We start from the raw sequence: 57,671 nt of genomic DNA on the forward strand, positions 1-57,671 counted from the left end.
CGTGGAAACCCACATGTTCCTGGCTCTGGGCCCCACAAGGCCGACCACGCGTTCGCGCATCTCCGCGGCGGCCTTGTTGGTGAACGTGATGGCCAGGATCTGCCCCACCCCGACGTCGCGCGCAGCCAGCAGGTGGGCGATCCGCCGCGTCAGCACCGCCGTCTTGCCCGATCCGGCACCGGCCACGATGAGCAGCGGCGAGCCCTGGTGCAGCACCGCCTGACGCTGCTGGGGGTTGAGCCCCTCCAGCAGTTGATCGGCTTCTGAGACAGCTGAGGAGGCGACGGGCGAGGTGGTCATAGCGACCTCAAACTTACCGCCGCACCGCGACAGTTTTGCGCCGGCCCGAGCACCGGTGGCACACTCGAACGCGTGTTTTCCACGCCCCGCGGTCCGCATCGGATCCGGGGCCTATCTCGTGTGTGAGGCCCACCACCAAAGATGAGACCCCCACACAACGAAAAGCCCACATTGACTGAGACGATCGAGACCGTGCCTGACATCGATGACCTACGTCGCGAAATCGACGAACTCGACGCCGCCATCCTGGCCGCTGTCCAGCGGCGCACCGAGGTTTCCAAGCTGATCGGCCAGGCCCGCATGGCGTCAGGCGGCACCCGCCTGGTCCACAGCCGCGAGATGAAGGTCATCGAGCGCTTCAGTGTGCTCGGCCCCGAGGGCAAAGACCTCGCCATGCTGTTGCTGCGGCTCGGCCGGGGGCGGCTCGGCCACTAACCTTTCCGCTGCGGGGCAGGGGGCGGGGGTGGAGGCGGCAGGTTGCGCAGTGAGTCGGCCAACCACGGTGCGAGCCATTTGACGGCCTCGGCCGTGGGGTGCACACCGTCGCTGCGCATCCTGATGCCGTCGACGCGCGCAGTGTAGGCGCCGCCGGGATTGAGCTTGGCGTTGAAATCGAGCACCTCGAAATTCGGGTGCTTGCCGACGACCGCGCGCAGGATCTTGTTCCATTCCTGCACGCGGGCCGGCTGATCCTCGGGGTAGAGGCTGCCGTCCGCGCGCTCCCCCCGGCGGTTGTACAGCGCTGTCGTCACCACCACTCGCGCCCCGGTCGAGCCCAGGATGTCCAATGCGCGCTGCAGCTCACCCTGCAGGTACTTGTCGAAGTCCGGGTCGCCGATGTGCGTCCAATGCCCCTGCCACATCCGGTCCACGGTCTCCCAGCGGCCGATCATCAGCAGCACGATGTCGGGCCGGTCGTGGGTGACCCGCTGGGTCCAGCGTTCCGGCCAGGTGTCGCATTCGGGCTTCTGGTTGAGGGTCTCCCCGCTCGACCGATACGGGCCGCCGCGGACGACGCCGCAGCCGATGGTGGTGTAGTCGCTGAAGCGCAGCCCAGGGGTGGTCGGCAGGTAGCGCATGAGCGTCCAGGCCACCGAGTCGCCGAATACGCCGACCACCTTGGTGCCGGGATCTCGGACCGGGACACCACCGACCGGGACCGGCACCTCGGCGCCGACGTCTTCCTTGAGGGCGGCCGACATGACGTCGGGACCGGTTCGTTCGGAGGGTTGTGTGACGGGCAGGACACCCATCGTCACCGCGGCCGCGGTCGCCACCGTGGCAGCGGCCAACCTCAGCATCGGCACATGCGTCGGACGCCAACGCCGCACCGGTTGTTCGATCAGCCACCACGAGACGATGGCTGCCGCGAGGGTGACCGCACATCTGAGCGTCAGCAGCGACCAACTCGTCCACCCGGTACGTTCCCCGTCGAGGATCAAGAAGACCGGCCAGTGCCAGAGGTACACGCCATAGGAGATGGCGCCCAGCGCCACGAGCGGACGCCACGCCAGAGCCTTCGCGACGTACCCGTCCTGGTCGAGCGCGACGGGCGCGACCACCAATACCGCGGCCACGGCGACCACGGTCAGCAGGCCGTGCCGGAAGTCATCGGCGCTGCCCGTGGCCAGGTGCGCGGCGACCGCGAGCATCGCGAGCCCGACCACCGGCAGCAGCCAGGCGACCCAACGCAGCCGGCGAGTGCGGATCAGCGTGCCGGACATGGTCAGCGCCGACCAATCCCGCACCAGCAGGGCCGCCGCAGCCGCCCCGACCAGCAGCGCCTGCACGCGAGTGTCTGTGCCGAAGTAGACCCGGTTGACATCCTGGGTGCTGTCGCCGACGAGCAGGATGGCCTCGGCGGCCGATGCCGCGACACCCGCCGCGGCGAGCCCGAACACCGCCCACCGCACGGTGCGTGCCGAGCGACGGCGCAGCAGCAGTGCCGCGCCAACCAGCAGCACCGGCCAGATGACGTAGTACTGCTCCTCCACCCCCAACGACCACGTGTGCTGCAGCGGGGACGGGGCGCCGCCCTGAGTGAAGTAGTCGGCCTTCTGAAGCACGAAGCCCCAGTTGGCAATCCAGAAGAACGCGGACACGGCGTCGTTGCGCACGTCGGCGACCGACTCGGGCGGGAACAGGTCCCGCGCGGCGACGACGGCCAGCGTCATCACGAGCATCGCCGGCAGCAGCCTGCGCGCCCGGCGAACCCAGAACGCCTTGAGATCGATGCGGTAGGTGTTGCGGTGCTCGTCGAGCAACAGCGACGTGATCAGGAAACCGCTGAGCACGAAGAACACATCCACGCCGATGAAGCCGCCGCCTAGGCCCGGAACACCGCCATGGGCAGCGACCACCAGCAGCACGGCAACAGCGCGGATGCCGTCCAGTGCCGGGATACCGCGACGGGGGGTGGCAGCCCGGCGAACGGCCACCCGGACCGGCGCCGCAGTCACGTCCATGCCCTCCCGTCTGGGGTTCGAGCACGAAAGTCTAAGTGGGCCGCAGCGCCGAATCGGGAAGGCGCGCTGGGGAAATCCTTACTTGGTCAACGCGATGTATTTGATGTCGAGGTATTCGTCGATGCCCTCGCTGCCACCCTCCCGGCCGAATCCGGACTCCTTGATCCCGCCGAACGGCGCAGCCGGGTCGGAGATGATGCCGCGGTTGACCCCGACCATGCCCGACTCGATGGCCTCGGCGACCCGCAGTGCACGATCCAACGACTGCGTGTAGATGTAAGCCGCCAGCCCATACTCGGTGTCGTTGGCGGCCTTCACGCCCTCCTCCTCGGTGTCGAACCCGGTGATCGGCGCGACTGGTCCGAACACCTCTTCCTTGAGGATGCGGGCGTCGGGCGGCACCTCGGTGAGCACGGTGGCCGGGTAGAAGTTGCCCGGCCCGTCGGGGGCGACGCCACCCACCGCCACTTTCGCACCACGGGACACCGCATCGGAAACCAATTCGGTGACCGTGGCGACCTGGCTGGAATTGATCAACGGACCCAACGTGGACGCCGGGTCAATGCCCTTCCCGAGGGTGAACTCGCTCATCCGCTTGACCAGCTTGTCAGTGAACTCCTCGCGCACCGAGTTGGCGACGTGGAACCGGTTGGCGGCCGTGCAGGCTTCACCGCCGTTGCGCATCTTGGCCAGCACGGCACCCTCGACGGCGGCGTCGATGTCGGCGTCGTCGAACACGATGAACGGCGCATTGCCGCCCAACTCCATCGACGTGCGCAACAACTTGTCGGCCGACTGCTTCACCAGCGCCTTGCCCACGCCTGTCGAACCGGTGAAGGTCACCTTACGCAGCCGGCCGTCGTCGATCAGGGCCGCGGTGACCGCGCCAGTATTGGTGGTCGGCAAGACCGACAACACGCCCTTGGGCAGGCCGGCCTCGTCCATGAGCTTTGCCAGCAGCAACATGGTCAGCGGGGTTTCCCGCGCAGGTTTGACGATCATGGTGCAGCCAGCAGCGAACGCCGGCCCCATCTTGCGGGTGCCCATGGCCAGCGGGAAGTTCCACGGGGTGATGGCGTAGCACGGGCCGACAGGCTGTTTGGTGACGACTATGCGACCGGTCCCGGCGGGGCTCGTGGTGTAGTGCCCGTCGATGCGGACGGCCTCCTCGGAGAACCAGCGGAAGAACTCGGCACCGTACTTGACCTCGCCCTTGCTCTCGGCGAGCACCTTGCCCATCTCGAGGGTCATCAGCGCGGCGATGTCATCGGCACGCTCGGTGATCTTCTCGAACACCGCTCGCAGGATTTCACCGCGTTCGCGCGGTGCCGTGGCGGCCCACTCGGCCTGGACTGCGCATGCGGCGTCGAGCGCGGCGATCGCGTCCTCCGCTGTGGCGTTGGAGACGGAGGCCAGGACCTGGTCGTCGCTGGGGTCAAGGACGTCGAAAGTCGAGGCAGCTTCCCGCTGCTCACCGCCGATCCACAATCCGGTGGGAACTGACTTCAGCAAGGCTGCGCTATCCATACACCCATCATTTACTCCATTCACGATCGCCGCACACTAGGGTTCTCCGTATGAGCATGAGCGCCGATATTTCGACCACTGCCGCGTGGCAAGCTCTGGTCCGTCATCACGACAAGATCGGCGAGACCCATTTGCGCGAGTTCTTCGCCGAGGATCCCGCCCGCGGTACCGAGCTGGTGTTGAACGTCGGCGACCTCTACATCGACTACAGCAAGCACCGCATCACCCGCGAGACGGTGAAGCTTCTGGTGGAGCTGGCCCGCACCGCGGAGCTGGAGCAGCACCGCGACGCCATGTTCTCCGGTGAGCACATCAACACCTCCGAGGACCGCGCCGTACTGCACACCGCGCTGCGGTTACCCGCCAACGCCGAACTGACCGTGGACGGCCACAACGTGGTCACCGATGTGCACGATGTGCTCGATCGGATGGGCGCCTTCACCGACAAGCTGCGCTCGGGTGAGTGGACCGGGGCCACCGGCAAGCGCATCACCACCGTCGTCAACGTCGGTGTCGGCGGTTCGGACCTGGGCCCGGTGATGGTGTACGACGCGCTGCGGCACTACGCCGACGCGGGCATCTCGGCGCGCTTCGTGTCCAACGTCGACCCCTCCCACCTGGTCGCCACACTCGACGGACTCGACCCCGCCACAACGCTTTTCGTCGTCTCGTCCAAGACCTTCTCGACGCTGGAGACGCTGACCAACGCGACCGCGGCGCGACGCTGGCTGGTCAAGGCGCTAGGCGATGCCGCAGTGGCCAAGCACTTCGTGGCGGTGTCGACCCACAAGAAGCTGGTCGACGAATTCGGCATCAACACCGACAACATGTTCGGCTTCTGGGACTGGGTCGGTGGCCGCTACTCGGTGGATTCGGCGATCGGGCTGTCGGTGATGGCCGTGATCGGCAAGGAACGCTTCGCCGAGTTCCTGGCCGGCTTCCACCTTGTCGACGAGCACTTCCGCACCGCCCCACTGGAAGACAACGCGCCGGCACTGCTCGGCCTGATCGGTCTGTGGTATTCGAGTTTCTTCGGCGCACAGTCACGTGCGGTCCTGCCCTACACCAACGACCTGTGCCGGTTCGCGGCCTACCTGCAGCAGCTGACCATGGAATCGAACGGCAAGTCAGTGCGGTGCGATGGCTCACCGGTGAGCACCGAGACCGGCGAAATCTATTGGGGCGAGCCAGGAACCAACGGTCAGCACGCCTTCTACCAATTGCTGCACCAAGGCACCCGACTGATCCCCGCCGACTTCATCGGGTTCTCCCAACCCGTCGACGATCTCGCGACCGCCGACGGCGAGGGCAGCATGCACGACCTGCTGATGAGCAACTTCTTCGCCCAGACCCAGGTGCTGGCGTTCGGCAAGACCGCCGCCGAGATCACCGCCGAAGGCACCCCCGCCGAGATCGTGCCGCACAAGGTCATGCCGGGCAACCGGCCATCGACCTCCATCCTGGCCACCAAGCTCACACCCTCAGTCGTCGGCCAGCTGATCGCGCTCTACGAGCACCAGGTATTCACCGAAGGCGTCATCTGGGGCATCGACTCCTTCGACCAATGGGGCGTCGAACTGGGCAAGACCCAAGCCAAAGCACTACTACCGGTGATCACCTGCGACGAATCCCCCGCCAAACAATCCGACTCCTCAACCGACACCCTGGTACGCCGCTACCGCGTAGAACGCGGCCGCTCAGCCTAAAGACCAAGACAGGCGCACGAACGAGGGCGGAGCGCTCCCTCGATGTCACTCTGTGAGTTGGTCACGTCCTGTGAGTTGGTCACGTCGGAGGCCATAGCTTAAAGCTGCAGTTCGGTAGTTTTTATCTAGACTTTTTTGACACCGTGCGACGACAACGCAGGAGGGCCGCTCTCGGCCCGCCCCGGAGCCCTGCCCCGGACGCCCCGTTGCTACCCCAAGTCGGCAGGCAGGACGGCCCCCATCTGCGGCCGTCTCTGAAAGACCCGAAGCCGGAAGCTCGCATAAAAGGCGCCACATGAAGGTTCTAAAAAAGTCTGGACTATATGAATTAGGCGGCGTACTATGTGGGGGACGCAACTTGATTTATGGGATGTGATAGGCATCACAGCGGTGGAGTTCGCACCAGAGCTCGGCCGCTTCAAGAAGGAGAGGATGCCCGACACTGCATTCCTATGTCGCCGGCAGCCACCTGGTGATCCAGTACGAGGATTCCGCGAATCTTCGTGCGAATGCCTATTAGCCCGTTACACCTTCCCGGCCAAACTGGCAGCATCACCAATCCGCAGTCACCCTCTTCTCTGAGTCTCGTCGCACAAATAACCGTCCAAGGAAGTTAGCTAGGTTCTCCATATGAGCATGAGCACCGTAAGCATGAGCGCCGATATTTCGACCACTGCCGCGTGGCAAGCTCTGGTCCGTCATCACGACAAGATCGGCGAGACCCATTTGCGCGAGTTCTTCGCCGAGGATCCCGCCCGCGGTACCGAGCTGGTGTTGAACGTCGGCGACCTCTACATCGACTACAGCAAGCACCGCATCACCCGCGAGACGGTGAAGCTTCTGGTGGAGCTGGCCCGCACCGCGGAGCTGGAGCAGCACCGCGACGCCATGTTCTCCGGTGAGCACATCAACACCTCCGAGGACCGCGCCGTACTGCACACCGCGCTGCGGTTACCCGCCAACGCCGAACTGACCGTGGACGGCCACAACGTGGTCACCGATGTGCACGATGTGCTCGATCGGATGGGCGCCTTCACCGACAAGCTGCGCTCGGGTGAGTGGACCGGGGCCACCGGCAAGCGCATCACCACCGTCGTCAACGTCGGTGTCGGCGGTTCGGACCTGGGCCCGGTGATGGTGTACGACGCGCTGCGGCACTACGCCGACGCGGGCATCTCGGCGCGCTTCGTGTCCAACGTCGACCCCTCCCACCTGGTCGCCACACTCGACGGACTCGACCCCGCCACAACGCTTTTCGTCGTCTCGTCCAAGACCTTCTCGACGCTGGAGACGCTGACCAACGCGACCGCGGCGCGACGCTGGCTGGTCAAGGCGCTAGGCGATGCCGCAGTGGCCAAGCACTTCGTGGCGGTGTCGACCCACAAGAAGCTGGTCGACGAATTCGGCATCAACACCGACAACATGTTCGGCTTCTGGGACTGGGTCGGTGGCCGCTACTCGGTGGATTCGGCGATCGGGCTGTCGGTGATGGCCGTGATCGGCAAGGAACGCTTCGCCGAGTTCCTGGCCGGCTTCCACCTTGTCGACGAGCACTTCCGCACCGCCCCACTGGAAGACAACGCGCCGGCACTGCTCGGCCTGATCGGTCTGTGGTATTCGAGTTTCTTCGGCGCACAGTCACGTGCGGTCCTGCCCTACACCAACGACCTGTGCCGGTTCGCGGCCTACCTGCAGCAGCTGACCATGGAATCGAACGGCAAGTCAGTGCGGTGCGATGGCTCACCGGTGAGCACCGAGACCGGCGAAATCTATTGGGGCGAGCCAGGAACCAACGGTCAGCACGCCTTCTACCAATTGCTGCACCAAGGCACCCGACTGATCCCCGCCGACTTCATCGGGTTCTCCCAACCCGTCGACGATCTCGCGACCGCCGACGGCGAGGGCAGCATGCACGACCTGCTGATGAGCAACTTCTTCGCCCAGACCCAGGTGCTGGCGTTCGGCAAGACCGCCGCCGAGATCACCGCCGAAGGCACCCCCGCCGAGATCGTGCCGCACAAGGTCATGCCGGGCAACCGGCCATCGACCTCCATCCTGGCCACCAAGCTCACACCCTCAGTCGTCGGCCAGCTGATCGCGCTCTACGAGCACCAGGTATTCACCGAAGGCGTCATCTGGGGCATCGACTCCTTCGACCAATGGGGCGTCGAACTGGGCAAGACCCAAGCCAAAGCACTACTACCGGTGATCACCTGCGACGAATCCCCCGCCAAACAATCCGACTCCTCAACCGACACCCTGGTACGCCGCTACCGCGTAGAACGCGGCCGCTCAGCCTAAAGACCAAGACAGGACGACAGGCCCGCCGCTACGCCAAACGCCTGGTGTACTTCGGCGGCAACAGCCGCAACACCTGGGCCAGCGGAGCCCACGGCCACCGCGGCACCGCGGCGCGGCCCTTCTCCTTCTCGATGGCCTCGACCATCGCCCGCACACCGGTCTCGTTGTCGACCATGAGCATGGTCGAGTTCGCCCGGGCCGTCATCTCCGACTCGATGTAGCCCGGCTCGATAACCGTCACGCGGATCGGGCCTTTGTCGTACTCGGCACGCAGCGACTCCCCCAGCGACGACATACCGGCCTTGCTCGCGCAGTACGCCGCCTTGGCGCCCGGGACCCCGCGGTTGCCGAGCACCGACGAGATCAGCACGAGGTGTCCGGAGCCGGACTTCTTGAACATCGCCAACGCGGACTCGATCTGCACCAGCCCGGCAACAAGATTGGTTTCCAATGTGGCCTTGTTGGCCCACGGCTTGCCCTCGCCGAGTGTCCAGCCCTTCCCGATGCCCGCGTTGACGATGACCCGGTCGATCCCGCCAAGTTCCTCGGACAGTTCACCGAACACCCTAGGCACGGCCTCGTGATCGTTGACGTCCAGCTCTGCGACGGCCACCTTGACGTGGGGATGCCGGGCGGCGAGCTCAGCCTTGAGTTCGTCGAGCCGCTCGGTGCGACGGGCGCACAACGCCAGGTCACGGCCCTTAGCCGCGAATTGCCGGGCCATACCGGCACCCAAGCCCGAGCTGGCACCGGTGATGAGGATCTTCTGGCGGATCATGGCAGCAGGATAACCGAGTTAGACACCTGGGTGAGGACGAGCACTGCTACTTGAGCAACCGTGACATCCTGCGGTCGGCCAGCATTTTGCCACCGGTCTGACACGTCGGGCAGTACTGAAAAGACTTGTCGGCGAACGACACCTCCCGCACGGTGTCCCCGCACACGGGGCACGGCAGCCCGGTGCGGGCATGCACGCGAAGCCCCGACCGCTTCTCCCCCTTCAACGTCGCCGCCTGCTGCCCGACCGAACGGGTCACTGCATCGGTGAGCACCGAGATCATCGCGGCGTGCAGATCAGCCAGTTGCGCTTCGGTGAGCTTGCCGGCGGTGGCGAACGGCGACAGCTTGGCCACGTGCAGGATCTCATCGCTGTAGGCGTTGCCGATCCCGGCGATCACCTTCTGATCGGTGATCACGTTCTTGATCCGGCCGCTCTCCCCCGCGAGTGCGGCAGCTAGACCAGCCTGATCGAGCGACAGCGCGTCAGGGCCGAGTGCGGCGATCTGAGGCACCTCTGACGGGTCGCGCACCACCCACACCGCAAGGCGCTTCTGCGTCCCGGCCTCGGTGAGGTCGAACCCCGCTCCGTCCAGATGCACCCGTAGGGCGATCAGCCCTTTGCCCGGCTTGAGCGGAGTGGGCACCAGTTTGTTCGACCAGCGCAGCCAGCCCGCCCGCGACAGATGAGTGATCAGATAGAGCTGACCGACCTGCAGACCCAGGTACTTGCCCCACCGAGCGGCTCCGGTGACGGTCTGCCCGTGCAGAGCGGATACCGGCGGATCGAAAGTCTTGAGCACCGAGAGGGCAACCACGTCGACGCGCGTCACCACCCGTCCGGTGGCATGTCGACGTAGATGGTCAGCGAGGGCCTCGACCTCAGGTAGCTCGGGCACGCCTTCCAGTGTGTCAGGCCCGCACCGAGCATGCTGGTATCCATGTCAGACCGGCCCGCGCCCAAACCGGTTTTCCACCCGCTACGAAACATCTTCGTCCTCAACAGCGGACCACGCCGATTCTCGTTCGCGCTGCGCGCGGCACTGTGTATGACGGTCCCGGTGCTCGTCGGCTGGGCGTTCGGCGACATCGCTGCCGGCCTGATCGCCACCATCGGCGGGTTCACCTCGTTGTACGGCAGCGGCAGGCCTTACCTCAACCGTGGCGTCTATCTCGGCGTGGTCGTGGCGTGCTTCGCCGCCTCGGTGGCGCTCGGAGACTGGGCGGCTGCCGCGCCGTGGCTGGCAGTGGGGACCGTCACCGTGATCGCGATGGTCGTCGTGCTGGTGTGCAACGCGCTGGCCATCGGGCCGCCGGGCGCCTACCTGTTCGTGCTGGCGTGCGCTGCGGGCACCGGGGTAGCCGCCACACACCTGACGCCGGCCCATCTCGCCGTGCTGGTGCTCGCCGGTGGCGCGTTCGCCTGGCTGGTCCATATGGCGGGTGCGCTGACGCGCCCGCGCGGCCCGGAGCGCGCCGCGGTCGCGGCCGCGGCGACGGCGATCGCCGGGTACATCGAAACGATCGGCGGTGACGCGCATGCCGAAGCCGCCGCCCGGCACCGGGCCGCCACACTGCTGCACACCGCGTGGATCACGCTGGTCACCTACCAGCCCGTGCAACCCAAACCCGATGACACTCTCTACCGCCTGCGGGTGGTGAACCGACGTTTGCACGCGCTGTTCGCCGAGGCCATGCGCAGCGCAGACACCGGCCGGCCGTTGCCGTTCGACGGGGCGGAACTTGCGAGGCATCTGGCCACCGTGCCCGCCGACGCCTTCATCGACGATCATGGCGCGGAAGGGGTTCCGCTCGGTAGGCCCAGCGTGGCGGCGTTGCTGCGCCGAGCGGTGACCCCGGGTTCCAACTCCATGCGGCTGGCCGCCCGCGTCGGAATCGCGGTATTGATCGCCGGCGCCATCACCGGGGCGTTGGGAATCAGCCACGCTTATTGGGCGATGGCGACCGCAGTGCTGATGTTGCACCAGGGTTTCGATTGGCAGCGCACGGTACAGCGCGGCATCGAACGCACACTGGGCACCTGGCTCGGACTGGGCGTGGCCGGGGCGATCCTGGCGCTGCACCCGCAAGGAGTGTGGTTGGCCTTGGTACTCGGCACATTGCAGTTCGCCATCGAGATGGTCGTGGTGCGTAACTACACCCTTGCCGTCATCTTCATCACGCCCGCAGCGCTGACCATCGCGTCGGGTGGCGCTCCGGTCGCCGGCCTCGGTGCGCTACTGCTGGCGCGTGGGGGTGACACGCTGATCGGTTGTGCCGTGGCCCTTTTGGTGTATTGGCTGACTGAGCGCGGTCGTCCTCCCGCTGGATTGGCGACCGCGATCTCGGGCACGACGACCGCCATCGAGTCGGCGGTGCGCCATCTGGCGGCCGGTAACGTCACCACCGCCCTGGCCCGCACCGACCGCAGGGATCTGCAATTGCGCACGATGGCGATGCTGCCCGCCTACGACGTCGGCGTCGGCGGATCGCCGTCGCAACGTGCTGCGGCCGAACGCATGTGGCCGACGGTGGTGGTCGCCGAACAACTCGCCTACCGCACCCTGGCAGCGTGTTGGGCATTGGAACACGACGGGAACACCACGGCGGCCGCCGACACCGCCGCCGATCTGACCGAACAGGTCTCAGTGCTCGGGTTGCCAGACCAGGGACAGTAGCCAACTGACAATCGACAGCACGATCGCCGCCCAGATCGCGGTCCACCAGAATTCGTTGATCTGCAGACCCCAGTGGGTGGTGCTCTCGGTGATCCGGGACGTGATCCACAACATGAGCGCATTGATCACGATGTGGATGAGTCCGAGGGTCAAGATGTACAGCGGGATCGAGAGAATCTGCACGATCGGTTTGATGATCGCGTTGACCACACCGAATATCACTGCGACGACGAAGATGATGCCGACGCGCGCCACGGTCGTGTTTCCACCGACGAAACTCATCCCCGGGACGATCAGCGTCACGATCCACAGTGCGAGCCCGGTCAGCCCGGCGCGCAACAGAAATGAGGTCATGACTGTCAGTCTGCCGATCGGAGCAGGTAGGTGTCCATGATCCAGCCGTGGCGTTCACGCGCTTGGGCTCGCGCCGCAACGATCTGTTCGCCCACCTCGCCGACGCGGCCGGCAACGAGGATCTCGTCGGGCGTGCCCAGATAGGCGCCCCACCAGATCCGGGTCTGCTGCGGGCAATCCTGGAACGAGCATTCGGCGTCGAGCATCACCACCGCGGCGCCGGAGAGGCCCTCCTCGCGCAACCGGCGGCCAGTGGTGATCAGCACCGGCTCGCCGATGTCGTTGAGCGGGATACGGTGCCGTGCCGTCAGCGCCTGGATGGCAGTGATTCCGGGAATGACGTCGTAGTCGAATTCCACCTGTTCGGCGACCTGGTCGAGGATGCGCAGCGTGCTGTCATACAGCGACGGGTCACCCCAGACCAGAAACGCGCCGACGCCGTCGGGCCCCAGTTCGGTCTCGATCGCCTGCGCCCAGATACTGGCCCGCTCGGCATGCCAATCAGCGACGGCACTGGTGTATTCCCCGGTGGTCGCGCGCGGCGGATCGATCAGCTCGACGAACCGGTAACCGGGTGCCCCAGGTGCGGATTTGATGAACCGTTCGCAGATCGACCGACGCAGCGCGACCAGCTCATCGGTACCAGTTTGTCCTCCTCGCGTCCGGGTGTCTTGTCCTCCTCGCGTCCGGGTGTCTTGTCCTCCTCGCGTCCGGGTGTCGGCGCCTCGCCGCGGCCCCTTGTCCATCGCGAAGAACACCTGGGTGTCGTTGAGTGCGGAAACCGCTTGTGCCGTGACGTAGTCGGGGTCACCCGCGCCGATACCGATGACATGGATGTGGCGCACATCCGAAGGGTAACGATCTGACCACGTCGGAAAGTATGCGGTACCGTGGGTATTGACTAAATGTTGCGAGTGACCCTAATTTCGATTAGCAGCTTCGCTCCAAACAGTCGAAGGGACGTCCACGGTGCCAACTTCGGTCAGGGCGGCCAACGCCGCCACACGTGAGGAGTTCTCCGAACGCCTGCTCAAGGGCTCGGTACGCAAGTCCTATGCGCCCGTGGTCGACATCGACTGGGACGCACCCCTGGATCCCGACAAGTATTACCTGCCTCCGAAGACGGTGTCCCTGTACGGAACACCGTTGTGGGACAGTATGTCCCGCGCCGAGCAGATCGAGCTGTCACGCCAGGAGCTGGTCAACACACTCTCGGCCGGCATCTGGTTCGAGAACATCCTCAACCAAGCACTGCTGCGCAAGATGATGCGTCAGGACCCCACCGCCCGCGCGACCCACTACGAGCTCACCGAGCTGGGCGACGAGACGCGGCACATGGTGATGTTCGGCAGGGCGATCGAGAAGGTGGACGCCAAGCCCGTCCGGCCGCGGCTGTACCAGCGGATGATCATCAACGCCCTGCCATTCGCGTTCCGCGGTTCCTTGCTGTGGGTGGCTGCTCTGATCGGCGAAGAGATCTTCGACTCCCTGCAGCGGCAAATGATGGACGATCCGGAACTACAGCCAATAATCCAGCGCCTCATGCGAATTCACGTCACCGAGGAAGCCCGCCACATCCAGTTCGCCCGCGACGGGCTGCGCAAGCGCACTCCGACGATGCCCTGGACCGCCCGCGTGTGGGTCGGCAATCTCAACGGGGTCGGCGGGCTGTTCTTCCGCTTCCTGTTCACCAACAAGGTGCAATACCGCCGGGCCGGCCTCGATGCCCGCGCGGCCCGCAAGATGGCCCGAGCCAGCGCGCACCGGCACGAGACCCAGATCGCCGGGTTCGCCCCGCTGGCCGCGTTTCTGGAGGAGGTCGGGTTGATGGGCCCGATCGCCCGACGGCTGTGGCGCCGCACCGGGTTCCTGCCCGCCACCGCGGTGCGTGGCATCGCGACATCCCCGAGCTCGACCGTCGAAGCCGACGACGACGTGTACGACGGAGCGGCAACACTGCGGATCGCCGACGGCGAGCATCCTGCGCATGTGCGTCTGACCGGACACCTGGACCCGATCGACGGCCGATACCATTGGCGTGGAACGATTCTCGACGCACCAGCCGCCATCGCACCCGGTCCGGTCCGGCTGACGATCGACACCCGGTGCGTGGACGCCCGGATCACCGAACGCACCGCACAGGACACCTACTCGATCGCCGGTGTCGGCATGCCGCCGTTCAGCCTGCCGAACGTCGAGATCACCGCCGTCGGTGCCGCTAACGGCCGATGACATCGGTCGCGCGATCCGCAGTCACGATCTCCTGCGCAACGCCCACGAGAGGGGTGTTGGAATTCTGAGACAACCGCTTGAGCACCTCGAAGGCCTGGACGGCGTCGATCTTGAAGCGTTCCATCAGCATGCCCTTTGCCTGGCCGATGATGTCGCGAGAGGCCAGCGCACTGCGGAACTGTTCGTCCCGACGGAGCAGGTTCCATGCAAGGGCTGCGTGCGTGGCGACGATGAGACCGGACTCGACGGCCTCGGCATCGAAGGCGTAGGCGCGCTCGGAATAGAAATTCAATGCGCCCATCGTCTGGTGGTCTGCATAGAGCTGAAAGGCCATGATCGAGCGGATCGGCGTCTCCTCGCGCGTATCCCGGCAATAGGCGGGCCACCGCTGCTCTGTCTCGACGTCATCGATCTTGATGATGTGCTGCTCCCACGCCGCACTGAGGCACGGTCCCTCACCGCATAGTTGCTGAAACTTGTCCAGGAGGGCTGGATATTCACTGGTCGCCGCGGAGGTGTGCAGCTTGCCATCACGCGACGCGATGGTGATGCCGGCATGCTGGGCGGCCGAAATGTAGTTGACACCGCTCTCGGTGAGCTCACCCAGGGCCGCATCGACGTCGGCGGGCGGAGACTGCTGAATATCGCGGATCAACTCACTGATCTGCAAGGCAATGACCGCATGTGGGGTATCTGTCATGGAATTCGCTCCCATCCCCCTTGGGCGACGGGAACGTCGCAAGAGGCAGCCACGCCAATCCTAGTCCTTCACCTTCACGGACCGATTCACGCGACTTCTAGAACAGGTTCTCGTGCGGCATCGCTATTCCCGACAAGCGAGACTTCGCTCACTTTCGCATTCAAATTGCATAAGTAAGTTGATGGAACATCAGAAGCCCGGTTAGCGTTGTAGCCGCCGTTCTCGCCGATGCTGCCCGAGAGCTCCCGTGCACCGTCCGACCGGAGAACCGCTTCGCATGACGACTTCCCTTAACCGCCCGTCGGGCCCCGTGTCCGTCGTCGCAGCCGATCCCACGGTGCGCCGACTTGCCGTGATCGCCCTGGCGCTCGGTGGTTTCGGCATCGGCACCACCGAATTCGTGGCCATGGGACTGCTGCCCGATATCGCGTCGAGCTTCGGGATCACCGAACCCACCGCCGGTCATGTCATCTCCGCGTACGCCCTCGGCGTTGTCGTGGGTGCGCCGGTCATCGCGGCCGTCACCGCGCGGCTGCCGCGCAAGGCGCTGCTGCTCGGCCTGATCACCGTGTTCACGCTTGGCAATCTGGCCAGCATGGTGGCGCCGTCGTACCCGACCCTGGTGGCGGCCCGCTTCGTCGCAGGCCTGCCGCACGGCGCGTTCTTCGGTATCGCCGCCCTCGCCGCTGCTCACCTGATGGGCCCGCAGAACCGGGCCAAGGCAGTCGCCCACGTGCTGTCCGGCCTGACCATCGCGACGGTGCTCGGGGTGCCGATCGCCTCGTGGCTCGGCCAGGCGCTGGGTTGGCGCAGCGCGTTCGGCCTCGTGGTCGCCATCGGGATGGTCACGCTGGCCGCGCTGTGGTTCTGGCTACCCGACCAACTGCGCACCATGCACGTCACCAGCCCACTGACCGAGCTCGGTGCGCTGCGCCGGCCCCAGGTCTGGCTGGCCGTGCTGATCGGCATGATCGGATTCGGCGGGATGTTCGCCGTGTACACCTACATCAGCACCACGATGACCGATGTGGCGGGGTTGTCGCGCACGCTGGTTCCGGTTGCGCTCATGGTGTTCGGCCTCGGCATGGTGGTCGGCAACCTGGTCGGCGGCCGACTGGCCGACATATCGGTGATTCGCGCGCTCTACCTGTCCCTCGGCGCTCTCGGGGTGTTGCTGACGGTATTCGTGGCGGCCGCGCACAACCCATGGACCGCGCTGCTGGCGCTGTTCGGGATCGGCGCGTCCGGCTCCGCAGTGGGACCGGCGTTGCAGACCCGGCTGATGGACGTGGCCCACGACGCGCAGACGCTGGCCGCGGCCCTCAACCACTCCGCCCTGAACGTCGGCAATGCCACAGGTGCCTGGGTAGGCGGCCTGGTCATCGCGGCGGGCTACGGTTACACCGCCCCCGCCGCTGCGGGTGCGGTCCTGGCGGTCGGCGGCCTGCTTGTGCTCACCGTGTCGGTGGCATTGCAGCGGCGCAGCCCTACTCGTCGATGATGTGAACCGCGGCCTCTTCCGCAGAGGCCGCGCCGCCATCGATGCCGACGTCGCTCCCGAGCAGCTCAGCCTCGTCATCTTCACCGAAGCCCGCATTGGGCGCGACGAGGCGGCCAGACCGACGATCCCCGACTTCGTCATCGCCGGCCTGCTCGTCGGGATAGTCGTCATCGTCGAGCTGCATCGCCGGGTCGGGTTCCTCCTCGGCCAGCAGTTCATCGAGGCTCTCGTGGTCGCGGGGTTCCCGCCAGCGATCCGGAGGCGTGTAACCCTCGTCGAGCAGATCGTCTACGCCCCGGTCTATCAGGGCGTCCTCCTGAGTCAACTGGTCATCGTCATCGACGCTGTATTCGTCAGCGCCGCCGTCGCGCCTACTCATGCATCAAACGATGTCACAGTTCGCGCCTCCCGGTGGTGGGCGCCACGCTAGCGGAGACGTGCGCCGAACCTGCGGTGAGGTCGGTGCGTCGATACAACGCCGACCGCCGCAATGCTTATTCTTGGCGCATGATCGGTCAGGCGTTGGAAAAGTGACGACCGACAGTGTCGTGGTCATCCACACCGACGGTGGATGCCGACCGAACCCCGGTCCGGGCGGTTGGGGCGCAGTGTTGCGACACGGTACGCGCGTTCGCGAAATGTTCGGCGGGGATCCCGGGGTCACCAGCAACAACAGGATGGAGCTGACGGCGCCCATCATGGCACTCGAGGCGCTCACCAGGCCGGTGGTTGTGCACCTCCACACCGACAGCACCTATGTACGGAATGGCATCACCAAGTGGGTACTCGGCTGGGAACGCAACGGCTGGATGACCGCCGCGAAGCAGCCTGTGAAGAACGTCGACCTCTGGCAACGGCTGCAGGCTGCCTGCGCGCGGCATCAGGTCGAGTGGTTCTGGGTGAAGGGGCATGCGGGTATTGCCGACAACGAGTTGGCCGACGAGCTGGCAACCCGAGGCATGCGGGAAGCTGTGGCCGGGGCCACCGTCCGCTGACCGTCTGCGACCGTTATCGAATTCGCCGTGTCCCGGGATAACGCAGATTTCGACCAGCAGATCAGCTGACTCAAAGATGGTTGACCCCTGTATGGCGAGGACTGGGTGGCGATAGCGGTCTCCCCGGAGGCGCACATCGGCACCTGTGGCGCCGCGGGGTCAGCCGAGGTCGCTACGCAGATAGCGACGGACGAATGTGCGCAACGAGCCATGGGGCCTGCTGCCAGATTGCCACCGCAATCCAGTACGTCCTGGTTGTTGATCATGTCCGGGATTGTCTCGGCGGGTGCGGTGGCTGCCAGTCTCACGCTGGCGGGCCCGATGATCCTGCATGGCAAGCAGATCGCCGGGATGCCTACCGCGAAGGCGGCCGATGCGACCGCGGTGAAGGCTGAACGCAAGGCTGCTGTCGATGCTTTCATGCTCGCCTCCCTCGAGGCGGAGGTGCGGTTGTCGATGCAGCAGTACTTCGACGACCCGGCCAACAGTAAGGGCGCGAGTTTCGACGTCGCCACCGTCCACCTGATCAAGACTGGCGACAGCACCTATGAGGGCATGGCGACTATGTCGGCCGTTGTTCCCCCAGTTGGGCAACCTCTACCATCAATTGTCTACCTAACTCGACTAGAAATCGTCTATCAATATAGACTAGAGTCATGATCGCACCGGCGCCCACCCGAGAAATCGTCAAGCAGCTCAAGAAGGCCGGCTTCACCTCCCGCGACGGCAAAGGCAGCCACACCATGTGGACCTGCCCACACGGCCACTACAGCATCTCGCTGGTCGACGGACACCGCACCATCAGCCCGGGCGTACGCCGCCAGGTCGACGCAGCGATCAACGCGTGCACCACCAACTGCAAGGAGGACTGACATGCACACCTATCAGGTCAACGTCACCCGAGACGACCGGTGGTGGATGATCACCGTGCCCGAACTCGCCGGGTACGTCGCCGTAAACGGAACAATCAACCTCAGCGACACGACACAAGCGCGCCGGATCGCTGAGGTACCCGGCATCGCAGTCGACTTCATCTGCACCGTGACGGACTCTGCTCCCTCCGAAGTCGGAGTGGACATCACGATCGAGGTCGACGGTATCGATGTGTCAGCCGAAGCCAAGAAGGTCGCCCGCAACCGCGAACTGGCCGAACAGCACGCCGCTGCAGCCCGGGCCGAAGCCAGGAAGCTCGCCCGTGATCTCGCCGCGCACGGCGTCGCGGTACGCGACGTCGGCGAAATGCTTGGGGTGTCGTTTCAGCGGGCACAGCAGCTGATCTCCACGGCCGGCTAGTCGAGCATGGTGTCCATGAAGCTGGCGGCGTGGAGCGAAGCCTAATCTGCCATAGTTTGCTCATCGTTTATTCATCGGCAACATCCCGCCATCAAGCTAATTGGCTCTTGTGACGTATCTGTGGGTGGTTGATTGCGCCTGAATGGCCGGACGCCGTTCTCGGTCTAGGTTTTTGGCTTGTCGAAGGTCAAAAACTCATAGAACGGAGAACGGCGTGCGGAATGCCAGCTTATGGCGTGCGGTGTTGTGCGTCCAGAACACGGTGATCGACGACGTCGAGTTCGATGAGGCAGCGCAGGTGGTTGTGGCCCATGTGCGGCCCCGTCGAGCAGCCCGGGGGCGGTGCGGAACCTGCGGTGCGCGGGCCCGCTGGTACGACCGCGGTCAGGGCCGGCGGCGCTGGCGCGCCCTGGACATGGGCACCATCGAGGTGTTCCTGGAAGCCGATATTCCGCGAGTCGACTGTGCTACCCACGGGCCGACGGTGTGTCAGGTCCCGTGGGCTCGGCACGGCGCCGGGCACACCCGCGCATTCGATCAGCAGGTGGCCTGGTTGGCTACCCACTGCTCCAAACGAGCGATCACCGAGCTGATGCGGATCGCTTGGCGCACCGTCGGATCGATCATCGCGCGGGTGTGGGCCGATACCGCCGCCGGGATCGACGCATTCGCCGACCTGACCCGGATCGGGATCGATGAGATCTCCTACAAACGCCACCACAAGTACCTGACCATCGTGGTCGACCATGACAGCGGCCGGCTGGTGTGGGCCAACACCGGCCGCGATCGGGCGACCGTGCGCGCCTTCTTCGATTCCCTGGAAGCCTCCGGTGCAGGTCGGTGCGCTCGGATCACCCATGTCAGCGCCGACGGGGCCGAATGGATCGCCGACGTGGTCGCCGATCGCTGCCCCGGCGCGATCCGCTGCGCTGACCCGTTTCATGTTGTCGGCTGGGCCAACGAGGCACTCGATGAGGTGCGTCGCCAGGCGTGGAACGCTGCCCGACGAGCAGGTCACACCCAGCGCCACGGGTGGGTCGCTGGCCGGCGTGTCACCGTGGCCACCGGAGAAGCGAAAGCCTTGAAGCGCACCAGGTTTGCGCTGTGGAAGAACCCGGAGAACCTGAGCGAGCGGCAACAGGCGAAACTGGAATGGATCGCCAAGACCGACCCTCGGCTCTACCGTGCCTACCTGCTCAAAGAAGCCCTACGCACGATCTTCAAACTGTCCGTGGACGAGGCCGCCGAAGCACTCGACAAATGGGTCTCCTGGGCGCGGCGCTGCCGCATCGAAGCATTCGTCTTGCTGCAACAACGCATCACCCGCCACCGCAGGCAGATCCTGGCCTCCATCGAACACGGACTATCCAACGGGCTCATCGAATCGGCCAACACCAAGATCCGACTCCTCACCCGCATAGCCTTCGGCTTCGCCACCCCCGAACCCCTGATCGCCCTAGCCATGCTCACCCTCGGAGGACACCGACCAGCCCTACCCGGCCGTCAATGACCCACAGATACGTCACAAGAGCCAGCTAATTTGAGATCATCCAGCAACGGCTATCGTGCAGGTTTGCCCAGTTCAGACCGGATTGTGGTGATCTAGCAACTATCACTAAACCTGATTGCTTCAAAACGCCTAGTTCGCCGACGCCGCTGGTGGTGGTTGGGGTTGGAAGGGTTGGTACCACCACCAGTTGGCGCGTTCGCCGGTGGGGCCGGGGCAGGGTGGGACGTCGGGTGGGGGTGTGGTTGGTGGCCGGGCCAGGGACCCTGCACTGAGTCGTCGCCCGGCGGCATCGGTGACGATGAGTCGGTCAGCCGGTCCGGTGATGGTGACACCCCCGCGATGGTGCAGTCGGTGATGATATGGGCATACCAACACCAGATTGTCCAGGTCGGTGCGCCCGCCGTCCTCCCAGTAGGCGTCGGCGGCGGGCGTAGTGTCTGAGCTTGTCGCTCAGGCTATTTCCCGCCGCCGCGCCCCCGAACCGGACGTGCGACTCTCATCGCATCCGGCTCTCCGTAGGTCAAGCTGGGACGACGATAGGTGTTGCCCAGGGTGTCGGGATCTTCGAGCCCCGGTAGCGATAGCGCTGGATGCTCATCGTGGTGGGGTTGTAGAGCCGAACACCGTTGTACTGCGGCCAGCGGCGCACGTGGTACTGGGCCCAGAGGGCCCGTTTGCCGGTGCGGGGATGTTTGTGCAGCAGCCAGCTCCACACCCGCCACCACATGTAGTTGGCGATGTGGGAGTAGGCCCGGCTGGCTGAACTGTGCCGGAAGTACTGGGCCCAACCGCGGACCATCCGGCTCAGTTGCCCGAACAGCTGATCGGCGGGTTGGTGGGTAATCCGTTTGGTCACCGTCTTGAGCTTGCGTCGCATCGTCTGCAGCGAGGTGCGCGACGGGTAGCTGTAGACGTATGCCCGGTTGCTTCCCCGCTGGATATGCCGCTGGATGCGGAATCCCAGAAAGTCGAAGCCCTCGTCGATATGCACGACCTGCGTCTTGGCCGGGGCCAACCGCAGCCCCATCGGTGCCAGCAGATCGGTCATGTCCTCCCACAGTTGTTCGGCGTGCCCGCGTTGGCCAAAGACCAGAACCACGAAGTCATCGGCGTATCGCACGAGGTGATACGTCGCTCCGCCGTGCTGGCGATGGGTCCTGCGGGCCGATCCGTGCCGGTGGGCCGCCCAGCGATTGTCGAAGTGGTCATCGATAACCGACAGAGCGATGTTGGCCAGCAGCGGCGAGAGGATGCCGCCCTGGGGAGTTCCGGTGTAGGTGTCATAGGTGGTGCCGTCGGTGCCGAGCACTCCGGCCTTCAGGAATGCCTTCACCAACCCCAGGATGCGTTTATCGCCGATCCGACCACGTATCCGGTGCAGCAGGGCAGTGTGGTCGATTTCGTCGAAACACGCTGCGATGTCGGCTTCGAACACCCACTCATAACCACGGTGAGCGAACATCCGAATGTCCTCGATCGCGTCCTGAGCCCGTCGCTGCGGCCGGAACCCGTAACTCGAATCGGAGAAATCCGTTTCGAATATCGGTTCCAGCACCAGCTTCAGCGACGCCTGTACCACCCGATCGGCCACGGTCGGGATACCCAACTTGCGGACCTTGCCGCTGGCTTTGGGTATCTCGACTCGCCGCACCGGTACCGGTCGAAACATGCCGGAGCGCAATGCGTCCCGCAACTGTTCGAGGAACCCGACGACACCATCGGCACTAGCCTCAATGCCGCGGGCGGTGCGTTTATCGATCCCCGCACTGCGGGCACCGGTGTTCTCCCGGACCCGTGCCCACGCTACCGCGAGGAAACACGGGTCCGCCACGAGGTTGAACAGATCGTCGAACCGACGACCACGATCGGCCATCGCCCAACAGTGCAGTTTGGTCTGCATCCTCAGTACCCGCTGGGCCGCCACGGACGGCAACTCCAGCGCGGCACCGATATTCATCGGTGCATCTTCTGACATGGCAATCTCCGTATTCTGCGTGTCCTACTGCCGCCCTTCCCGATGTGACCGGCTTTCCCGGCCTCGCAGTACTACGGCGGCTCCGCCCCATCCCAGTGCCCTCGGTGGGCATCGACNCCTACCCGCCGCACCCCTGGCCGGGACGCGGGAAGGGAAGCACCCGAATGGTTCCCGTGTTCACATGTATCCGATTGGTGAGGCCGGCACCCAGCTTTACCCCGATGGCCCCGGTAGGTACGCCACAGACAATTCCCCACCGGCTGCTGCCCACCCCTGGCCGGGACAGGCAACGGACGCGTCCGATACACCACTTCCGCGTGCACCACAACACCGGTCCGATATCCGCCAGATTTGCAGACCGGTTCCACCTAACGAGGATTCCGACACTGGTTCCTCACGTATGCCCTCTCACCTTGCTCACCACGCGCCATGTCATCTGGCAGTACTGACCCGCCGTGGTTTTGTCAGGGCCGCTTGCCACCGAATCCCTCTCGATCCCTACGAGATTCAGCTGCCCTCAGCTTTCATCCGACCGCTGTGACGGCCGAACATCGGAGGTCTCTCACCTCCGATCGGAATACACGCGCCTCACGGCGCACATGCTGCAGGTGATGAGCGTGCAGACCGCGGGTGGCGCCGCAGCCGGGCACCACACAGCACCGATCCCGATGCCTCCAACACCCGGCGCAACCGGCGACTGACCTGCCGCGTACTACGCCCCGCACCGATCACCCGCCCGTGCCGTTCAAACCACACCTCACAGCTCGCATCACAGGACAGGAAGCGGCGTTCCTCATCGGACAACACCGGCCCGAGGTGCAGTGAGGCGACCGGTTTCGCACCGTCGCGGTCGAGGTCGACGTGCACCACCACCGTGGTGTGCTGCCCATGTGGGCGGCGCGCCACGTCGGTGTCCCAGCCGGCCTCGATCAGGCTCATCAATGCATCCACGGTGCCGGGGAACGGCGGTGCCTGCTCCGATGCCTGGTCGGCATCCTCGTGGTCACGCTTCCACTGCGCGATCAACGCGTCGTGATGCGACTGCATCGCAGCATCGACTGTCGCTGCCTCGTCGCGCGGCAGGGTGATCCGGTAGGTCGTGCAGTCGTCGTGAACCTCTTTGCGGAACGCGCGTTTGGGATCCGGTTCGGGATCTGGATCAGGGGCGGGGCGGGGTTCGAGTTTGACCGCCGTACGCAACTGGGCAACAGTGGCCACCGCCGCCAACTCCGCATAATGCGCATCGGAACCGTCGGCGGCGCGTTCGGCGATCACCCCCACCTGATCCAGCGACAACCGGCCCTCCCGCATCCCTTCGGCGCAGAGTGGGAACCCCTCGAGGCGGCGTGCGACTGCCACCATTGTTTCGGCGTTGTGCGGGGTGACACCGGTCTTCCAGGCCACCAAAGCTGTGATCGATCGGGCGCCGGTGGCGCCGCACAATTCGTCGCGATCCAGTTCGGCGACGATGTCCACGATGCGGCCGTCGATCGCGTTGCGTTGACCAACCAGCTCCGCCAGCTCCTCGAACAACCCCTCCACCCGCTGCACAGGACTCACCCCAGCAGCGAAAGATGTTGCCGTCGAAGACATAACACCATCATCACAGAAGGGTCCGACAAATCCGGACCGCTACAACCCGGACGTCCACACGGTTGTGGTTGTTACTCGCTTGTCAGATTGCGACGCAGCCTGGGATCACTCCCACCCGACTTCATGAGGCGTCTTGTCCGGACGCAATCCGCGCCAGCTCGGCTGGCGTAGCCGATTGTCAGATGTCCGTTCGCTGTAGCGAACCTCCCCGACCAATTCTGGGCGCACGAATGTCACGCCCCGGGCATCGAGCGTGGGAAGTGGTGCGTTGAAAGGTGATTCGTCGGTGTGCAACGGGGCCAGCAGCTTTTTCAGCTTGGCCAGATCGTTCTCGGTGAATCCGGTACCGACCCGGCCGGCGAACTGCAGCCCGCCTTCGGCCGGAATGCCGAGCATAAGGGCACCGATACCGCTGGTGCGCCCGCCCTCGCCTTGGCGCCAGCCGCCGATCACCACTTCCTGAGTGTTCCAGATCTTGTCCTTGATCCATGAAGCCGACCGTCGACCCGGTTGATAGGTGGCGTCGCGCTTCTTGGCAACCACCCCTTCGAACCGCTGCTCCCGGGCATGATTCATCGCTTCCGGCCCGTCACCGGGCAGCAGCGGCGGCACGATGAGCCCACCACCGGCAGCCAACGCCTCCAGCAGCCGTCGGCGGTCACTGTATTTCACGCGAAACAGCGATCGGCCGTCGAGCAGCAGAATGTCGAAGGCCCAGAACTCGATCCGCGTGGAGCGCACCCGATTCTGCATCGCGGCAAAACTCGGTACCCCGGTCTCATCGAGGGCCACGACCTCGCCGTCGAGAATCACGCGATGGTCGGCGAGATCGGCTGCCAGCGCCTGCAATTGCGGATACTCACCGGTGACGTCGCGTCCGCTGCGCGACCGCAGCTGCAGGTGCCCGTGGTCGGCGTCCACCAACAGCCGGTAGCCGTCCCATTTGCCTTCGAAGGCCCACTGGGATTGCTTGAGTTTGTCGACGGAGCCTTCGGTGGCCAGCATCGGCGCGAAGTCCTGCAGCTGTACCTGCGGCTGATCCTTCATCCGGTGCGCGAGCCAGTTCTTGCCCCCGGTCTGGATGAGCGCATACCGGCCTTCGATAAGGCTGCCCCGCAGGGTGAAGATCACCTCGCCGTTCTTGGCCTCAGGATCGTCGGGAACCCGGAACTTCTCTGCCTCATACGTTCCCGCGTCCCAGATGATCATGTTGCCCGCGCCGTACTCCCCTTTCGGGATCGTGCCGTGAAAGTCCAGGTACTCCAGCGGGTGGTCTTCGGTGTGCACCGCAAGGTGATTCACCGAGGTGGTCTCGGGCAGGTTCTTGGGGACGGCCCAGCTCACCAGAACACCGTCGCGTTCGAGCCGCAGATCGTAGTGCAGGCGGCGAGCGTGGTGTTCCTGAATCACAAACCGGTTGTTGTTACCTTTTGCAGCAACGCTTTTGGGTACCGGCTCGGGTGTCTTGGCGGCATCGCGCATGCTGCGGTAGGTCGTCAGCTTGTCGGCAGCTGGCGCGTCCGCGTCCAACCCCGCCAGCAGATCCCCGAGTTCGGAAACCCGTTGCAACACTTCGTCGAACCGCAGATGGCGCAACTTCGGGTCGGCGATCTCGTCCCATATCCGCGGCGCAGCGGCGGTCGGGAACTCGCGGCCCCTCAGGGAATACGGCGCGATGGTGGTCTTGGCAGCACTGTTCTGGCTCCAGTCCAGGAACACCTTGCCAGCCCGCAGGCTCTTGGTCATGGTCGCCGTCACAAGTTGCGGCATGGCGTGCTCCAGCTGCTCGGCCACCCGCCGGGCGAGCACCGACGCACCGTGGGAGCTAACGGGCTCGGCCAGCGGCACATACAGGTGCAGACCCTTGCTGCCGCTGGTCAACGGGTAGGTCACCAAGCCGATGTCGCCCATCAACTCACGCACCGCTTGCGCCACCTCACACAGCTGGTGCATCGTGACACCCTCGCCCGGGTCCAGATCGAATACGATCCGCGTCGCAGGTCCGACTTGCCCCTCGACGAATCGCCATTGCGGCACATGCACTTCCAGCGCGGCCTGCTGTGCGATCCAGGCCAGTCCCTCACGGGTGTCGATGATCGGGTAGGTCGTGATCCCTGATTTGTGCACGATGGTGCCGCGCGCCAGCCAGTCCGGGGCCGACGACGCGAGCTGTTTCTCGAAGAACGACGGCTCGGCAACCCCGTTTGGCCAGCGTTTGCGCGTCACCGGACGTCCGGCGATGTGCGGCAGCATTACCTCGGCGATGCTGAGGTAATAGTCGAAAACCTCGGCTTTGGTGGTGCCGGTGGCGGGATAGAGCACCTTGTCGGGATTCGTCAGCCGAACCCGGTCGTAGCGCTCCATGACGCCAGGCTAGATGCGTGCGCCCGTCTCCGGGTGGAACAGGTGCACGACACCGTCGGGATGCTTGCGCAGCTGCACCGTCTGGGCCAGCTTCGGTGCCGTCCGCGGATTGCACCGGGCCACCAGCTCCACGCCGGAGCCCGAACCGGCGTGGGTGTAGACGTAGGCCTCGCTACCGAGATCCTCGACCAGGTCGACAACCACCTCGACACCGCCGGTGTCGACGATCTCCAGTTGTTCGGGGCGGATGCCGATGGTGACCTCGGATAACCCGTTCAGCTGGGTGAGCTGCTCGCGTTCCAGCTCCAGCGTCGAGTTCTCCCCGACCCGGACGCCGTCGGCGACGACGGGCAGCTTGACGAGGTTCATCGCGGGCGATCCGATGAAACCGGCGACGAATTCGTTGACCGGCTTGTCGTACAGCTCTGACGGAGAAGCGAACTGCTGCAACTTTCCGTTGCGCAGCACCGCGACCCGGTCCCCCATGGTCATGGCTTCGACCTGATCGTGGGTGACATACACGGTAGTGGTGCCCAGCCGACGCTGCAGTGCGGCGATCTGGGTGCGGGTCTGCACGCGCAGCTTGGCGTCGAGGTTGCTCAAAGGTTCGTCCATGCAGAACACCTGTGGCTCACGCACGATGGCACGCCCCATCGCGACACGCTGCCGCTGACCGCCGGACAACTTGGCCGGCTTGCGGTCCAGGAACGGCTCCAGGTCAAGCAGTTTCGCGGCCTCCTCGACCTTGCGACGCCGCTCGTCGGCAGGCACGCCCCGCAGTTTGAGCGCGAAGCCCATGTTCTCGGCGACGGTCTTAGTCGGGTACAGCGCATAGTTCTGGAACACCATCGCGATGTCGCGGTCCTTGGACGGTACCCCGGTCATGTCCTTGCCACCGATCTCGATGGCGCCTTCGTCGATGTCCTCGAGCCCGGCCAGCATCCGCAGCGCGGTGCTCTTGCCGGATCCGGACGGGCCGACCAGCACCACGAATTCGCCATCGGCGATGTCGAGGTTGAGCGAGTCGACCGCGAGCTTGTCCGAGCCCTCGTAGATGCACGAGGCGTTGCGGTAGGTGATTGCAGCCATGAGAAACTCCTGTTTTGACTTCCGTTTACTTAATCGCGCCGAAGGACAGTCCGCGGACCAGCTTGTTCTGCGCGATCCAGCCCGCGAGAACCACCGGAAGCGCGGCCATTGTCGCCGCCGCGCACAGCTTGGCCCAGTACAGACCCTCACCTGCGATGAAGCCGACGAGGAACACCGGCATGGTCTGGGCTTGCACCGCAGTGAGATTCACCGCGAAGAAGAATTCGTTCCAGGCAAAGATGACGCAGATCAGCGCCGTGGCCGCGATCCCGGGTGACACCAACGGCAGGATCACCTCTCGCACCGAACGCCAGGTGCTGGCCCCGTCGAGGCTCGCGGCCTCCAGGAGTTCGCCGGGCACCTCGAGGAAGAACGACCGCATCATCCACACCGCGATCGGCAGGTTCATCGACGTGTACAGGATGATCAACGCCCAAATGTTGTCCAGCAGACCGATGTTCGAGACGATCACGTACAGCGGGATGATCGCCGCGACGATCGGCAGCATCTTGGTGCTCATGAAGAAGAACAGCGCGTCCTGGGTCTTGCGCACCGGTTTGAGGGATAGCGCGAAGGCCGCCGGAATACCCAGGCCCAGAACGAGAATCGTCGACACCGTGGTGGCATAGAGCGAGTTGAGCAGGCTCGTGCCGACGCCGTTGGCGAAGACGGCCTTGAACTCGTCGAGGGTGGGGACGAAAAAGAGCTTCGGGGTGGTGGTGTAGGCATCGACCTCTTGTTTGAAGGCGGTCAGCACCATCCAGAACACCGGGAAGAAGAAGCCCAGGCCCACGATCCATGCGACCACACCCCACGGATCGAACTTGCGCCGCTTGACCTTTGCCGGGCTCGCAGCCTTCTCGTGTGTCGCGCCCGTCGTGACGGTACTCATCAGGCCGCCTCCTCCTTGCCCGTGAACGATTTGAAGATCAGCCGCAGCGCGAAGCTCGCGATGATCATCGTGAAGATCACGACGACGACGCCCATCGCTGCCGCCTGGCCGATGTCGAAGCCCAGGAAGGCTCGCTGGTAGATATAGAACGGCAGGTTCGCGCTCGCGGTGCCCGGCCCGCCCTGGGTCATCATGTAGATCGCGTCGAAAGTATTGACCAGGTAGATCGCACCGAGCACGGTGCCCAACTCGATGAACCGGCGCAGGTGCGGCAGCGTCAGCTCACGGAACAGCTGGAACGCACCCGCACCGTCGACCCGACCCGCCTCGAGGATGTCGCGCGGCATCGACTGCAGGCCCGCCAGGATCAGCAGCATCATGAACGGGGTCCACTGCCACACCAGGGCGACGATGATCGAGGTCAGCGGTAGCTGGCTGACCCAGTCGACGTGTTTGAGCCCCAGTGGGGACAGCACCCAGTTGATGATGCCGAACACCGGGTCGAGCATCGCGGTCTTCCACATCAACGCCCCCGCAACGGGTGTGACGAGGAACGGGGTGATCAGCAGCGTGCGCACCACGCCCCGCCCAAGGAAGACCCGGTCCAGCAACAACGCCAATATCAGTCCGAGCACCACCGAGATCAGCACGGTCGCAACGATGATCCATACGGTGTTGATCGCGACCTGCCAGAAGGTGCCGTCCCTGATGACGTCGAGGTAGTTCTGCAGCCCGACGAAATGCCGGGACCCCGGCCGCACCAGGTTCCACGACAGCGTCGAGTAGTACAGCGTGAACAGAAACGGAATCTGGGTGACGACGATCATGAAGATCAGCGCCGGCAGCAGAGGCCCGCGGCGGCGCCAACCCTCAGCGCGCGAAACCCCGGGGTCCTGCTTCTGTTTGATCCGTGCGACGTGCTCGGCCTCGGTCAGCGCATCGGCTTCGGCCGGTAACTGACTGGTTGTCATGGCTTCTCCTGATAGGTCTCGCCGACGACTTCTGCGTACTTCTGCGATTGTTCGAGCGCGTCGGAGACGGACTTCTGCCCGGCGATCGCCGCGCTGATCTGCTGGCTGACCCGGGTTCCGAGGTCCTGGAATTCGGGGATGGCCAGGAATTGCACGCCCGTGTAGGGCACCGGTTGCACGGTGGGCTTGGCGGGGGTGGCACCCTCGATCGAGTCGAGCGTCACCTGGCCGAACGCCTTTGCCGCTTCTTTATATTGGGGAATCTGATAGGTCGACAGCCGGCTGCCCGGCGGTACCCGCGCCCACCCAAGCTGCTCGCCGACCAGCTTGATGTAGTTCTGATCGGTCATCCAGGCGATGAATTTCCATGCGGCGTCCGGCTTGTCGCTGCTCTTGGGGATTCCCAGCGCCCAGGTGTAGAGCCATCCGGAGTTGGGCTTTTCGACCGTCGGCGCCATCGCGTAGCCGACCTTGCCGACCACCTTCGACGACGCGGGATCCTCCAGCACCGACACCGCCGACGTTGCGTCGTACCACATCGCGGCCCGACCCTGGGCGAATTGCGTCGCACACTCACCGAAACCGCTTGTCGCCGCGCCTGGTTCGCCGTGGTTGCGGACGAGGTTGACGTAGAAGTCGACTGCCTTCTCAACCTCGGGGCTGGTGAGCTGAGCGTTCCATTTCTCGTCGTACCAGCGCCCACCGAACGTGTTGATCACGGTGTCCAGCGGGGCCAGCACCTCACCCCAGCCGGGCTTACCGCGCAGGCAGATGCCCACCATGTCTGGGCTGTCGAGTTTGGCCGCCGCATCGGCGACCTGCTGCCAGGTCGGATTGTGCGGCATCTCGATGCCGGCCTGCTCGAACAGGTCCTTGCGGTACATCAAGAACGAGGATTCGCCGTAGAACGGCACCGCGTACATGTTGCCCTTATATGACAGTGATTCGCGCAGCGACGGGATGAAGTCATTCTCGTCATAGCCCGGCGTATTGCGTGCGTAGTCGGAAAGGTTGACCAGCCAGCCGTTTTCGGCCCATTGCGGGGCCTCATAGTTGCTGATCATCACGACGTCGAACTCGCCGCCGCCCATCGCGGTAGACGCGGTGATCTTGGCGCGAGCCTGGTTCTCCGACAGCGTGACGAACCGCAGTTTGATGTCCGGATTCGCGGCCTCGAATCGGTTCGCCAGCGACCGCGCGTCGGTCATCTGCGAGTTCGACACCATCGCGATCGTCACGGTCTGGTCGGTGGCGCCGAGCGTCCCGGCCCCCGCGCAACCGGCCGTCAGGGCCAGCCCCGCCGCCGCGACGACCGCGGCCAGTTTTCTCGCAAATCTCATGGCAACCTCATTTCTGCGCCAACAGCCAACGGGCGCAATCGATATCGCATACCAAGAGCCGGGCCAACTTGCCGCGCAGAGCGCCGAGTACAGCCTGGTACTTACCGGCGCCGCCGGACACCAGAATGGTCTTCTCGCAGGTGCGGATGTCTTCCAGCGGGACCGACATCGCGCGTTGCTGAAGTTCGTGGTGGACGGGCTCACCATGGGCGTTGAAGAAGCGGCCGCCGATCTCGCCGACGGCGCCTTGACCGACGAGTTCGTCGAGCATCCGGATGTCCAGGAAGCTGCCTTCGAACAACGTGGTTGAGGTCGACACTGCGCCGACCCCGAACAGCATGGTGTCGGCGCGCCGGCCGGCGTCCAGGGTGCGGGAGATGACCGAATCCCCCCGCATCGAGATCACGGTGGCCGGGTCGGCGTACAAGGGTGCGGGGAGCCGAAAGGTCTCGCCGCGCAGAGTGTCCGCGCACCGCGTCAGGATCTGTTCAATGCCGGTCTGGTAAGCGGCCGTGGACATGGCGCCGTCGAGCTGAACCACGGCGCGGCAGCTCGCAACTCCGGGCACCAATGCTGTCGCGACACCGACCTGCTCGGGTCCCCAGGTGAAGCCCAGTACGTCGTCGGCCCCAATTCGGCGCATCAGCAGCGCAGCGCCGGCGCGCCCGGCGTTGCCCGCCACGACCGCCTCGGTGAGGCCAAACCGACGTTCGAGTTCGCGTTCTTCATCGGCGTGCAGATCCTCACCGATGCCGGGCGGCACCACCACCTCTACCCGCACCAGACCGTTGGCCTTGGCCTTGGCCACCAACCGCCCTGCGGTCGGGCGGGAAACCCCCAGCCGCGCCGCGATCTCGGCCTGGGTGAGGCCGTCGAGGTAGTACAACGTGGCCGCACGCAGGGCAAGTCGCAGATCCTCTGGCGTCGGTGCGGCCATTGGACCTCACCTCCCGGTAGAGTGAGCACATGCTCACGGGTGCGAGTAGATGCTCATCACGCTAACATGACAAATGTGACGCACACAACACCCACCGCGCAGCCGCCCACCGCGGCGCGCCCCAGCTACCACCGCAACGAGGTCCAGGTCGGCATCGTGCATTTCGGTGTCGGCGGTTTCCATCGCGCGCATCAAGCGATGTACATCGACCGCCTGCTGGAACGCGGCCTGGCCGCCGAATGGGCTATCTGCGGCGTCGGGGTGCTGCCGTCGGATCGAAAGATGGCCAATGTGCTGGCTGCTCAGGATGGGCTCTATACCCTGATGCTGGTGCACCCCGACGGCACCCGCGAGGCGCGAGTGATCGGTTCCATCATCGACTATCGATATGCCCCCGACGATCCTGAAGGTGTCGTGGAACTTCTGGCCAGCCCGGCCACCCGGATCATCTCGCTGACCATCACCGAGGGCGGCTACAACCTCAACGCCGTGTCCCCGGACCAGGTCAACGTCTTCGGCTTGGTGACTGACGCGCTGGCGCTACGCCGCGACCGCGGTATCGCCTCACCGACCATCGTGTCGTGCGACAACATCGAGGGCAACGGTGACGTAGCGCGCGAGGCGTTCATCACCTACGCCGAGCGTGCTCATCCAGGCCTGGGCGAATGGATCAACACCCACACGCGGTTCCCGAACTCGATGGTGGACCGCATTACCCCGGTCACCACTCCGGAGGTCATCGAGACGGTGCGCTCGGAGTTCGGCATCGACGACCAGTGGCCGGTGGTGGCCGAACCTTTCACGTCCTGGGTGCTGGAGAATTCGTTCTCCGACGGCCGGCCGCCGCTGGAGGAGGCGGGCGTACTGATGGTCGACGACGTGACGCCATACGAGCTGATGAAGCTGCGACTGCTCAACGCCGGCCATCAAGCGTTGTGCTACTTCGGCTATCTGGCCGGCTACCGCCTGGTGCACGACGCCGCGGCCGACCCGCTCTTCGCCGAATTCCTGCTGGATTACATGGATTCCGAGGCCACCCCAACCCTCGAACCAGTCCCAGGTATCGATCTGGCCGACTACAAACGCACGCTGATCGAGCGCTTCGCCAACCCGGGTGTGCGCGACACCATCGTGCGGCTGTGCTTCGGCTCGTCGGACCGGATCCCGAAGTGGCTGCTGCCTGTGATCCGGGAAAACCTCAAGACCGGTGCACCGATCCGGCTGTCCGCGGCCGTTGTGGCGAGTTGGGCACGTTACGCCGAGGGCCTCGACGAGCAAGGCGAACCGATCGAGGTACAGGACGCGCTGGCCGATACGCTCGTGCCGCTGGCTCAGTCCCAACGCGAACACCCGACAGCGTTCATCGAGAACACCGCCCTGTTCGGTGATCTCGCAACCCAACCCCGGTTTGTCGAGGCCTATCTGTGGGCGCTGGATTCCCTCCATCGCGTCGGCGCCCGGGCCACCCTGGAGGCACTGCGATCATGAACCGGGCACTGGTCATCGGTGAGGCGTTGGTCGACATCGTCAAACGGGGTGGCGCCATCACCAGCGAGCACGTCGGCGGCAGCCCGTTCAACGTGGCGCTCGGCCTGGCGAGGCTGGGGCGTGACGTCGACTTCCTCACCCACATCGCCGACGACGTGCACGGCAGGCACATTGCTGACTATGCCAAAGCCGTAGGGGTATCACTTGTTTCGGGCAGCATGACCGCGAAGCGCACCCCGACCGCGCAAGTCACCTTGAAGAACGGCTCGCCGCGCTACGCCTTCGATCTGGAGTGGCAACTCTCCGGCACACCAGAGGTGGGTCCGCCACTGGTGGCGCACACCGGGTCCATCGCCGCGGTGCTGGAGCCCGGATGCCGGGCGGTCGCGGCACTGCTCGATGCTTATCACCTCTCGGCCACCATCACATTCGATCCGAATGTGCGTCCGATGTTGATCACCGATCAGGACGCGGCCCGCAGCCGTATCGAACGCCTCGTGGAACACGCCGACATCGTCAAGGTCAGCGATGAGGACCTGCGGTGGATTGACAAGCGGAGTTCTCCCGAGCAGATCGCGCGCGCCTGGCTGGCCATGGGGCCCTCGATCGTCGCAGTGACCGTGGGCTCAGACGGCGCGTTTGCGTTGTGCGCCGCGGGAATGGTTCGGGTGCCCGCACGACCGGTCCAGGTGGTGGACACCGTAGGAGCCGGTGACGCGTTCATGGCCGGGTTGATCGATGCCCTGTGGGAGCAGGGACTGCTGGGCGCCGCCAAGCGCCGCGACCTGCGCGCGATCAGCTGCGACGCGCTGGAAGACGCCGTCTCCCGGGCCGCGCGGGCGTCAGCCTGGACGGTCGCCCGGGCGGGCGCCGACCTGCCCGATCGCGAAGCGTTGAGCCGTTTCGGCTAGAGGTGTGGGCCATACTGGGCAAATGCGATCTATCTGGAAGGGTTCGATCGCCTTCGGCCTGGTGAACGTGCCGGTCAAGGTCTACAGCGCGACCGAGGACCACGACATCAAGTTTCATCAGGTGCACGCCAAGGACAACGGGCGCATCCGATACAAACGGGTATGCGAGGTGTGCGGTGAGGTCGTCGAATTCCGGGACATCAACAAGGCCTATGAATCCGACGACGGGCAGATGGTGGTGATCACCGACGAGGACATCGCCACCCTTCCCGAGGAACGCAGCCGCGAGATCGAGGTGGTGGAGTTCATTCCGGCCGATCAGCTCGATCCGCTGATGTACGACAAGAGCTATTTCCTTGAGCCCGATTCCAAGTCGTCCAAGTCGTACGTGCTGCTGGCCAGAACGCTCGCCGACACCGACCGCGTGGCCATCGTGCACTTCTCGCTGCGCAACAAGACCCGGCTCGCGGCGTTGCGGGTCAAGGATTTTTCCAAGCGCAACGTAATGGTGATCCACACGCTCCTGTGGCCCGACGAGATCCGCGCTCCCGATTTCCCGGTGCTGGACAAAGAAGTCGAGATCAAGCCGGCCGAACTCAAGATGGCCGGCCAGGTGGTGCAGTCGATGACCGACGACTTCCACCCGGAGCAGTTCCGCGATGACTACCAGGCCGAGCTCTACGAACTGGTACAGGCGAAACTCGAAGGCGGCGAGGCGTTCTCGGTCGAGGAGCAACCCGCCGAACTCGATGAGACCGAAGACGTGTCAGACCTGCTCGCCAAGCTCGAGGCCTCGGTTAAGGCCCGCAAAGGTGGTGACTCCGACGAGGAGGCCACGCCCGCCAAGAAATCGCCCGCGAAAAAGGCTGCCGCCAAGAAGGTTCCGGCGAAAGACGCCGCTCCGAAGAAGTAAGTAAGGTGGCCCAGCTGATCTGGTGCGGGTGGGCGATTAATCAGCTCTAGGCGGCCAGGACGTCGACCCGCAGCGCTTCGTGCTCGTCGAGGATCCGGCGCAATGCGGCGTCCATCGGATGGGCTGCGGCAAGATCGTGGCCGCACCGCCGATCAACCGCGACCACCGCTGCCGACTGCGGCGCCGCACCGTCGACCTGGTCGACGAATACGTCGAACAATGCCGAAGGGGTGGCCAGGTAGTACATGCGGTGACCAACGGCCTCGAAGCTGGCCGCATACATCAGCCCGCACTGGGTGATCATGAACAGCTCCGAGTGGATGTCGGCGTGGCCTGACTCTGCCCTGCTCCACACCACTGCTGCGTGCTGAGCTTCGGACAACCGGTCCTGCACCTCGTCAGTGGACGTGAGCAGCCGATGGACGAGTGTCCGCCCGGTGTTCGGGTACACATCGACCGAACGCCTGAAATACCGCCGAAAGACATCCCCGAAAAGGTCGTAGGGCTGATCGTTCATGGCGGCTCCCATGGTCGGACGAACAACTCAATTGTGCGCCCGAAATCGTCAGCCTGGCGGTGGTTTGGCCCGCTCGGCGAGATAGGCCTCATTGAGGGCACGCTCGGCCCGTATCTGGCGAGCCCATTGGGCGGCTCGGGTGTGTTTTCGCCGGGGCATCATCGCTCCGCGATGGGTCGTGATCGGTGCGGCGGCGGCCGGCGGCAACACCGCCGTTGTGGTGTTCCAGTGCGGGAAGAACAACTGGCTGGCCGGCCGGGTCGTATAGGTCAGACCACTTGGTGTGGTCCACACGATGCTCCCGTCGGGTTGTTGACTGTCGGACCAGCCGACCCAGAAAGTCTTCAAGAGATGGTGAGTTCTACACAGACACTTGGTGTTTGACGCATGTGTAACCCCGTTGGGATACGGCACCGTGTGGTCGATATCGCACGACTCGGCGGCCCGCCCGCACCCCGGGAACGTGCACGTCATGTCTCTCATACGCACGAACGCCGCCAGTTTCACCGATGGCCGGTACCGTCGCTCGGCCTCGTCGCACGGCACGATGAGTTCACGGACTTTCGCGCCGTTGGCGATCAGTTCCGCCAGCAATGGAGTGGGCACCACGCCGCCGTTGAGCAGTACTGCCGTCGCAGGCTTCTTTCTCGGGGTCTCGTCGACCACATGGTCCGGCGGCACCGGCACACCGTCGTAATCCCCGGACAAATAGGGGTCGGGCTCGCCCTCCAGAGCCGCCTTGTCCGCCAGCACATAGACGACGGTGTTGGCCGCACGGGCGTCAGGTTCACTGGCCGGGCAGTCAGGATTGCCACACTGGCAGCGCAGCCGGTCTCCGAGTGCAGCGATCACGCCGAGCGCGTCGGACCGGCGTTGCCCGGCGGTACGTGGATCGTCGGCACACACGCCGCTGATCACATAAGCCATGCGCTTACGCAGCGCGGCACCGTCGGTGGCGAGCAATCGGCCCCAGAGCGACGTGGTGCCGCTGACGTCATCGGTCTTGCCGAGGCACACGTCCCGGGCGCGGACGGCTTCACGTAGGCGTCGGAGCGCGCCCGGGTCGTGCCGTTCGATCAGCGTGTCGATGGCCTGTTCGAGTTTGGTCACAGACAGCGGGCCCCAGTCGGTGACGCGTTGGGCGAGCCCTTCGTCGATCAACCGCAAGGCTTCCGCGTCCTCCACCAACCGCGTACGCCAGGTGATCGTGGAGATCAGTTGGGAATTGACCAACCCTTCGTCGAACAATGCGGCCACCCGGGGAAACCGGTCGCCAAGCGCAACCGCGATGCACATCTCCTTCGATGCCGCACGGTGGCCGACCCTCATCGCGGCCGCTACCTCGGCAGCTGTGGCGTCCCAGTAGTCGCATGCCCAATGCAACAGTTCGTCGTCCTGCTCGGCGACCCGGCGACTGACCATCTCGGCAATCAACCGCAATCGGCGGGAATCCGATGCGGCTGCCGCTCGCGTTTCCCGCTCGATCTCCGCGGCAAGTTCCGCATTGCCGAGTTGTTCGAACATATGTTCTATGATACGCGGGTCTACTGACCCGTGCACGTCGAATTAGGACGTGTTACCCGTGGTGGAAACGGCCGCCCGCGTGGCGTGCCAACCAAGCCGACGACCACTTCGTTCTCCGACGGTTGGGCAGGCCGAGGATCCTGCTGCGGCGTACCCTTGACTCACCGATCGGAGCAGGTCATGAGCGGGTATGCGCGATATCTTGGAGCGCTTTTAGCAACCACGGGCATGAGCGTTGCGATGCTGACCGCCGCGCCGGCCGATGCGACCCCGCAATGTACGAACACGGGGCCCAACACCACGCTATGCCAAACCAACGGCAGCACTCAGATCGTCACCACACCCCCGGCGACAAACTTCTTGCCGGGCTGGGGCTGGGGCTGGGGCATCGGCTTTGGCGGCTTCCCCATCGTGTGGTGACGCGCACCGTGATCGCGACCACGCGCGTCGGATCGTGTCATCCGATAGATTTCGGCTAACCTAACTTTTGTATTCGCACTACCGGATCAGGAGCTGGGTTACTTGTTGTTGCAGGACACCACGGCGCGTAAACGATCGAGTTGGTTGCTGCTGGGGCCAGCGTTCGTCGCCGCGATCGCCTACGTCGACCCGGGTAATGTTGCGGCCAACATCAGCGCCGGATCGCAGTTCGGCTTCCTGCTGGTGTGGGTGATCGTCCTAGCCAATGTCATGGCCGGATTGGTGCAGTATCTGTCGGCCAAGCTCGGACTGGTCACCGGCCGCTCACTGCCCGAGATCGTCGCCGACCACACCGACAATCGCGGGCGGATCGGCTACTGGCTGCAGGCCGAATTGGTTGCCGTGGCAACCGATATCGCCGAGGTCGTAGGTGGAGCGATCGCCTTGCAACTGCTCTTCAAGCTGCCGCTTCTGATCGGCGGAGTGATCACCGGCGTCGTGTCCCTGCTTCTCTTGGCGGTGCAGGACCGGAGCGGCCAGCGGATCTTTGAGCGAGTCATCACCGGCATGCTGCTGGTTATCGCGATCGGATTTCTGACCAGCCTGTTCGTCGAAACGCCTCCGCCGAGCGCCGTCGCCGACGGGCTGATCCCGCGCTTCCACGGTGTCGAGAGCATCCTGCTGTCAACCGCGATGCTGGGTGCAACGGTCATGCCGCACGCGGTCTATTTGCACTCCGGGTTGGCGCGCGACCGGCACGGACACCCCGAGGCCGGTGAACGCCGCCGTCTGCTGTTGCGCATGACACGGTTCGACGTCGGACTGGCGATGGTGGTCGCCGGCGCAGTAAATCTGGCCATGCTGCTGGTGGCCGCGACCAATCTGCAGGGGCATAACGGCACCGATTCGATCGAGGGCGCCCACGCCGCGGTTCAGGACACGCTGGGCCCGACCGTCGCGCTGTTGTTCGCGATCGGGCTGCTCGCCTCGGGCCTCGCCTCGACATCGGTCGGAGCCTATGCCGGCGCGATGATCATGCAGGGCCTCCTGCGACGCAGTTATCCGCTGCTCCTGCGACGGTTGATCACGCTCGTCCCTGCACTGGCCGTGCTGACCATCGGCGTCGACCCCAGCCGTGCACTGGTGCTTTCGCAGGTGGTGCTGTCGTTCGGGATACCGTTCGCGCTGATCCCGCTGGTCCGCTTCACCAGCAGCAGAACACTGATGGGCGAGGACACCAATCACCGGGTGACCACCACACTGGGCTGGGTGGTCGCGGCAACCATTACGGTGCTGAACGTGATCTTGATCTACCTCACCGTCACAGGCTGAATGCGGCACGCGTACTTCGCCTACGGCGGGGAATCGGCGGCTACCCTCGCGCCTGTGACCCGCAACTTCCGCTTCGGCGTCGGCCTGCGCACCGCGAAAACCCACGCCCAAGTCGCCGATTTCGCCCGCCGCGCCGAGGATCAGGGCTTCGACGTTCTGACTGTGCCCGACCACCTCGGTGCGCCCGCGCCGTTCCCCACCTTGATGACCGCCGCCAACGCGACGAGCACACTGCGGTTGGGCACCTTCGTGTTCAACGCCTGCTTCTACAAGCCGGCATTACTGGCCCGCGACATCGAGGCGCTGCGCGACCTGTCCGGTGTGCGGTTCGATGCCGGGTTCGGGGCCGGATATGTCCGCGAGGAATTCGAGGCTGCCGAGTTGCCGTTTCCCGGTGCCCGGGAACGCATCGACTATCTGCGGCATATGACGACGTATGTGTCCGAGCATGTGCCCGATGTGCCGATCCTCATCGCCGGCAACGGCGACCGGTTGCTGACGGTCGCCGCCGAGACCGCCGACATCGTCGGCCTGACAGGCGGTTCCCATGTCGACGGAGACCCCCTCAAGGAACGAATCACGTTCCTGCGCAACGCGGCAGGACCACGCTTCGACGCCCTGGAACTCAACATCGCGATCACCGCCATGCCCACAGCCGGATCGGAGCAGCCCGACCTGACCATCCCCCGCCGCTTCCTGCCCGATCTGACCGATGAGCAGCTGCTGCGGCACCCGGGTGTGTTATCCGGATCGATCACCGCGATCGCCGACGGGCTACGTGAGCTGCGCGAGACCTACGGCGTCAGCTACTTCATCGTGCAGGCCAACCACGCCGAACAGTTCGCGAAGGTCATCGCCGAGCTGAGGTGAGTTCGGTGCGCGGGCGGAAGCCGTATGCCAGCGCACCCAGCGCCAGGACCGCGAGCCCGGCCAGGATCGATACCAACGGCAGGGCGAAGTCCCTGGCGCCGAACGCAGCGAACACGACCACGGCCAGTACCGCCAACACCACAGTCACGATCACGCGGGTCAGCCATGCCGACTTCTGCACACCGACGTAGTTCACCGCCGTCAATACCGCGACAGTAGCCACCGCGACTTCGTGCGCATGGGCAGGCCACGCATAGAAACCCACTGTCAACGCCATCGCCGCACAGGATGCGGTCTTGCCGACGACGAATCCCCAACCGGCGAGGTAAACCCCAGAACGGACCCAGACGTGCCCGCCCGTACACATACGTGCCTCCGGAGGCCGGATACACCGCGGCCAGCCGCGCCGACGACGTCGCATTGCAGTACGCGATCACCGCGGCCACCGCCAGCCCCACCAACAACGCCGTCCCGGCCGCACGAGCTGCCGGGGCCAGCACCACGAATATGCCGGCCCCGATCATTGCGGCCAGCCCGATGGTCACTGCATCAAACACACCCAACTGCCGGCGCAACCCACCGGTCGACGGCTCCGGATCTGACGCAGACCTGTTGGACATTCACCATCCCCACCGGTAGGGAACCGCTGACGGTCACCTCTATACACCGGTCAGGAGAACAGCGGGAGCCGCCACAAGGGCTGGCCGTGGTCGAGCATCCACAGCCGCCGGGCATTCACCCGCACCAGGCTCAAGGATCCGGCGATGAGGACCACAGCTAGCGCACCTCCCACCACCGCCGTGAGCACCGATGCGAATAAATCACCGGGGCCGGCGGTGGTCACGTCGAACCACGCGTCACACAGCAGCAGAATGCCGGTGGTAAACGCGGGAAATACCAGGATTTGGCGGTGCATCCAGGTCAGGATCGCCGTCGCCGCCATGAACACGACCAGCAGGCTGTCGAAGCCCACCCACGTCAACGGCCAGTCCCGGACAGTGTAGTTCTGCGGCAATGTCACTGACAGATAGACGATCCACGGGATCATGAAGATTACGCCGCCGGTCATCAGACCCAGATGTGCTTGCTTCAGCGTGGCCGACAATCGTCGCGGTCTCAATTCCTCGAGGGGGCGTTCGAGGCGCTGGATCAGCTCCCGTCGCTGAGCCCCTGTCATCGCGGCGATCTGCGTATCGGTCAGGATGTCATCTGTCATCGCCAGTGCCCGTTCGCTGCTCAAATCTGTTGACCTGCCTGTGCATCGGATCGAAGCTCAGCATCAACCACATTAGCGCCCACCGGAATTCGCGCGACGCTGTCGGACTTTCCAGAAAGGCACGACTTTGGACTCTGTAATCCCACAGGTGATTGCGGGACCGTGAATGGTGTCGGGTAGCTGCCGACTGGGTATACGAGGAGGGATCATGGAGACCTTCACGCTCAGTGCCGGAACATGGATCCGCCGGCTGGTGACCCGCAGTGCGTTGATCCGTGCCAGCGACCGTATCGAGGCAGCTGCGGCCCTTCTCATCTCGATCTTCGTAGTCCTTGCAGTTCCCGTCGCGGGTGCGATGGGAACGACGACCTACGACAGTCGTACGCATGAGTACGCCGCCCAACGCCTCACCGACCACCACGCAGACGCGATCGCAACAGACCACAGCTCGCCAGACAAAAAGCGCCATCAAGATGTCTTCGTGACCCCCGTGCAGTGGCGCTGGGCCGGCCAACGGCACGTCGACACCATCCAGACAACGACGAAGATGAAACCGGGCGACCGCGAACCCATTTGGGTCGACGCCGCGGGCAACCGGACCGTCGCTCCGCCCACCGACCACGACGCTGCCGTTGATGCGGCTACTCTCGCGATTTCGTCGTGGCTGATTGTCGCGGGTACCGGCGCTGCGGTGCTGGCAGTGGTGCACAACCGGGTCGAGCGGCGGCGCTATGCCGAGTGGGACCGTGAACTGGAGGACCTCGCGGAGAACGGCCGGACGAATCGCAGCTGACTGACGGACACCGGCTGCCGGTGCGCTAGCCGACGACGCACGTCATCAGCCCCGTCTGCTCTCATCGCCACGCGCAACAATCACGGGAACATGAGCCTCCTGGGCGACCGTGGCACTGACCGAACCGAGAAACATTTCAGCGAACCCACCACGGCCGTGGCTCCCGAGCACCACCAGCTGGGCCTGTTCCGCATGTTCGATCAGGTGGCCGGTGGGGTTGTCGTATTCGACGAGACGGACGACGCCCACGTCCGGATAGCGCTCCTGTTGGCCCGCCAATGCCTCGGCCAGATTCTTCTCCGCAACTCGTTGCAGAGCCGACCATTCCAGGCTCGGTATCGACGACACTTCGGCATCACTCCATACGTGCAGCGCCAACAAATCCACGCCTCGCCACGAGGCCTCTTCGAAGGCGATCGACACTGCCAACTCGGATGCGCGAGAACCATCTACTCCGACGAGGACCGGCGCTTCCTTGGATTGCACTGCCTGGTTCAGGTCGTGGACCACGGCGACAGGACAATGCGCGTGATGGAGCAAACCCGTGCTGACCGAACCGAGTAGCCGACGATGCCGTCCCGATCGACCGCGACATGCCACCACCACCATGTGCGAATCCTTGGAGAGTTCGACCAGCGTCGCTACCGGTGATCCGAAGTACCGTTGACTGTCGATCTTCAATCCACCGCCGAGACCGGCGTCGGACTCAGCAGCCGCCATGGCGTCCGCGACGATGGTGTGCGCCTGGTTCTCCTCGATTTCGAGAACCTCTTCGGGAACTCTCCCGGCGGGCCAGGCGAATATCGATCTCGCCACCGGCAGAGTTGCCGCGGCATGGACCACGGTCAGTGGAAGATTGCGCATCACCGCCTCCTGCGCAGCCCAGCGCACTGCTGCCGTTGCCGACGGCGATCCGTCGACTCCTACCACCACTCCGCGGTGCGGTATGTGTTCGGACATTGCGGGCCCTCCTGCCATGCTCACTCCGCAGCCTCCGTCAGGCCGATGGTCGTGCGTAACCGCACACCACCCACCAGTGCCAGTCTCGGTGTGGCGTAACCATTTTAGGACGCGACAGGCAGTTCGTCTCCACCGACAGGATAGCTCGACCGCTGATAAAGGATCCCGCGGATAAATCTGCCCGCGACTTCACCAAGGAGCTCGCCCCACAGACCACACATTCCCGTCGCGGCACCGACCTGACACACTCACAGAAAAAACCAGACATCTTTCACACCAACGGAATTAATGAGAAATCAGGCTCCGATCAACATCGGGCCGGGACAGACCCTGAACCCTGACTCACCGGGTTGCACCGGAGCTTCCGGCGCGTGCTCCAGCCCCAAAAGCTCCGACCTCCGCTCATGAGGCCCGTTCCGGCAAGCACGACCCCGGCACACGAGGCGCCGCCCGTCCACCAGGCAGCGCCTCCGGCTCCTTGACCTGCTCCGGAACCACGTCCGGCACCCGCTCCGCTGGCTTCTCCGTATGCACCAGAACCTGTGACATCGGAGTATCACTGGGCCGCAATACAGTCACAGGATTCGGCCATCATCGACACCGCCGCCGCCGGCCCCGATGCCACCGGTCCACGATCGGCCGACTAGCATGGGTCGTCCCTCTGGTTTGCACCTATTTCGGTAGGTTCCGGCCCCCGTAGCTCAGGGGATAGAGCACGGCTCTCCTAAAGCCGGTGTCGCAGGTTCGAATCCTGCCGGGGGCACACTCGCAAACTCGAGAAGCTTTGGTCACACCTGTCACATTGACCCCGGGGAAAACCCTGGACATGCCCTCTGTAAAACTGGCATCACCGGTGGCATCAAATTTGCTGGTATCACCCGTGATAGCGCATGTGCCCGCGGTATCTGCCTCAAGATCCGCAACCGCGCTAATGTTGTCGCCCGGCGAGGGTGCGGGTGCATTCTCCGCGAATGCCGGTCGACAGCCGCGTGAGAATCAGAACCTGGATCGCGCGGCGTCGGTTCGCATATCCGTCGCAGTCGACGCCCGAATTCTCCTATTACACGAAGGAATTACATTGGGCGCAGCGGTTCGCGCTGGATAACCGCGCCGCGACGATAGACCGTTTTCCGCGCGGTACTGGCAAGGTAGATGGGTAGCGATGCCGATGCCCCAGAAGGAGCAACATGGCGGCCGCGACGTATGGCTGACCCACAAGGGTGCTGTCGGACGCATGAAGGTGCCCGCGCCGTCATTCCGGGCTCGATGGGTCCACAGTCATAGGTCGTGCGCGGCAAAGGAAATCCCGCGGCACTGTACTCTGCCCCGCACGGAGCCCGCCACAGGTCCTCAACCTGAAGGGCAGCTGAGGTGCATACGCGTCGATACCGTCGGTACTGCCTAGCGCCGATTCTTCGGCCCTGGCCACCACCGGGCACCGATCGAACCACACGGGTGTAATTCATCCCCACTGTGGATAGCGCCTGTGGATATAGCTTCGTCGTCCGACCCGCCGATACGCACGGCGACCGCAGAATGTTCACCCACATCCGGGATAGCTGTCTCACAACCGGGGCTACCAGGCATAACGCCCGCAAGGGCCAGTGCGACCAGCTGCTCACAAAACCCGCACTGCGCGTAGCCATTTTCAGCAGTGGTAGCGTCCGGACTATCTGTTGTGTGTGGCGAGGGGCACTAAATGGCAGGTCTTACAGTTGACGTTGCGGGCTTGAACGCGGGCGCGGCACGTAGTACGGATATCGCGGATAGGCTCGCGGAAAATCTGGAAACCGGCCACGGTCCAGGTGGACAGCCCAGCCACGCAGGAGTCTCACGGTTTGGCGCTGCGGTCATCTCCGTCCGTATCCGTCAGTCGGCCCGGATCAGCAGACACCACACGGCAATGAGCACAGCAGCGGTCCGCTATGCCGGAACCGATGACGAAGGTGCGGGTGCAGTTACCCGATCGGTATGAACTCGGCCGCTTCGCCGGAACCGGTTCTCCCCTCACGGTCTCAGATTGAGAATTGGGACACTTCTCACCTAGCGGTAGCAGCAAATCGGTGGCGCACATCTGCCAGCGAGTCCGACACACTGTTCGCACAGCACCGTTTGAATGTGGCGATGCCCGGAGGCACTGAATGGGAAGGTGAGGCCAAGGACGCCGCACTGGACCGGGCAACCGCCGACGCCGCCGTCGTCCGCAGTCACGCCAACGTCATCGTGGAGGCGGCTGACATCGCAGAGAACGGCATCGCGGACATTCACGCCGCACAACGCAAGGTCCTTGAAGCAATAACCGAGGCGGAGGACGCAGGCTTCAAGGTCGGCGACGATCTCTCGGTGCGCGACACCCGCCGTGCCGACCTCTTGAACATGTCTGCCCGCCACACGGCCGCCCGCGGGTACGAAGAAGACATCCGCTGGAACGCCGAGCGCCTGGTGGCCGCCGACACCTTCATCAGCGATCGCCTGCAGGCCAAGGCCGGTGAACTGGACGACATCAGGTTCGACGGCGAGGAGCACGGCTGAGTGCGGTGAAGCCGAAACATGGCGGCAAATACGCACAAAGCAACGACAAACGTCCGGTTGAATCGTCCCTGGTCACTCTCCTAGTTGCAGAAGCCTCCCCGCCACGGAGAACGTCTGGATTCTGGGCGGATACCAGAGTGACTTCGCCCGCAATCTGACCCGCGAGGACCTTGATTTCGCCGATCTGACTTGCGAAATCGTCGACAACACGCTGGCTGCAGCGAAAGTCGAGGCCTCTGAGATCGGCGTCGTCCACGTCGCGAATGCGTTCGGCGAGTTGTTTGCTCACCAAGCACACCTCGGCACGATGCCGGCTACCGATCACGAGGGCCTCTGGGCGATTCCGGCCTCGCGCCACGAAGCGGCTTGCGCATCGGGCAGCATCGCCACCCTCGCCGCCGTCTCGGATCTACGCTCCGGGGCCTACGAAAGCGCGCTGGTGATCGGGGTCGAGTTGGAGAAAACTGTGCCGGGCAACATCGCCGCACGTCATCTCAACGCGACGTTCTCTTGGCCATCGGTGTTCTCTCAGATCGACGGGGCAAATACCTTCGGCACGTTGAACTTCGGCGGCAGCACCGCCACGATCGTCAGTTTCGTCGTCACACGAGGTTCGGCCGCGTGACCCTGCACCCAGGAGCACGGACTTTGATGAACGAAGACTGCTCCGGGGTGGGCAATATTGGGGTCGGCCAGCCCCCGGGTTGGTCAGCGATCGAGCCGGAATCGCAGATTGTTGCGCGCAGCATGCCATTCGATGTCGAGGAGTGAGTACACCACAGTGTCCCGCCGCGAGCCGTCAGGCGCGATCTGGTGGCTGCGCAGCACCCCGTCCAGCTTGGCACCCAACCGTTCGATCGCGGCCCGGCTGGCGAAGTTGAAGAAATGGGTGCGGAATTCCACTGCTACGCAGTTCAATTCGTCGAAGGCGTGGCTGAGCATCAGCAGCTTCGTCTCGGCGTTGACCCCGGTGCGACGAACATCCCGGACGTACCAGGTATGGCCGATCTCCAGCCGGCGGTTGGGCCCGTCCACATGCAGATAGCTGGAGGAGCCGACGAGCCGGCCGTCGAGCGCCCGGACCACAAAGCTCACCCCGGCGTCGGCCGCCCGCAGCTCCAGCATGCGCTCGACCCATTGCTCGGCCCTACCGGGAGCCGGAGTCATGGTGTACCAGAACGTGCCCAACTCACCGTCGGCAGCGACAGCGTCGATCTCCGGGATATGCGCACGGGTCAGCGGTTCCAGCCGGACCCACTGCCGACCGGTCAGTTCCACCGGTTTGACGAATTCGCTCATGAGCTCATTTTCTTTCCCAGAGTGGACACCAACGCCCACACCGAACACGCCGCGGCGGCCACAGCCAGTCCGCCGCCGACATAGAGGCCGTAGCCCGCTGCGACCGGAGGTTTGACGTTGAGGAAGTAGTACCACCCGGTCATTGCGATCAGCAGTAGCGAAACCAGCAGCGCCGCAGCCGATGCCATCCGCTCGGACAACCCTCGCCCAGCCATGGCGCCGGCCACGATCAGCGTGGAGGAGAGCAACACGATCAACTGCCCTGCGCCGAAACCGTGGTGGAGCACGATGCTGCCGACCGCTCCGCCGATCGCGTTGGCCCGGCCGCCGCCGTTGGCGCTCGTTGTCAACCACGGCAACCAGGCGACCACCACCAGAATGGCGGCGCACAGGGCTACCAGCCAACCTGGACGCAGACGCACCATAGCGACGAGACTATCGGGTGTGACGTTGCTACCGGACTGGGCCCGCAAGCTCGATCTGTCGCCACACCCGGAGGGCGGCTGGTACCGGGAGACCTGGCGCAGTGACCTGAGCGTGAGCGAGGCTGCGCTGCCCCCGGGCTACAACGGCCCGCGCAGTGCGGGTACGGCGATTCTGTTCTTGCTGATGCCCGGACAGCAGTCTGCCTGGCACACGGTGCGCAGTGCCGAACTGTGGTTCCACCACCGCGGTAGTCCACTGGTGCTGGAAATCGGCGTTGAACAGGACGACGCGGCGACGCACGTGCTCGGCCCCGACATCACGGCCCGGCAGCATCCGCAATTGCTGGTGCCGCCGGGCCACTGGCAGCGGGCGCGACCGCTGGATGACGAAGCGGCGCTGGTCAGTTGCGTGGTGGTGCCGGGCTTCGACTTCGCCGACTTCGCGCTGGGCGCGATGTCCGACTGAGCACACCCAACGCGGCGGGAGAACCGTCCGGAAGACTGAGGTCAGTCCTGCAGCGAGGACAGATTGAACGTGGCACCGGTCGGGTCGGCGACGGCCCCCAATCGGCCGTACGGGGTGTCCTCGGCGGCGCGCACGACGGATCCGCCGTTCTTGACAATCAGCTCGACCGTCTTGTCGACGTCGCCGGCACCCAGGAACGCGGTCCAGGTCGACGGAACGCCTTCGGGCAGGAACGCGCCGCCGTCCATCACACCGAGCAGCTCTTGGCCATCGAACACCGCTGTGCTGTAGCGGAACTCGTCGGTGTCGGACACCGTATGGGTGGTCCACCCGAAGACCTGTCGGTAGAAGTCCAGCGCCCCGACGTAGTCACGCGTGGTGAGCTGAAAGTACAGCGGTGCGCCTGTTTCGTTGAAGGCCTGGTAGCCGGCATGCCCGGTCGGCTGCCACAGCCCGAAGAAGCCGCCACTCGGGTCGGTGATCATCGCCATCCGGCCCTTGCCAGGGATGTCCATCACCTGACCGCAGCTGCTGCCGCCGGCCACAGCGGCCGCGGCCACGGTAGCGTCGGCATCAACGGTGTGCAGGTAGGTGGTCCACACATCGGGGGTATTCCATTCCGGATTGTTCTGCATGAGTCCGGCCACCAATCGGTCTCCCAGGAAAGCACTGACGTAGCCGCCATACTCGGGCCCGCCGGTCTCATATCTCCAGCCGAAAACCGCACTGTAGAAGTCCTTGGCGCGCTCGACGTCAGAGGTGGTCAGGTCGAGCCACACGGGCGCGCCCAACGGCGCGGTCAAACGGGTAGCCATGGTGTCTCCTTCTCGGTGAGTCGGTCAAAGGTATCGACCGCCACCGGCAGGAGAACTCATCGCACGCTGCCCCTTTCAACGGCGAGCAGACATCTAGGTACGCGACACGCCGGTGTTGAGGTACCGCCGCGTCTGCTCGGCGGAGAACGTTACGGGGCGTACAGGGACTTGAACTTGTTCAGGGAGTTCTGAATATCACTGCGGAGCGCAGCCGCCACGACCACGCCGATCGGCCCGAACAGCGCCGGGCCGCCGAGATGCACGTCGAACGTCACCGTCGCCCCCTCGCCGCCGTCGACCACCGCCGGTTTGATCTTGCCGAGCAGCTTGACCTTGACCCCACCCCGGCCGTCGCCATTGAGGGTCAGAGCCTCCGGCGGTCGGTAGTGCACGAGCGTCCACTTGATGCGGTTCAGCATGCCTTTGACCTCGACGATCGAGTCGATGACCGTGCCCTTTTCCAGGGTTTCCGGCAGCTTCGACCGCCACGCCCGGTGAATGCTCAACCACTCGTCGTAGCGAGACAGATCCGAGGCATATTCCCAGGCCTTCTCCGGTGGCAGTGGAACGTCAACGGAGACAGAAAGTTTCGCCATAGATTATTGCGTCGGCTCGTCCTTGTGGATGGCATTCTTGGCGGCATCCTGCACCTTGTCCACAACGCTCGAGAATTTGCCGTCGGTCTTCTCGTCGAGCATGTCGCCTGCCTTGTCGATGGCGGTGTCCACCTTGTCGGCGTTTTGCGACAGCAGGTCTTTGGCCTTGTCCAGGAAACTCATGTGCCCACCCTATCGTCTGAGACTCGTCGGAAACGCGGGACGCATTTCGCCGCCAGTCTGCCGCGTCTCAGCTATCTCCACAAGCGCCGCCGTTCACCCAGCACAGCGCCCTGCACCCACCACAACACTTCGATGATCACCGCACCGATCAGGCCGATCCCAAGGGCAACCGAGGTCACCGCGAGATTGGAAGGATCCAGCATGAACAGACGCTGGGCCAGCGGCAGGGAAAAGATCACCACATAGGCCAGACCCGACACCACGACCAGAGCCACTCGCCACCACTCGTAGGGCCTTGCCACCACGGACAGCACCCACAGCGATGACACCAGCAACGTGATCAGGGCGGCAGTCGAGGCCTGCGTCTGTTCGGTTTCACTCGCCGCACGGCCCTGATACGCGATCAGATAGGACACAAACGTGGTGGTGCCCACCACCAGACCCGACGGCAAGGCCGCCGTCATGACGCGACGCACGAATCCCGGGTGGGCCCGCTCGGTATTCGGTGCCAGCGACAGGATGAACGCCGGGATACCAATGGTGAACCAGGCGGCGATGGTGACGTGGATCGGCTGGAACGGAAACAACAGCGGATCAGTGCCGAAGAACCGCGACGACAACCCCGCACACGCCACCAGGATGGCCAACAGCACCGAGTAGACGGTCTTGGTCAGGAACAGATTCGACACCCGCTCGATATTGCCGATCACGCGGCGACCCTCGCCGACCACATAGGGCAGCGTCGCGAACTTGTTGTCCAGCAGCACGATCTGCGCCACAGCCCGCGACGCCGGGCTGCCCGACCCCATCGCGACGCCGATGTCGGCGTCCTTGAGCGCGAGCACGTCGTTGACGCCGTCGCCGGTCATCGCGACGTTGTGTCCGCGCGACTGCAGCGCATGCACCATCGCGCGCTTCTGGTCCGGCCGCACCCGACCGAACGTGGTGTACTCCTCCAGCGTGTCGGCCAGCTCCTCGGGCTCCTCGGGCAGCCGGCGAGCATCCAGGGTTTCCCCGTGCAGCCCCAGCTTCGCGGCCACCGCACCCACCGACACCGCGTTGTCCCCGGAGATTACCTTGACCGTGACATGTTGTGAGGCAAAGTATTCCAGTGTGTCGCGAGCGTCGGGCCGCACCCGCTGCTCCAGCACCACCAGAGCCACCGGGGTGACGACGCCCGGGGCCTGCGGCGCGTCGACCGGCAGGTCGGAGGAGCCGAGCAGCAGCACCCGCAGTCCCTGCGCGCCGATCTGCTCGGCTTCTTCTGCCACCGGAGAAGCCGGATCCAGCAATACATCCGGCGCACCGATCACCCAGTTGCCGTGCTCACCGTAGGACGCGCCGCTCCATTTGGTCGCAGATTTGAACGGCGCCGTCGCGGTGGCCGTCCACCCCGGCGGCATCCGATACGCCTCGCCGATGGCGGCCATACTGGCGTTGGGCCTGGCATCGTCGGCCGCGAGCTGGGCCAGCACGTCAGGCACGTTTTGTTGTTCAAGGGTCTTCAGATCGCTGACCCGCATGCCGTTCTCGGTCAACGTGCCGGTCTTGTCGGCGCACACCACGTCCACCCGGGCCAGCCCCTCGATCGCGGGCAACTCGTTGACCAAGCACTGCCGGCGGCCCAGCCGCACCACCCCGACCGCGAACGCGATCGACGTCATCAGCACCAGCCCTTCGGGCACCATCGGCACCAGCGCCCCGACCATGCGCAGTACCGCGTCATGCCAGTCGGCCCGGGTGGTGAACAGTTGCGTGTAGATGGTCAGCAGCCCGGCAGGCACCAGAAGATAGGTGATGAACTGAAGGATCTTGTTGATGCCGTTACGCAGTTCGGATTTGACCAACGTGAACTTCGAGGCCTCTTCGGCAAGCTTGGCGGCATAGGCCTCGCGCCCGACTTTCGTGGCGCGGTAGGCCCCGGCGCCTGCCACCACGAAACTGCCGGACATCACGGCATCGCCGACGTGCTTGACGATCGGATCGGCCTCGCCGGTGAGCAACGACTCGTCGATCTCGAGACTGGACTCCTCCAGGACCTCACCGTCCACGATGATCTGGTCACCCGGACCCAGCTCGATGACGTCGTCGAGCACGACCTCACTGGGCAGCCGCGGCTCACTGCCGGATTGCCTACGCACCTTGGGTTTCGCCTGCCCGACGATGGCCAGCTTGTCCAGAGTCTGCTTAGCCCGCAGCTCCTGGATGATGCCGATAGCGCTGTTGGCGATGATCAGCAGCCCGAATGCCCCGTTGATCACCGAGCCGGTCGACAGCACGATGAGGAACAGCACACTCAGGATCGCGTTGATGCGGGTGAAGACGTTGGCCCGCACGATGTCCGAGACGCTGCGCGCGGCACGAGTCGGCACATCGTTGGTCTTGCCTTCGGCGACCCGCTGGGCGACTTCGGCATCGGTCAGCCCGGCGGATGTCATGGTCGTCACCGGTACTGAACTCTCCTCACGCAACGGGCTCATCGGCACTTTCTCTCTTCGCGCAAGCGGCTCATCGGTACTCAATTCTCTTCGCGCAAGCGGCTCATCGGTACTCAATTCTCTTCGCGCAAGCGGCTCATCGGAAAAAAGTCCCCATTCCGTCCTCGTCGTAATACTCAAGTGTCAGCTTGTCACCGGCGAACGTCGCCTTGGAAACCGTTCCCGGCGGGGCGTTCTCGGTGACGAACATGAAGGTGAAGACGTCACCATCCCAATGCCCGAGGGGTACCCACAACTTCGAACCCAGCGCCAGCATCAACTTGCCATCCACCTCGGTGACGGTGGCGGGCCCCCAATAGTCGTTGCGATACACGCCTGTGTAAGCCGAAAGAGGTTTGGCGGGAGCCGGATTGGCCGGTGGGCGCTTGCCCACCAGGGCTCCCTCGGGCGCATCCATCGGCGCGAACGCATTGGCGTAGAGCGTGCGCCAGTCCTCACGTACCTCACCGAACTGCACGAGGTCGGCGAACTCTGCGGTCAGGGTCTCCGGGATGCCAGTCGGAGTGGCATTGGTCAACGCGACGATCGCAACATCGGCAGACGGAATGATGAGGAAGTTGGTGGCCGCTCCGAGATCGAACGCTCCGGAATGGCTGAGCTGCATGCGGGCCGCCGAGGTCGAGCCGACATTGAATCCATAGCCGTAGAAACCCGACCGCATCGCCGGTTCGGTGGCCCGGGCGGACACCACCTGCGGCGTGACTGCCGGCAACAGCGCCTTGGGGTCCACGATCTGGCGTCCGTCGAAGTTGCCGTCAGCCAGCACCATCCTCAGCCAGCGGGCCACGTCGTTGAGCGATGAGCTGACCCCGCCGGCCGGGGATTGCGCGTCGGCGTCGCGCACGTACCGCGGCTCGTAGCGATCACCGATCCGGATGTGGCCGACGGCGCGGTCCGGCCGGGCGGCATAGTCGGCGAAGCGCGAACTCGTCGCGTTCATCCCCAGCGGACGGTAGAGCACGTCCTGCGACAGATCCTCCCAGCTCCTGCCTGCGCCGGTGGCGACCGCCTCGGCAGCGGCGGTGAAACCGAAGTTGGTGTAGGCGTACGAGATCCGGAACGGCTCCAAGGGCAGCATGCGCAACCGGCCGATCACCTCACGTCGGTCGTAGCCCAGGTCTTCGAGCTTGTCCCCGGCGTGGTCGGGCAGCCCGGACCGGTGCGCGAACAGATCACCGACGGTGACCAGGCCGGTGGTGGTCGGATCGGAAAGCGCAAACCACGGCAGTTTCGAGACGATCGGGGTGTCCCAGCCGATCGCCCCAGTCCCGACTTGGTGGGCGACGACCGTGGCCGACAGCGATTTGGACAGCGACGCCAGCTGGAACACCGTATCGGCGTCGACCCGATTGTCCGGACCGTCGCCGTTGCGCACGTCACGTACACCGAAGCCCTTGGCATACACGGTTTTTCCACCGTGCACCACAGCAACTGCCAACCCGGGGATACCGGACGAACGCATGAGCTCGGTGGCGATACCGTCGAGTTTGTCCACCGCTTTCGCCACAGCGTCATCGGGCAGCGGTAACGCCGGCACCAGCGGTGGCGGCAGCTCACTGAGTTGCCGCGCAGGTTCGGACGGCCCGGTGCAGCCGGTCAACAGGGCCAGCCCCAGCACAAGGCCGGCGAAGGAACGAACGGTGTTCACAGCACGCGAGTATGCCCGCAATCCTGCGGGTATTCGGGCCAATGGCGCTACAGCTGCCACCACGGGTCCAGTGTGGGCGACTGGTGATCGACCCGCTGTCCCGGCCGCGGTACGGCAACCTGGATACCCGCCGGGTCCGCGGCAGCCAGCAACCGCTGCACCGGCTCGGCCCACGGATGCGGCGCCAACCGGAACGTTGCCCAGTGGATCGGCACCAGCAGCCCGGACTCCGTGAAGTCCAGGTGAGCGCGCACCGCCTCCTCCGGGTTCATGTGGATATCCGGCCATGCCGGGTGATAGGCCCCGATCGGCAGCAGCGTCAGATTGAAGGGTCCGTGGTCCGCACCGATCTCGGCAAAACTCTTGGTGTAGCCGGTATCTCCGCCGAAGAATGCGCGGTGGCGCGGCCCGACGATCGCCCACGACGCCCACAGCGTGGTGTTGCGGCGCAACGTCCGCCCGGAGAAGTGTCGAGCCGGCGTGCACACCAGGGTCAGCTCACCGATGCGGTGGCTTTCGTTCCAATCCAGCTCGACGATGCGCGGCTCCGGGATACCCCACTTGCGCAGATGCACGCCGATCCCCAGCGGCACCACGAACGGTGCCCGCTGGGTCCGGGCCAGCCCGATGACAGTGTCGATGTCGAGATGGTCGTAGTGGTCATGGCTGATCAGCACCGCGTCGATCGCGGGCAGTTCATCCAGCGCCAGGGGCGGTTCGTGCAGCCGTTGCGGCCCGACGACCCGCGACGGTGAGCAGCGGCGACTCCAGATCGGATCGGCCAGCACCCGGTACCCGTCGACCTCGACCAGCGCACTGGAATGGCCATACCACGACACCGCGCACTCCCCCGCCGGCCCATCGACCGGTTCGGCCAGCGGGATCGGGCCGACCGGCCAGCTAGCGCCCCGGCCATATTGCTCCTCGCGTCCGCGGCGGGAGCCGAACATCTCGCTGATCAGCAGACGCCGCACCTCGCGGTCCATGCTGATGCCCGGCGACGCCGGTTCGATGTTGACGAAGACCCCGCCGGTGTACTGCGGGGACCGCTGGACCACCGGCCGGATCTCCCGCTGGCCGGCGCCCACAGCAGCTGCCGTGCCGCTCAGCGCACGCAACAACCAACCACCGGCAAGCAGCGAGGTGGACCGGACCCCGAATCGCAGCGCAGCGCGCAACACCTCAGGCCCCGGTGAAGTTCGGTGGCCGCTTCTGCATCCGCGCCACCTGCGCCTCGATGACGTCGCCGCTGGACCACGCCTTGTCGAACAGTTCCTTGTGCTCAGGCCACTGTTCTTCATAGGCACCGTCATCGTTGAGCACCCGTTTGGCATGCTGCAGGGCCAGCGGCGCAAAGCCGGCGATCTCGGCGGCCCACTTCTGCGCGTCGACGAGCGTGCCGATGCGGTTGGCCATGCCGGTCTGCAGTGCCGCTTCGGCCGTGAGCTTCTCGGCGGCCAGCAGCATGCCGCGGGCCCGGCCGTGGCCGACCAGCGAAGTCAGTCGGCGGATGCTCCAGTTATCAAGAGCCAGGCCGTATTTGGCGACGGGAAACTGGAAGTACGCGGAGGCGTCCACCACCCGCAGATCGCAGATCATGGACAGGATCACCCCGGCGCCGATCGCCGGGCCGTTGATGGCGCCGATGACCGGAACCGGCGTCTTGTCGATCGCGAGGTTCAGAGCCAGGGCCTTGTCGGGCAGCTTCTCGGCCATACCCGTCGCGTCGGTCAGATCAGCACCGGAGCTGAACACCGGGCCCTGGCCGGTCAGCACGATCGCGCGGACATCCTCGCCGGCCGCGCTTTCGACCGCTTCGCGCAGGCTGTCGACGAGTTCACAGTTCAGCGCGTTGCGCCGCTCTTGACGTTGTAACTCCAGAGTCAGGACATTGCCGTCTCGGGTGACACCAATCATGTCGCCAGCCTAACCATGTACTTCGAGGTCGCCGGTCTGCGCAGTTCTCACCGCTGACCAGCTGGCCAGTCAGGTTAGCCTTCTGCTGTGAGTCGTATCGGCGCCCTTGCGCTACGTGATGCCGTGCTGGACGAGGGTTCGTTCGTCAGCTGGGACGCGCCACCGCTGGAGGCCGCCGCCAGTGACGAGTACCGGCGCGAATTGGCGCAAGCGCAGGAGAAGACCGGCCTGGACGAGTCGGTGATCACCGGGGAGGGCACGGTGTTCGGCCGTCGCGTCGCGGTCCTGGCCTGCGAGTTCGACTTTCTGGCCGGGTCGATCGGGGTGGCCGCCGCTGAACGGATCACCGCGGCGGTCGCCCGCGCGACGGCTGAGGGGCTGCCGCTGCTGGCGTCGCCGAGCTCGGGCGGCACGCGGATGCAGGAGGGCACCGTCGCGTTCCTGCAGATGGTCAAGATCGCCGCCGCCGTCGAGCTGCACAAGCGGGCCCATCTGCCCTACATCGTCTACCTGCGCCATCCCACCACCGGCGGGGTGTTCGCGTCGTGGGGATCACTGGGTCACGTCACCGCCGCCGCGCCCGGCGCGCTGATCGGGTTCCTCGGTCCCCGGGTGTACGAGCAGCTCTACGGCGAGAAATTCCCGTCCGGCGTGCAGACCGCGGAGAACCTCTTCCAGCACGGCGTCATCGACGGCGTGGTGCCGGTGGAGGCGCTGCGCGCGGTGCTGCACCGCACCCTGACGGTGATGTGCGACTCCCCTGGGGCACCACCGCCCGAACCGCCGCCGGCGTCGCCGCCCGACGTGCCGGCCTGGGATTCGGTGACCGCGTCACGCCGACCGGACCGGCCCGGCGCCGAGTACGTGCTGAAGCACGGTGCCACGGATCGCGTGCTGCTGTCGGGTACGGGTGGCGGTTCGGGGCAGATGTTGTTGGCGCTGGCACGCTTTGGCGGACAGCCCGCCGTGGTGCTCGGCCAGCAGCGCATCGGCATGGTCGGTCCGGCGGCGCTGCGCGAGGCCCGGCGCGGCATGGCGCTGGCCGCCGGCTTGCGCCTGCCGCTGGTGTCGATGATCGACACCGCGGGCCCGGCCTTGTCGGCCGAGGCGGAGCAGGGCGGCCTCGCCGGCGAGATCGCCCGCTGCCTGGCCGAATTGGTGACGCTGGAAGTGCCGACGGTGTCGGTGCTGCTGGGCCAGGGCAGTGGCGGGCCGGCGCTGGCGATGGTGCCCGCCGACCGAGTGCTGGCCGCCGCCAACGGCTGGCTGGCCCCGCTGCCACCCGAGGGGGCCAGCGCGATCGTGTTCCGCGATACCGCACATGCCCCGGAACTGTCTGCCGCACAAGGCATCCGGTCCACGGATCTGTTACACAACGGGATCGTCGACGCCATCGTGGCCGAGCGGCCGGACGCCGCCGACGAACCGACGGAATTCACCGCACGGCTGTCGGCGACCATCGCCGGTGAACTGCACCGGCTGCGCACCATGCCCGACGCCGAGCGGATCGGCATGCGCCTGCACCGCTACCGCCGGATCGGATTGCCCGGTTGACCGTGAAAGCTCGGTCGATCAAAACGCGTTGAGTCGGTGATGTGCTGCGCCGGCCGCTGTGGCGAGTGTGTAGCTTGTCGAGGCGTTTTTGGCCTGTCGCCACCGGAACCTACACACTCGTCACAGCGCCCCGCAGGGTATATCGCGCCTGACGCCGAGGTTCGCGCTCGTAACTTGGTGGCGGGGTTTGCGCGGATGTTCCGCCCTGGCGTTACGTGAGGGCGACGCCCATCCCCTGTCCCGATGGCATCCTGGGGTGGTGGAGCCGATGCTGCAGTTCGCCGGGAACTTCTGGTGGCTGATCTTTCCGCTCGGCGGCGCGATCGGCGGTGGGATCAAAGCGGTCGCCGCCGCCAACGAACGCCGGGCCGAGCGTCGTCTGGAGCGCTACCGCATCAAGCAGCAGACCAAGATCGAGCTGGCGCGCGCCGCAGGTAGCGCCAAGATGTCGGACTCGGCCGCGCAGCGGGAACTCAAGAAGCTGCTCGAACAGCACGACTGCACCAATGCCCGGTGGCTGGACTACGAGATGGACATCGCCAAGCTGCTGGATTTCCCGCTCATGACCGATATGCGTGAGCCGCTGACCATCGCCTTTCACAAGACGCGCAGCCGCGCGGAGTGGCTGCGTCCCGACAAACTCGAGGACATGCTCGGCGACCGTGACGCCCAATTGGAGTATCGCGACGCTGTGCACGAGTACGCCTCGGCATTCGAAGTCGCCGAGGCCGAGGCAATCCGGCGGCGGCGCAGCGATTTCTCCCCAGAGGATCAGGAGCGGCTGGCGCGCGCCCAGCAGCTGCTCAGACTTGCCTCCGATGCGGCGGCCACACCCCAGGAGCGGCAGAACGCCTACAGTAAGGCGCGCCGGGAGCTCGACGGTCTGTTCGTGCTGCCGGCCACCGCCCGGGCAGCCATCGAACGTGGGATCGCCGGCGAACTCGAAGCGTGAGCGCCGTCAGGCCAGCGAGTCCACCCAGGCGCGGTGCAGTTCGGCGTAGTGGCCGTCGCGCTCGATGAGCTCGGACGGCGGCCCGTCCTCGACGATGCGTCCGTGTTCGAGCACCAGCACCCGGTCGGCGATTTGCACTGTGGACAACCGGTGGGCGATCACCAGCGCGGTGCGGTCTGCGAGCACGGTTTCCAGTGCCCGCTGCACCATCCGCTCGCTGGGGACGTCGAGTGATGACGTGGCCTCGTCGAGGATCAGCACCGCCGGATCGGCCAGGAACGCCCGGGCGAACGCCACCAGTTGCCGTTGCCCCGCCGAGAGCCTGCCGCCGCGCTTGGCGAC

Annotated in this window: 52 protein-coding genes, 1 tRNA gene and 5 pseudogenes (2 of these 58 cut by a window edge); 24 read left to right on the forward strand and 34 right to left on the reverse strand. The window is 65.0% G+C overall.

The features are described 5' to 3' along the window. Window positions 1-300, reverse strand: the 5' end (the start) of a protein-coding gene (pcrA, locus tag B133_RS0113995; RefSeq protein WP_026256421.1) for a DNA helicase PcrA. 2,031 nt of this gene lie to the left of the window's left edge; 300 of the gene's 2,331 nt are visible here — the first part of the coding sequence; the start codon lies at window positions 298-300; its stop codon lies beyond the left edge, outside the window. A gap of 141 nt (window positions 301-441) precedes the next feature. On the opposite strand from pcrA, the gene B133_RS0114000 reads away from it, so the two are divergent. Next, a complete protein-coding gene (locus B133_RS0114000) occupies window positions 442-735 on the forward strand; it encodes a chorismate mutase (protein WP_198291004.1) in 294 nt (97 codons plus the stop codon). Here B133_RS0114000 and B133_RS0114005 read toward each other — a convergent pair. Further along, entirely contained in the window at window positions 732-2,765 is a 2,034-nt protein-coding gene (locus tag B133_RS0114005) for an acyltransferase family protein (RefSeq protein ID WP_018601905.1), read from the reverse strand. The genes B133_RS0114000 and B133_RS0114005 overlap by 4 nt on opposite strands. A 78-nt stretch (window positions 2,766-2,843) precedes the next feature. Then, a complete protein-coding gene (locus B133_RS0114010) occupies window positions 2,844-4,292 on the reverse strand; it encodes an NAD-dependent succinate-semialdehyde dehydrogenase (RefSeq protein ID WP_018601908.1) in 1,449 nt (482 codons plus the stop codon). A 56-nt stretch (window positions 4,293-4,348) separates the two neighbouring features. Here B133_RS0114010 and pgi (B133_RS0114015) point away from each other — a divergent pair, with 56 nt between their 5' ends. Together pgi (B133_RS0114015) and pgi (B133_RS0114020) are read left to right on the forward strand one after the other, a co-directional pair. Further along, complete coding sequence (pgi, locus tag B133_RS0114015) at window positions 4,349-5,998, forward strand: glucose-6-phosphate isomerase (protein ID WP_018601912.1); 1,650 nt, start codon at window positions 4,349-4,351, stop codon at window positions 5,996-5,998. 651 nt (window positions 5,999-6,649) lie between these two features. Then, window positions 6,650-8,299: a glucose-6-phosphate isomerase gene (pgi, locus tag B133_RS0114020; protein ID WP_018601912.1), complete on the forward strand. Its 1,650-nt coding sequence runs from the start codon at window positions 6,650-6,652 to the stop codon at window positions 8,297-8,299. A gap of 28 nt (window positions 8,300-8,327) precedes the next feature. On the opposite strand, the gene B133_RS0114025 is transcribed toward pgi (B133_RS0114020), so the two are convergent. The 3 genes and pseudogenes from B133_RS0114025 to B133_RS25180 form a co-directional block, all read right to left on the reverse strand. After that, on the reverse strand, window positions 8,328-9,077 hold the full coding sequence (locus B133_RS0114025) for an SDR family oxidoreductase (RefSeq protein WP_018601915.1): 750 nt from the start codon (window positions 9,075-9,077) through the stop codon (window positions 8,328-8,330). A 46-nt stretch (window positions 9,078-9,123) separates the two neighbouring features. Then, window positions 9,124-9,591 (reverse strand): zinc finger domain-containing protein, encoded by a 468-nt coding sequence (locus tag B133_RS24935; RefSeq protein WP_232423367.1) that lies wholly within the window; start codon window positions 9,589-9,591, stop codon window positions 9,124-9,126. Window positions 9,592-9,681: 90 nt separating this feature from the next. After that, window positions 9,682-9,975: pseudogene (locus B133_RS25180) on the reverse strand (DNA-formamidopyrimidine glycosylase family protein); the annotation flags it as partial. Window positions 9,976-10,017: 42 nt separating this feature from the next. On the opposite strand from B133_RS25180, the gene B133_RS0114035 reads away from it, so the two are divergent. Continuing rightward, the gene (locus tag B133_RS0114035; protein WP_157625875.1) at window positions 10,018-11,754 is read left to right on the forward strand and encodes an FUSC family protein; all 1,737 of its coding nucleotides are present in this window, start codon (window positions 10,018-10,020) and stop codon (window positions 11,752-11,754) included. On the opposite strand, the gene B133_RS0114040 is transcribed toward B133_RS0114035, so the two are convergent. Beyond that, the gene (locus tag B133_RS0114040) at window positions 11,722-12,108 is read right to left on the reverse strand and encodes a phage holin family protein (RefSeq protein ID WP_018601923.1); all 387 of its coding nucleotides are present in this window, start codon (window positions 12,106-12,108) and stop codon (window positions 11,722-11,724) included. The two genes, B133_RS0114035 and B133_RS0114040, sit on opposite strands and share 33 nt — an antisense overlap. Before the next feature lie 5 nt (window positions 12,109-12,113). Next, window positions 12,114-12,953, reverse strand: coding sequence for a precorrin-6A synthase (deacetylating) (gene cobF, locus B133_RS0114045; protein ID WP_018601926.1), 840 nt, complete (start codon window positions 12,951-12,953; stop codon window positions 12,114-12,116). Window positions 12,954-13,077: 124 nt separating this feature from the next. Between cobF and B133_RS0114050 the strand changes: the two genes are divergently transcribed. After that, window positions 13,078-14,340: a diiron oxygenase gene (locus tag B133_RS0114050; RefSeq protein ID WP_018601928.1), complete on the forward strand. Its 1,263-nt coding sequence runs from the start codon at window positions 13,078-13,080 to the stop codon at window positions 14,338-14,340. On the opposite strand, the gene B133_RS0114055 is transcribed toward B133_RS0114050, so the two are convergent. Continuing rightward, a complete protein-coding gene (locus B133_RS0114055) occupies window positions 14,327-15,040 on the reverse strand; it encodes a GAF and ANTAR domain-containing protein (protein ID WP_018601929.1) in 714 nt (237 codons plus the stop codon). The two genes, B133_RS0114050 and B133_RS0114055, sit on opposite strands and share 14 nt — an antisense overlap. A 277-nt stretch (window positions 15,041-15,317) precedes the next feature. On the opposite strand from B133_RS0114055, the gene B133_RS0114060 reads away from it, so the two are divergent. After that, window positions 15,318-16,541, forward strand: a complete 1,224-nt coding sequence (locus B133_RS0114060) for an MFS transporter (protein WP_026256425.1) — start codon at window positions 15,318-15,320, stop codon at window positions 16,539-16,541. Here the strand turns inward: B133_RS0114060 and B133_RS0114065 are convergent. Then, window positions 16,528-16,920, reverse strand: coding sequence for a DUF5709 domain-containing protein (locus B133_RS0114065; RefSeq protein ID WP_018601933.1), 393 nt, complete (start codon window positions 16,918-16,920; stop codon window positions 16,528-16,530). The genes B133_RS0114060 and B133_RS0114065 overlap by 14 nt on opposite strands. 151 nt (window positions 16,921-17,071) lie before the next feature. Here B133_RS0114065 and rnhA point away from each other — a divergent pair, with 151 nt between their 5' ends. From rnhA to B133_RS0114090, 5 genes are all read left to right on the forward strand, one after another. Beyond that, complete coding sequence (gene rnhA / locus B133_RS0114070) at window positions 17,072-17,536, forward strand: ribonuclease HI (protein WP_018601936.1); 465 nt, start codon at window positions 17,072-17,074, stop codon at window positions 17,534-17,536. A 264-nt stretch (window positions 17,537-17,800) separates the two neighbouring features. After that, window positions 17,801-18,196: a hypothetical protein gene (locus tag B133_RS0114075; protein WP_157625877.1), complete on the forward strand. Its 396-nt coding sequence runs from the start codon at window positions 17,801-17,803 to the stop codon at window positions 18,194-18,196. Then, window positions 18,193-18,408, forward strand: coding sequence for a type II toxin-antitoxin system HicA family toxin (locus B133_RS0114080; RefSeq protein WP_018601941.1), 216 nt, complete (start codon window positions 18,193-18,195; stop codon window positions 18,406-18,408). Before B133_RS0114075 ends, B133_RS0114080 begins: the two co-directional genes overlap by 4 nt. Before the next feature lies 1 nt (window position 18,409). Next, window positions 18,410-18,829, forward strand: coding sequence for a hypothetical protein (locus B133_RS0114085; protein ID WP_018601943.1), 420 nt, complete (start codon window positions 18,410-18,412; stop codon window positions 18,827-18,829). A gap of 214 nt (window positions 18,830-19,043) precedes the next feature. Continuing rightward, window positions 19,044-20,339: an ISL3 family transposase gene (locus tag B133_RS0114090; RefSeq protein WP_026255815.1), complete on the forward strand. Its 1,296-nt coding sequence runs from the start codon at window positions 19,044-19,046 to the stop codon at window positions 20,337-20,339. A gap of 129 nt (window positions 20,340-20,468) precedes the next feature. On the opposite strand, the pseudogene B133_RS24945 reads toward B133_RS0114090, so the two are convergent. From B133_RS24945 to B133_RS0114130, 9 genes and pseudogenes are all read right to left on the reverse strand, one after another. Beyond that, a pseudogene (locus B133_RS24945) lies at window positions 20,469-20,753 on the reverse strand (HNH endonuclease signature motif containing protein); the annotation flags it as partial. Window positions 20,754-20,859: 106 nt separating this feature from the next. Then, complete coding sequence (gene ltrA / locus B133_RS0114095; protein WP_018601686.1) at window positions 20,860-22,296, reverse strand: group II intron reverse transcriptase/maturase; 1,437 nt, start codon at window positions 22,294-22,296, stop codon at window positions 20,860-20,862. Between the two features lie 617 nt (window positions 22,297-22,913). Then, a pseudogene (locus B133_RS22810) lies at window positions 22,914-23,907 on the reverse strand (DUF222 domain-containing protein); the annotation flags it as partial. 105 nt (window positions 23,908-24,012) lie between these two features. Next, window positions 24,013-26,271, reverse strand: coding sequence for an ATP-dependent DNA ligase (locus tag B133_RS0114105; RefSeq protein ID WP_018601945.1), 2,259 nt, complete (start codon window positions 26,269-26,271; stop codon window positions 24,013-24,015). A gap of 9 nt (window positions 26,272-26,280) precedes the next feature. Continuing rightward, window positions 26,281-27,360, reverse strand: coding sequence for an ABC transporter ATP-binding protein (locus B133_RS0114110; RefSeq protein ID WP_018601947.1), 1,080 nt, complete (start codon window positions 27,358-27,360; stop codon window positions 26,281-26,283). Window positions 27,361-27,385: 25 nt separating this feature from the next. Next, entirely contained in the window at window positions 27,386-28,252 is an 867-nt protein-coding gene (locus tag B133_RS0114115; protein WP_018601949.1) for a carbohydrate ABC transporter permease, read from the reverse strand. Continuing rightward, window positions 28,252-29,223, reverse strand: coding sequence for a carbohydrate ABC transporter permease (locus B133_RS0114120; RefSeq protein WP_018601951.1), 972 nt, complete (start codon window positions 29,221-29,223; stop codon window positions 28,252-28,254). Before B133_RS0114120 ends, B133_RS0114115 begins: the two co-directional genes overlap by 1 nt. Next, the gene (locus B133_RS0114125; protein ID WP_018601952.1) at window positions 29,220-30,563 is read right to left on the reverse strand and encodes a sugar ABC transporter substrate-binding protein; all 1,344 of its coding nucleotides are present in this window, start codon (window positions 30,561-30,563) and stop codon (window positions 29,220-29,222) included. The genes B133_RS0114120 and B133_RS0114125 overlap by 4 nt, the downstream gene beginning before the upstream one ends. 7 nt (window positions 30,564-30,570) lie before the next feature. Next, a complete protein-coding gene (locus B133_RS0114130) occupies window positions 30,571-31,500 on the reverse strand; it encodes a sugar-binding transcriptional regulator (protein ID WP_018601953.1) in 930 nt (309 codons plus the stop codon). 66 nt (window positions 31,501-31,566) lie between these two features. Between B133_RS0114130 and B133_RS0114135 the strand changes: the two genes are divergently transcribed. The 3 genes from B133_RS0114135 to B133_RS0114145 are packed head-to-tail and all read left to right on the forward strand — an operon-like array spanning window position 31,567 to window position 34,812. Further along, window positions 31,567-32,988, forward strand: a complete 1,422-nt coding sequence (locus tag B133_RS0114135) for a mannitol dehydrogenase family protein (protein ID WP_018601954.1) — start codon at window positions 31,567-31,569, stop codon at window positions 32,986-32,988. Continuing rightward, window positions 32,985-33,899 (forward strand): carbohydrate kinase, encoded by a 915-nt coding sequence (locus B133_RS0114140; protein ID WP_018601955.1) that lies wholly within the window; start codon window positions 32,985-32,987, stop codon window positions 33,897-33,899. Before B133_RS0114135 ends, B133_RS0114140 begins: the two co-directional genes overlap by 4 nt. Before the next feature lie 22 nt (window positions 33,900-33,921). After that, window positions 33,922-34,812 (forward strand): Ku protein, encoded by an 891-nt coding sequence (locus B133_RS0114145; protein WP_018601956.1) that lies wholly within the window; start codon window positions 33,922-33,924, stop codon window positions 34,810-34,812. A gap of 46 nt (window positions 34,813-34,858) precedes the next feature. Here the strand turns inward: B133_RS0114145 and B133_RS0114150 are convergent, their stop codons facing one another. Both B133_RS0114150 and B133_RS0114155 read right to left on the reverse strand, forming a co-directional pair. Beyond that, a complete protein-coding gene (locus B133_RS0114150) occupies window positions 34,859-35,329 on the reverse strand; it encodes a hypothetical protein (protein ID WP_026256427.1) in 471 nt (156 codons plus the stop codon). Between the two features lie 48 nt (window positions 35,330-35,377). Further along, a complete protein-coding gene (locus B133_RS0114155; protein WP_018601959.1) occupies window positions 35,378-36,853 on the reverse strand; it encodes an HNH endonuclease signature motif containing protein in 1,476 nt (491 codons plus the stop codon). A 228-nt stretch (window positions 36,854-37,081) separates the two neighbouring features. Between B133_RS0114155 and B133_RS0114160 the strand changes: the two genes are divergently transcribed. From B133_RS0114160 to B133_RS0114170, 3 genes are all read left to right on the forward strand, one after another. Beyond that, complete coding sequence (locus tag B133_RS0114160; RefSeq protein ID WP_232423302.1) at window positions 37,082-37,273, forward strand: hypothetical protein; 192 nt, start codon at window positions 37,082-37,084, stop codon at window positions 37,271-37,273. Between the two features lie 105 nt (window positions 37,274-37,378). Then, the gene (locus tag B133_RS0114165) at window positions 37,379-38,605 is read left to right on the forward strand and encodes an Nramp family divalent metal transporter (protein WP_026256428.1); all 1,227 of its coding nucleotides are present in this window, start codon (window positions 37,379-37,381) and stop codon (window positions 38,603-38,605) included. A 54-nt stretch (window positions 38,606-38,659) separates the two neighbouring features. Beyond that, entirely contained in the window at window positions 38,660-39,475 is an 816-nt protein-coding gene (locus tag B133_RS0114170; RefSeq protein ID WP_026256429.1) for an LLM class F420-dependent oxidoreductase, read from the forward strand. Window positions 39,476-39,569: 94 nt separating this feature from the next. Here B133_RS0114170 and B133_RS22815 read toward each other — a convergent pair. After that, window positions 39,570-40,095: pseudogene (locus tag B133_RS22815) on the reverse strand (APC family permease); the annotation flags it as partial. 50 nt (window positions 40,096-40,145) lie between these two features. Continuing rightward, a complete protein-coding gene (locus tag B133_RS0114185) occupies window positions 40,146-40,691 on the reverse strand; it encodes a hypothetical protein (RefSeq protein ID WP_026256430.1) in 546 nt (181 codons plus the stop codon). A gap of 208 nt (window positions 40,692-40,899) precedes the next feature. On the opposite strand from B133_RS0114185, the gene B133_RS0114190 reads away from it, so the two are divergent. Continuing rightward, a complete protein-coding gene (locus B133_RS0114190; RefSeq protein ID WP_018601970.1) occupies window positions 40,900-41,484 on the forward strand; it encodes a hypothetical protein in 585 nt (194 codons plus the stop codon). 45 nt (window positions 41,485-41,529) lie between these two features. Here the strand turns inward: B133_RS0114190 and B133_RS0114195 are convergent, their stop codons facing one another. After that, the gene (locus tag B133_RS0114195; protein WP_026256431.1) at window positions 41,530-42,444 is read right to left on the reverse strand and encodes a universal stress protein; all 915 of its coding nucleotides are present in this window, start codon (window positions 42,442-42,444) and stop codon (window positions 41,530-41,532) included. 690 nt (window positions 42,445-43,134) lie between these two features. Between B133_RS0114195 and B133_RS0114205 the strand changes: the two genes are divergently transcribed. From B133_RS0114205 to B133_RS22820, 3 genes and pseudogenes are all read left to right on the forward strand, one after another. After that, window positions 43,135-43,207: transfer RNA gene (locus tag B133_RS0114205), tRNA-Arg, on the forward strand. A gap of 1,361 nt (window positions 43,208-44,568) precedes the next feature. Beyond that, window positions 44,569-44,976 (forward strand): hypothetical protein, encoded by a 408-nt coding sequence (locus B133_RS0114210; protein ID WP_018601976.1) that lies wholly within the window; start codon window positions 44,569-44,571, stop codon window positions 44,974-44,976. Between the two features lie 61 nt (window positions 44,977-45,037). Next, window positions 45,038-45,511 (forward strand): annotated as a pseudogene (locus B133_RS22820) (thiolase domain-containing protein); the annotation flags it as partial. A gap of 173 nt (window positions 45,512-45,684) precedes the next feature. On the opposite strand, the gene B133_RS0114220 reads toward B133_RS22820, so the two are convergent. Together B133_RS0114220 and B133_RS0114225 are read right to left on the reverse strand one after the other, a co-directional pair. Next, complete coding sequence (locus tag B133_RS0114220) at window positions 45,685-46,275, reverse strand: GNAT family N-acetyltransferase (RefSeq protein WP_018601982.1); 591 nt, start codon at window positions 46,273-46,275, stop codon at window positions 45,685-45,687. Next, window positions 46,272-46,700 carry a hypothetical protein gene (locus B133_RS0114225; RefSeq protein WP_018601984.1) on the reverse strand — a complete coding sequence of 143 codons (429 nt, stop codon included), beginning with the start codon at window positions 46,698-46,700 and terminating at the stop codon, window positions 46,272-46,274. Before B133_RS0114225 ends, B133_RS0114220 begins: the two co-directional genes overlap by 4 nt. A 19-nt stretch (window positions 46,701-46,719) precedes the next feature. Between B133_RS0114225 and B133_RS0114230 the strand changes: the two genes are divergently transcribed. Then, entirely contained in the window at window positions 46,720-47,166 is a 447-nt protein-coding gene (locus B133_RS0114230; RefSeq protein ID WP_018601986.1) for a cupin domain-containing protein, read from the forward strand. A 41-nt stretch (window positions 47,167-47,207) separates the two neighbouring features. On the opposite strand, the gene B133_RS0114235 is transcribed toward B133_RS0114230, so the two are convergent. From B133_RS0114235 to B133_RS0114265, 7 genes are all read right to left on the reverse strand, one after another. Further along, window positions 47,208-47,981 (reverse strand): VOC family protein, encoded by a 774-nt coding sequence (locus B133_RS0114235; protein WP_018601988.1) that lies wholly within the window; start codon window positions 47,979-47,981, stop codon window positions 47,208-47,210. Between the two features lie 149 nt (window positions 47,982-48,130). Then, window positions 48,131-48,577, reverse strand: a complete 447-nt coding sequence (locus B133_RS0114240; protein WP_018601990.1) for an SRPBCC family protein — start codon at window positions 48,575-48,577, stop codon at window positions 48,131-48,133. Window positions 48,578-48,580: 3 nt separating this feature from the next. After that, on the reverse strand, window positions 48,581-48,760 hold the full coding sequence (locus B133_RS0114245; RefSeq protein WP_018601992.1) for an antitoxin: 180 nt from the start codon (window positions 48,758-48,760) through the stop codon (window positions 48,581-48,583). A gap of 71 nt (window positions 48,761-48,831) precedes the next feature. Beyond that, window positions 48,832-51,198, reverse strand: coding sequence for a cation-translocating P-type ATPase (locus B133_RS0114250; RefSeq protein WP_198291071.1), 2,367 nt, complete (start codon window positions 51,196-51,198; stop codon window positions 48,832-48,834). A 136-nt stretch (window positions 51,199-51,334) separates the two neighbouring features. Further along, window positions 51,335-52,906, reverse strand: a complete 1,572-nt coding sequence (locus B133_RS0114255) for a serine hydrolase (protein ID WP_026256434.1) — start codon at window positions 52,904-52,906, stop codon at window positions 51,335-51,337. 47 nt (window positions 52,907-52,953) lie between these two features. Then, window positions 52,954-54,087 (reverse strand): MBL fold metallo-hydrolase, encoded by a 1,134-nt coding sequence (locus tag B133_RS0114260; RefSeq protein ID WP_018601998.1) that lies wholly within the window; start codon window positions 54,085-54,087, stop codon window positions 52,954-52,956. A gap of 1 nt (window position 54,088) precedes the next feature. Then, the gene (locus B133_RS0114265) at window positions 54,089-54,823 is read right to left on the reverse strand and encodes an enoyl-CoA hydratase (RefSeq protein WP_018602000.1); all 735 of its coding nucleotides are present in this window, start codon (window positions 54,821-54,823) and stop codon (window positions 54,089-54,091) included. Window positions 54,824-54,910: 87 nt separating this feature from the next. Here B133_RS0114265 and B133_RS0114270 point away from each other — a divergent pair, with 87 nt between their 5' ends. After that, on the forward strand, window positions 54,911-56,377 hold the full coding sequence (locus B133_RS0114270; protein WP_026256435.1) for a carboxyl transferase domain-containing protein: 1,467 nt from the start codon (window positions 54,911-54,913) through the stop codon (window positions 56,375-56,377). A gap of 268 nt (window positions 56,378-56,645) precedes the next feature. Next, window positions 56,646-57,329, forward strand: a complete 684-nt coding sequence (locus B133_RS0114275; protein ID WP_198291072.1) for a hypothetical protein — start codon at window positions 56,646-56,648, stop codon at window positions 57,327-57,329. A 6-nt stretch (window positions 57,330-57,335) separates the two neighbouring features. Here the strand turns inward: B133_RS0114275 and B133_RS0114280 are convergent, their stop codons facing one another. After that, window positions 57,336-57,671, reverse strand: the end of a protein-coding gene (locus B133_RS0114280) for an ABC transporter ATP-binding protein (protein ID WP_018602006.1). It continues 1,494 nt past the right edge of the window; only the last 336 of its 1,830 coding nucleotides appear in the window; its start codon lies beyond the right edge, outside the window; the stop codon is at window positions 57,336-57,338.

It is taken from the genome of Mycobacterium sp. 155 (assembly GCF_000373905.1).
Classification (GTDB): domain Bacteria; phylum Actinomycetota; class Actinomycetes; order Mycobacteriales; family Mycobacteriaceae; genus Mycobacterium.

Coding starts and splice junctions, on each gene's coding strand:
- B133_RS0114025 (WP_018601915.1), bottom strand. CDS start 9,077: ATGATCCGCCAGAAGATCCTCATCACCGGTGCCAGCTCGGGCTTGGGT.
- B133_RS0114220 (WP_018601982.1), bottom strand. CDS start 46,275: ATGAGCGAATTCGTCAAACCGGTGGAACTGACCGGTCGGCAGTGGGTC.
- B133_RS0114010 (WP_018601908.1), bottom strand. CDS start 4,292: ATGGATAGCGCAGCCTTGCTGAAGTCAGTTCCCACCGGATTGTGGATC.
- B133_RS0114130 (WP_018601953.1), bottom strand. CDS start 31,500: ATGGCCGCACCGACGCCAGAGGATCTGCGACTTGCCCTGCGTGCGGCC.
- B133_RS0114000 (WP_198291004.1), top strand. CDS start 442: ATGAGACCCCCACACAACGAAAAGCCCACATTGACTGAGACGATCGAG.
- pgi (WP_018601912.1), top strand. CDS start 4,349: ATGAGCGCCGATATTTCGACCACTGCCGCGTGGCAAGCTCTGGTCCGT.
- B133_RS0114150 (WP_026256427.1), bottom strand. CDS start 35,329: ATGAACGATCAGCCCTACGACCTTTTCGGGGATGTCTTTCGGCGGTAT.
- B133_RS0114140 (WP_018601955.1), top strand. CDS start 32,985: ATGAACCGGGCACTGGTCATCGGTGAGGCGTTGGTCGACATCGTCAAA.
- B133_RS0114075 (WP_157625877.1), top strand. CDS start 17,801: ATGTCCGGGATTGTCTCGGCGGGTGCGGTGGCTGCCAGTCTCACGCTG.
- B133_RS0114085 (WP_018601943.1), top strand. CDS start 18,410: ATGCACACCTATCAGGTCAACGTCACCCGAGACGACCGGTGGTGGATG.
- B133_RS0114060 (WP_026256425.1), top strand. CDS start 15,318: ATGACGACTTCCCTTAACCGCCCGTCGGGCCCCGTGTCCGTCGTCGCA.
- B133_RS0114145 (WP_018601956.1), top strand. CDS start 33,922: ATGCGATCTATCTGGAAGGGTTCGATCGCCTTCGGCCTGGTGAACGTG.
- B133_RS0114110 (WP_018601947.1), bottom strand. CDS start 27,360: ATGGCTGCAATCACCTACCGCAACGCCTCGTGCATCTACGAGGGCTCG.
- B133_RS0114155 (WP_018601959.1), bottom strand. CDS start 36,853: ATGTTCGAACAACTCGGCAATGCGGAACTTGCCGCGGAGATCGAGCGG.
- B133_RS0114240 (WP_018601990.1), bottom strand. CDS start 48,577: ATGGCGAAACTTTCTGTCTCCGTTGACGTTCCACTGCCACCGGAGAAG.
- B133_RS0114275 (WP_198291072.1), top strand. CDS start 56,646: ATGCTGCAGTTCGCCGGGAACTTCTGGTGGCTGATCTTTCCGCTCGGC.
- B133_RS0114115 (WP_018601949.1), bottom strand. CDS start 28,252: ATGAGTACCGTCACGACGGGCGCGACACACGAGAAGGCTGCGAGCCCG.
- ltrA (WP_018601686.1), bottom strand. CDS start 22,296: ATGAATATCGGTGCCGCGCTGGAGTTGCCGTCCGTGGCGGCCCAGCGG.
- B133_RS0114120 (WP_018601951.1), bottom strand. CDS start 29,223: ATGACAACCAGTCAGTTACCGGCCGAAGCCGATGCGCTGACCGAGGCC.
- B133_RS0114040 (WP_018601923.1), bottom strand. CDS start 12,108: ATGACCTCATTTCTGTTGCGCGCCGGGCTGACCGGGCTCGCACTGTGG.
- B133_RS0114080 (WP_018601941.1), top strand. CDS start 18,193: ATGATCGCACCGGCGCCCACCCGAGAAATCGTCAAGCAGCTCAAGAAG.
- pgi (WP_018601912.1), top strand. CDS start 6,650: ATGAGCGCCGATATTTCGACCACTGCCGCGTGGCAAGCTCTGGTCCGT.
- B133_RS0114225 (WP_018601984.1), bottom strand. CDS start 46,700: ATGGTGCGTCTGCGTCCAGGTTGGCTGGTAGCCCTGTGCGCCGCCATT.
- B133_RS0114135 (WP_018601954.1), top strand. CDS start 31,567: ATGACAAATGTGACGCACACAACACCCACCGCGCAGCCGCCCACCGCG.
- B133_RS0114055 (WP_018601929.1), bottom strand. CDS start 15,040: ATGACAGATACCCCACATGCGGTCATTGCCTTGCAGATCAGTGAGTTG.
- B133_RS0114245 (WP_018601992.1), bottom strand. CDS start 48,760: ATGAGTTTCCTGGACAAGGCCAAAGACCTGCTGTCGCAAAACGCCGAC.
- B133_RS0114160 (WP_232423302.1), top strand. CDS start 37,082: ATGAGCGTTGCGATGCTGACCGCCGCGCCGGCCGATGCGACCCCGCAA.
- B133_RS0114125 (WP_018601952.1), bottom strand. CDS start 30,563: ATGAGATTTGCGAGAAAACTGGCCGCGGTCGTCGCGGCGGCGGGGCTG.
- B133_RS0114250 (WP_198291071.1), bottom strand. CDS start 51,198: ATGACATCCGCCGGGCTGACCGATGCCGAAGTCGCCCAGCGGGTCGCC.
- B133_RS0114105 (WP_018601945.1), bottom strand. CDS start 26,271: ATGGAGCGCTACGACCGGGTTCGGCTGACGAATCCCGACAAGGTGCTC.
- B133_RS0114210 (WP_018601976.1), top strand. CDS start 44,569: ATGCCCGGAGGCACTGAATGGGAAGGTGAGGCCAAGGACGCCGCACTG.
- B133_RS0114065 (WP_018601933.1), bottom strand. CDS start 16,920: ATGAGTAGGCGCGACGGCGGCGCTGACGAATACAGCGTCGATGACGAT.
- B133_RS0114235 (WP_018601988.1), bottom strand. CDS start 47,981: ATGGCTACCCGTTTGACCGCGCCGTTGGGCGCGCCCGTGTGGCTCGAC.
- B133_RS0114265 (WP_018602000.1), bottom strand. CDS start 54,823: ATGATTGGTGTCACCCGAGACGGCAATGTCCTGACTCTGGAGTTACAA.
- B133_RS0114195 (WP_026256431.1), bottom strand. CDS start 42,444: ATGTCCGAACACATACCGCACCGCGGAGTGGTGGTAGGAGTCGACGGA.
- B133_RS0114035 (WP_157625875.1), top strand. CDS start 10,018: ATGTCAGACCGGCCCGCGCCCAAACCGGTTTTCCACCCGCTACGAAAC.
- B133_RS0114185 (WP_026256430.1), bottom strand. CDS start 40,691: ATGACAGATGACATCCTGACCGATACGCAGATCGCCGCGATGACAGGG.
- B133_RS0114190 (WP_018601970.1), top strand. CDS start 40,900: ATGGAGACCTTCACGCTCAGTGCCGGAACATGGATCCGCCGGCTGGTG.
- B133_RS0114005 (WP_018601905.1), bottom strand. CDS start 2,765: ATGGACGTGACTGCGGCGCCGGTCCGGGTGGCCGTTCGCCGGGCTGCC.